Source organism: Methanobacterium lacus (assembly GCF_000191585.1).
Lineage (GTDB): Archaea > Methanobacteriota > Methanobacteria > Methanobacteriales > Methanobacteriaceae > Methanobacterium_B > Methanobacterium_B lacus.
The window spans coordinates 115,343-173,013 of sequence record NC_015216.1 but is presented as its reverse complement, the minus strand read 5'-3'; the positions used below and the strand labels follow the sequence as shown (position 1 = coordinate 173,013).

Here is a 57,671-nt window from a genome sequence, read left to right as displayed (position 1 = left end):
GATGATTTCTTAAAAAAAATGGAAGAAAGAAAGCATGATTATGAAGATGTGAGCTTCATGAGCGAGCTTGATATAGCTCGTACAATCATTGGAGAATATATTAATGAGGAGAATAAGCCTTTATCTGAAGCAAACGAGGCACATAAAATAACAGAACTCCAAACAGGTAGCGACAACATCAGTGTTACCGGGAGAATAATGCATATTTCAAACGTTAAAAAATTCACCAGCAAGAAGGGCAGGGAAGGTAAGCTTGCCAACATGATAATAACAGATGACACCGGTGAAATTCGTGTTGTTCTTTGGACTGAAAATATTAAATTCCTGAAAAAAGTGACAGAAGGAGACGTAATAAAAATAAACAATGCTGAAGTCAAACAGGGATTCCGGGAAGATGAATTGCACATGAAATTGGATTCAAACATTCAAAAACTCGACAGCGAAGAGTATGAGTCCTTCCCAAAATATGATGATAAAATAACTGATATCAAAGACATTCAAGGCGAAAGTCAAGTAAATGTAATCGCAAGAATTGTCAGAATCCCCAGAGTAAGGACTTTTGACAAAAATGGAAAGGAAGGAAAGGTTTTATCCATGGAGATTCAGGATAAAACTGGCAAAACTCAGTTCACTCTCTGGAACAACGACACAAATCTTGTTAAAGATTTAGATCTCAAAGAGGGAGATTCAATAAAAATACTCGGTGCCCTTGGAAGAACAAGAGACGGCGAAGTTTCATTAACACACTCATGGATTGGAAGAATGATCAAAGGAGATTTTGATCTCCCAGAATACTCAGAAAAAATCCTAAAAATTGGTGACGCCCATGAAATGCGAGATATAACAGTTATTGGAATAATATGCAAAGTATACGATACAATAACCTTCATGAGGAATGATGAAAGCACAGGGCAGGTTCGATCTCTAGAGATGGAGGATGATACTGGATCCATAAGGATAACGCTGTGGAACGATGATGCAAACATGGAAATCGAAAAGGGAAACATCATCAAAATAATCGGAGGAAATATTGAGTTTGATGAATATTCCGGTACCGACTACAGAATAAACACCAATTGGAACACTAAACTAATTATCAATCCTGAAATTGACCCTGATTTAAGCAAAAAGCTTCAAGAGTGTGGAAAATATTTGAAGCCTCTTAAAATAGCAGCAATTCATGAGATGGATGAAGAAGGAGAAGAGATCGATGTGGTTGGTAGAATTGTTAAAACCTACGATCCAAGTGAATTCAATAGGGACGACGGAACCACCGGGAAAGTTAGGACAGTTGAGATCGGAGATGGTACTGGAGTAATAAGATCATCCTTCTGGGATGATAAAGCAGATTTTGCTTTTAACGAAGGAAAACCAATTAAAATTGAAAACGCCAGAACTCGGCTGGGTAACTACAACATGGATCTGAGCATTGGCAAAACAGCAAGAATAGTTGATCCTACTCCAGAAGAGATCGAAGCCCTTCCAAGTATGAACGAAATAGAAGACTCACTCTACTCCACCAAAACCATAAGCCAATTGAATGAAGATGAAAGAAACGTTAGAATAGTTGGAAGAGTGGTTAACCTTTACGATCCAAATGAATTCCAAAGGGGAGATGGAACTAACGGTCTGGTTAGAACAGTAGAAATAGCTGATGGTACTGGAGTTTTAAGATCTTCATTCTGGGATGATAAAGCAGAAATGTCACTGAACACAGGAGACGCCATAAAAATTGAAAATCCCCGTATAAGCATGCGCGATGACCATCTAGAAATTAGTGTCGGCAGAAACACCTTAGTTACCAAGGCAACAGTAGATGAATCTGAAAAACTCCCCTCCTTTGATGATATAAAGGAAATGATCTACAAAACCAAGAAGATCGATGATATTGAAGAAGAAGACAGGAACATAAAGGTAACTGGAGAAATCACTGAAGCCTATGGAAACAGAATCCTGTACGAAATGTGCCCCAACTGTAACAAAAGGTTGACACTTATAGACAACTCCTACGAATGTGAAATCTGTGGTGAAGAAATCGAAGAACCTAGGTACTTGATGATAGTTCCATGTGTGATTGAAGACAGTACAGGAACAATGAGGGTTACATTTTTCAGCGCAGCTGCAGAGGAACTAGTTGGAATGAAAATCAATGAAGTCATAGATGTCATCCAAAAAACTGGAGATGAAGGATCACTTGAAGATAAAGTCTCAGAACTTGTTGGACACGAAATCACTGTGATTGCGGATGCCAGTTTCGATGAGTACAACGAAGAAATCAGGCTCAATGCCAAAAAACTGGTGGATATAAAATTATAATAATTAAATCCACCTACTACAAACATGTTAACATACCACTTTGAACCAGTCAACTGATCTTCAAAATGGATATAAGATTAAAAATAATGTACTATAATCTACAATTGTTGAATATTTGTTTAGTTCATTAAATAACTTATTTAAATATAATAAATGCTTAAAGGAGATTGAAATGGTAGAACTTGAAGAATTACCAAATGTAGGGGAAAAAACTGCTCAAAAATTAAGAGATGCTGGTTTTGCAGATATGATGAGGCTCGCAACAGCAACTGCTAAAGAATTGAGTGTTAAAGCTGAAATAGGTGAAGGAGTAGCTGAAAAAGTAATTGAAGCTGCGAGGAAGTCTGAACAAATCGACTTTGAAACTGCCATGGATGTTATGGAAAGAAGGAAGGACGTCGGAAGAGTAACCACCGGAAGTACAGGACTCGATGAACTCATAGGAGGAGGAATTGAAACTCAATCCATAACCGAAGTTTTTGGAGAATTTGGTTCTGGAAAAAGTCAGATCTCCCACGAACTTGCAGTTACTGTACAGCTACCCCCTGAAAAAGGAGGTTTAGGTGGACAGTGCGTATTCATCGATACAGAAAACACCTTCAGACCAGAAAGGATAAAACAAATAGCTGAAGGATTTGAACTCGACGTAGAGGAAGTGCTTACCAATATTCATATTGCAAGGGCATTCAACTCAAGCCATCAGATTTTAATGGCAGATAAAGTCAATGAATTGATTCAAAGCGGTGCAAATATTAAACTTGTCATCGTAGATTCATTAACAGCCCACTTCCGTGCAGAATACGTTGGCAGGGAATCTTTAGCAACAAGGCAACAAAAATTGAACCAACATTTGCATACCCTTTCAAACATAGCCAACACCTACAACGTTGCAGTTTTTGTAACAAACCAGGTGCAGTCCAAACCTGATGCATTTTTCGGTAGTCCCACAAAGGCTATTGGAGGACACGTCTTGGGTCACGCTGCAACCTATAGGATCTGGCTTAAAAAGGGTCTTGCTGGTAAAAGAATCGCCAGACTTGTTGACAGTCCGCACTTACCAGAAGGCGAAGCTGTATTCAAGGTGATTACAGAGGGAATTTCGGATTAATATTCCCATTTATTTTTTCTTTTTTAATTGATCCAAAATTTGCTAATATTATGATACGTTTTTAAATTTTTAATACAGAAAATGACAGGGTTATTTGAGATAAAATGAGTTCTACTGAAACAATTCTAGCCATCATTGTAATGATACTAATTGGATACTTTTCCAAAAAGATTGGCCTTCTTAAACCTGAAGATTCAACCACCCTCAACAAAATAGTAGTTAACATTGCCATACCTTCTTTGATATTTCTTGCAATGTATGGAGCGGATCTTTCAAACATTAACAGCCTGTTTCCAATCACAATTATCTGTTTAATAACAGGAACACTTTCAGGAACTGTGGTTTACCTCTTTGCCAGGTACAGAGGATACTCTAAAAAAACAAGGTGGACCATAGTAGGTACTTCGACTCTGTTTAATTCCGGTTTTTTAGGATATCCTGTTGTTTTAGGTGTTTACGGAAGTACTGGTTTGGTTCGAGCAGTTTTCTTTGATATGGGTTCGACAATTCTCTTTTTGTGCCTTGGAATTTTGTTCATCGTACTATTTGGAGGAAAGTACAGTTCAATCATTAAAAGAACTGTGTTGTTTCCGCCACTATGGGGAATAATACTGGGAATAGTAGTGAACCTCCTACATTTGAATATTGGGCCCCTCCCATTAGATGTGTTGAAATATCTAAGTGGTGCAGCCATTCCAATAATAATGATCTCCTTGGGTTTGTCGTTAGAAGTTGGAGGATTAAAAAATTACTTAGATGCCGCAACATTTGTTTCGACTGTTAGGCTGATCATCTCCCCAGCCATAGCATTCGTAATTGTTACTATTCTTGGATTCAGTTATATTAACAGCACAGTAACAGTTGTTGAAGCAGGAATGCCTTCAGCAATGTTGAGCCTAGTATTGGCAGCCAGTTACGATTTAGATGTTAAAGCTGCTGCTGCATGCATATTTATGAGCACTGTACTAAGCATGATAACTCTCCCTATATTGATCTACCTCCTCTAAATCCCATTTCAAGATAGAGTTAGTAAGATATCATGGTTCGATCCGCAAATATTATAAAGAGCCCATAACGCATTAAAATCTAAATTAATTCTTAATAATTGTTCTAATATAAATTAAATGCATTTATATTGTTATTATTTCATATTTAATTCCGTTTATCTCATTAGATATTTTAAGCTTGATTTAAAGATTTAATAGTGGTTATTAAATCAGATTAACCCTAAATATCTAGAAAGAGGAGTATAATACCTCTATTAAAAATAATAACAATTAGGGGTTTAATGAGACTCAAGTTGGGTCATGAATCTTTTTTATAAATATTTAAATATTTAAAAACTTAATCAGTAAATTAAGTAAGTACTAGAAGATTAGATCTGTTAAAAATACAGATAATTCTTTGAAAAATGTTCTAGTATATATACTTTGTATAAAAAAATAAATAGAAAACTTTATTTATCTAATTGATAGACCCTACACATTAAGGATAAGATAATCTATCATAGATTTATGGAATAGGTGATCTAATTGGCAGAAGAAAAAAATCAAGAAACAACCGAAAAACTAAAAGTCGGTGTATATGTTTGCCACTGTGGTGTTAACATTGGTGGTGTAGTAGACATAGAAGCCGTAAGAGATTATGCAGCAACACTTCCGGACGTAGAAGTAGCTGAAGAGTACAAATACTTCTGTTCAGACCCAGGTCAGGAAATGATACAGAAGGATATCAAAGAGAAGGGTTTAAACAGAGTTGTAGTAGCAGCATGTTCACCAAGGCTCCACGAACCAACATTCAGGAGAGCTGTTAAAGAAGCAGGACTAAACCCATTCCTGTTCGAATTTGCAAACTTAAGAGAACACGATTCATGGGTTCACCAGAATGAACCTGAAGCAGCAACAGAAAAAGCCAAAGACTTAGTCAGAATGGCAGTTGCAAAGGCAAGATTACTAGAACCTCTAATAGCAGAAACTGTTTCTGTAGATAACAAAGCAATGGTTATTGGTGGTGGAGTTGCTGGTATTCAGTCCGCACTCGATTTAGCTGATATGGGATTCAAAACTTACCTAATTGAAAAACAGCCTACCATTGGTGGAAGGATGGCCCAGCTGGACAAAACATTCCCAACATTGGATTGTTCCATGTGTATTCTAGCACCTAAGATGGTGGATTGTGGTAAACACGAAAACATCGAGCTAATTTCCTACGCTGAAGTTAAAGGATTGGAAGGTTACATAGGTAACTTCAAGGTTACAGTGGAAAAGAAGCCACGTTACATAGATGAATCTGTGTGTACTGGATGTGGAAGCTGTACAGAAGTTTGTCCAATAGAAATACCAAACTACTTCGATGAAGGTGTTGGAATGGTTAAAGCAACCTACATTCCGTTCCCTCAGGCAGTACCACTATGTGCAACCATAGACAAGGACTACTGTATCGAATGTAAACTCTGTGACCAAGTATGTGGTAACGGTGCAATCAAACACGATCAGGAACCAGAAACCATCGAACTCGAAGTTGGTACCATTATCGTTGCAACAGGTTATGACCCATACGACCCAACAGAAAAAACTGAATGGGCTTACGGATCTGCTGAAAACGTAATCACCGGTCTAGAACTGGAAAGATTCATAAACGCATCAGGACCTACACAGGGACATGTTTTAAAACCTTCAGACGGTGGACATCCTAAGAGCGTTGCATTCATCCAGTGTGTTGGATCCAGGGATGAACAGATTGGTAAACCATACTGTTCCAGGGTCTGCTGTATGTACGCAATGAAAAATGCTCAGCTTATCATAGACCACGAACCTGACACCGAAGTAACCATATACTACATGGATATTAGGGCATTCGGTAAAGGATTCGAAGAATTTTACAAAACATCCCAAGAAAAGTATGGTATCAAATTTGTCAGAGGTCGACCAGCAGCAGTCATGGAAAACCCTGATAAAACACTAACCATCAGGGCAGAAGACACCCTACTTGGAAAAGTCACAGAATACGACTACGACATGGTAGTACTATCAGTCGGTCTACAGCCACCAGAAGGTGCTGAAACACTCAGACAGACCTTGACCCTATCAAGAAGTGCAGACGGTTTCCTTATGGAAGCTCACCCTAAACTCAGGCCTGTTGACACATTAACAGACGGTATATACCTAGCAGGTGTTGCTCAGGGACCTAAAGATATTCCTGACGCAGTAGCACAAGCATCTGGTGCAGCAGCAAGAGCAGCAATACCAATGGTTAAAGGTGAAGTGGAAATTGAACCAATCATTGCTTTAGTCGACGAAGATGTCTGTGGTGGATGCGAAGTATGTATAGACCTATGCCCATACGGTGCAGTTGAAAGAATAGATGAGAAAGCTCACATCAACGTTGCACTATGTAAAGGATGCGGAACATGTGTTGGTGCATGCCCATCTGGAGCACTAGATCAGCAGCACTTCAAAACCAGCCAGATATTTGCTCAGATTGAAGCTGCAATGAACGGCGGAAAATAAGGTTTTAAACCTTATTTCTTTTTATTTTATTTTTAATTTAAATAATCATTAATCAAATTATATTAAGCTAATTTTATCCTATTAAATCAGATTATCCTGCTATTTTTAGAAATTACTGTTCAATAACCAAATCATAAAAAATTTTAGTTTTAAATCCAACTAGATAATTGGTGATCAGCATGTATCAAAAAATGGGATCAGAACTAAAAGAAATTTTAAAACTTGAAAGGGAAGCTGTAGCAATAAAATGGTTTCTAAGGGAACCCAAGGATATAAAAAAAGAATCAGAACCATCTAGATTTTGTACCAAACTAGATAAAGCATCGAAGGGAGAAATTTTCTATTCCACAATGGAAGAAGAAAGTTGTATGGGAGGATTAAGGTACAGCGGAATGAAAGATCGAAAAGAACTTCCAAAAAACATGCAAAGCGGTTCCTTCCTTGTACCTGCAGGTGTTTATAAAAGCATACCAGCCGTACAAAGATCATGGCAAAATAACAAGGCCATCGATGCAGGAATATTCACTGCCATACTATTTTCACCCTTGGTAAATGCCGACTTTATCCCGGATATTGTATTTATCATCTCTAACTCTGAACAAGCCATGATGGTACTCCATGCAAATGCCTATGATTCAGGTTCCCATGGTTTGGGTGCTGATTCCTGCCCGATATGTAGTTCAATGGCAGCAATTCCCTACTTGACAGGTAAAGTAACCTACGGATTTGGAGATATTGGTTCTAGAAATAACATGGAATTGAAACCAGATGATGTTATGGTAACTATACCCGGAGCAGAACTAGAAAGAATTCTAGCCAATCTAAAGGACATGCAAACCAAAACATTTTTTAAGAAAAATTAATAAAATTTTTTTTATTCACTAGTGCAAACAAGAAAGTTTGAAAGTATTTATAGTGATTCATTTTATACATTAGATCAATAAAGCTACTTAACCAATTACGTTGTTTTGGAGGATAATTAATGAATAATGAAGAATATGCTCTTAAAATTAAAGAAATTACTAAAGAGCACCATAACTGGATGGAAAATAGTATCAATCTCATAGCAAGTGAAAACATTACAAGTACAAGTGTTAGAGAAGCACTTGCCTCTGATCTATCACACAGATACGCTGAAGGCCTATCCGGATGTAGACTCTACGAAGGTTGTAAATACGTTGATGAAATAGAAGATATCACCGTAGATCTTTCAAAAAAGATTTTTAAAGCAGAACATGCAAATGTTCAGCCAATATCTGGTGTGACTGCCAACATGGCATCGTTCTTTGCACTTGCAAAACACGGCGACCCTATGATGGCACTAGAAGTACCTGTAGGAGGACATATCAGTCATGCGTCCGTAAGTGCTGCAGGAATTAGGGGTCTTAAAGTATCTCCACATCCCTTTGATGAAGCTAAGATGAATATAGATGCCGATGCAATGAAAAAGGACATTCTAGAAAAAAAACCTAAAATAGTTCTTCTGGGAGGAAGTCTTTTCCTGTTCCCACATCCTGTTGAAGAAGCCAGAGAAGCTGCCGACGAAGTCGGTGCTAAAGTAATGTACGATGGAGCCCATGTACTGGGTTTAATTGCTGGAGGATGCTTCCAGGATCCACTCAAAGAGGGAGCTGACCTCCTTGTTGGAAGTACACATAAAACATTCCCAGGGCCACAAGGTGGAATAATTCTCTGTAAAGAAGATATTGCACACAAAATTGATGATGCTGTGTTTCCAGGAGTCGTGAGTAACCATCACCTCCATCACCTAGCAGCACTCGGTATTGCAACTGCAGAAATGCTAGAATTTGGTAGTGCCTACTCCAAACAGATCATTAAAAATGCTAAAGCCCTTGCTCAAGAACTATACGAACTTGGATTCAACGTACTATGCGAAGATCAAGGATTCACTGAATCCCATCAACTTGCAATGGATGTTTCAAACATTGGAAGAGCAGCAAAATTGGCTAAGGACCTCGAAGCAAACAACGTCATATTAAACAAGAACCTTTTCCCATGGGATGATGTCAATCGTTCTGATGATCCATCAGGTATACGTATTGGTACACAAGAAATAACCAGACGCGGGTTAAAAGAAGCTGAAATGGCAGAAATAGCTCAGTTCATCAAAAAGGTTACTGTTGACGGTAAAAACGTTGAAGAAGAAGTTACTGAATTTATAAAACAGTACAACACTGTAAAATATGCATTTAAAGAAGATGAAGCCTACAACTATGTAGACTTCTGATTCAAATTTTTTAACTATTTTTAGAGGAGAATATCATGAGGATAGCTTGGGGATTTACTGGTGCAGGTCATCTACTTAAAGAAAGTGTTGATGCTCTGGTTAAACTTTCAAAGGATCATGAAGTTACTGTCATGACTTCTGGTGCAGGCGAAGAAGTTCTTAAAATGTACGGACTTTTTGAAACTGTAAAAAATTTAACAGGAGGAAAGTACAGGGAACTAGTATTGGAATCTGATCAGAGGGAAAGTTACCCTATGACCGGGAGATTTTCCCTCGCAACCTATGAATTGCTTGTTGTTTCTCCTGCAACTTCCAACACCATTGCTAAAATTGTGAATGGCATTGCAGATAGTTTAATTACAAATGCAGTAGCTCAGGCAGGTAAAGGTAAAGTTAAAACCTATATTGTACCTGTTGATCTTGAATCCGGTGATGTTGAAACTATTTTACCTTCAAAGCTCGAACTTGAAACGTGCAAAAATTGTGAGCCTTGTCAAGCTGCAGCAGCATGCCCACAAGATGCCATAACCCCCGGTGTCGAGATTAATTTGCTTAAATGCGAAGGCTGTGGTACTTGTCAAACAGCCTGTCCATTCAACGCAGTGACAGGCGGTAAAATTATCACCATCCATATGCGGGAAATCGACGTCGAGAATACTTCCAAATTGAATAATATTGAAGGAATTAATATTTTAAGCCATCCTAAAGAGTTAAATAACGTTTTATAAGTCTGAGATTTTTATTTTAACTATTTTTTTTTAGTGTTTCCACAACTCATACGCATTTCTTTTTGTTGATAAGAATTTCAATTGTCAAATTATTAATGAAAGTTTCACCAAATATATTGATAACATACATTTGTTGTTTACTTGAGGTGATCCAATGACAGAAGGAAAAAGAATAGATTTTTTGGTGGAAGAACTTCAAAATGATGATTGGGTTGTGCGGGAAGATGCTGCGGAACTTCTTGCAGAAATAGGAGATCCAAGAGCAGTTGATCCTCTGATCAAGACGTTGAAAGATGATGATTGGCATGTAAGGGAAGCTGCTGCCCTTTCTTTAGCTGTGTTTGCCGAGCCGAAATCCTTAGATCCCCTCACGGAACTCATGAAAGATGAGAAGGCCAGTGTTCGCTACGCTGCAGCTATAGGTCTTTCTTCCATTGCAGATCCCAGGTCCTGCGAAGTACTTAAAAAAGCTTTAGAAGATGAAAGTCCAGTTGTTCAAAGAGTTGCAAAGGTGGGTATCGAAGCCATAAAAAGAAAATAAAAATTTTAATTATCACTCATCAATATTTAACGCTGTAACTAATGTACATGAAGAGAACACCCAATATAATCCATATTATGGAGTTTAAAGTTGTAAGTTCTAACTGAGGATATAAAAATCCCAAGATTCCAGATACAAATAGGAATATTCCTGCAGCGTACAGAACAATCTTCCTTAATTTAGTTCCGTGAGCCAATCCTAGGAAAACAGCTCCTAAAACTGCCCAGACAACGGATGTGAAAAGTGATAAACCTAAACTGGGTAGTAATATACCTACTATTCCAGATATAAGTAAAAATATACCTGCAATGTATATCACGAACTGTCTATTTTGTGGTTTCATAAAAATCCTATCACTTCAATGTATTTAAATTTTCTTGTTTGGCTCATCTTTTATTTCTGAGTTTGAACTTTGAAGGTTCAGTACTGTTATCTCAGGCGGACAGTTAATACGTATCCAAAATACGTTGGTACCCAATCCCCTGTTGGTGTACTGCACCATGTCACCAACGTCGTACTTTCCTAAGGGATATTTTTTAAATTCAGACCCTCTAAATGGTGTTCCCACTCCCGGGATGATCATCTGACCACCATGAGAATGTCCAGATAGTTGCAGACTGAACCTACCTGTCGCAGCACTGACATCAGCAAAATCAGGTTCGTGGGCCAGTAGTATGGCTGGTCCAGATTCGGGTAACTTGTTTAAAACTGCATTTAAATCGTGTTTATCAAGGGTGACACTATCAATGCCAGCAATGTTAAGCTGAGCATCTCCTCGTTTAATGGTATAAACATCATTTTCAAGTTCAATTATACCTGTTTCTTTCATTACCTTCCTTATTTCATCGGCACCAATCCAATGGTCATGATTTCCAAGCACTGCCAACGTTGCATCCTTGGGTTTAAGATTTTTAAGGTATCTTAACATATCAAGTATTGGTTCGTTGACTACGTAGGACACAGAATCTCCAGTTATTGCCACAATATCTGGCTTTTGTTTGTTTACCAGATTCACAACACCCTCAATCCGTTTGGCTGATATCCACTGACCTAGATGTATGTCGCTAATGTGTGCAATTTTGTAGTTGTTGAATTCAGGATCAAGACCGTTAACATGCACAGTTACTGGTACAATTTCAAAATCCCTTGCATCAAATTCATGGATTCCAAGCTTATCTCTAACACCTGACATGGCAGTTTGCATCTTTTGTCTTAAATAAAGTGCCCTAATATGGGGATTTGTTTCTTTCATGGCATCCTCATCATAGTTCCTATTATTTCTGAAATTTTCAGATGATCAATCCTCTAACAAACTCGTAAGGTAAACTGTCATCTCTATTTCTTCCCTTGCAACAAAGTCATCACTTCTAAATTTGGCTGCTTCACTTCCGAAGGGAAAATATTTCTTTTCAAAATGAGTTGTTATGAATAGTTGACCCTCTTTTATTTCAACGGTCCCCTCAACCTTAGATTTGAGTTTTTTCTGTTCTTCTTCACTCAATTCCTTGACCCTGTATACAACGTAGTAATCCCCTGCATCGTTTCCAAAATCATATACTTCGACCAGCATTTGATCCTCCAATAATCTAATATTTTTTTTGAAAAGTAAATTGACTTGGTTAAATTTTGTTTTTTCTGGTTGTAATTTTTTTATACACATTCGAGTGTGAAGTCCAGATCGTCTCCTAGTTCCAAATCAAATTTTTTTATGGATCCCTTTTCGAGTTCTATGACGTATTTTGCTGGAGCTCGGGGTGTGTAGGTTTTCCAAGGATCTACAGTGACCATATCAACTACTTTCCTATCAGAATCTGCGAACACTATGTCCAGTGGAAAACGCATGAAAAACATGTGGATGGCAGAACCATGTCTGCTCCGGCTTTGTGGAAGTTTAAGGAGCATTCCCTTGCCTACTTTCTTTCTCAACATTAATCCCATAAATCTGGAAAAGAAACTGTCAGCTACCTCTACTTTCCCAATTTTAGTTCCCTTAGTTAGGTTTACTATTAAAATTTCTTTCAATTTCCTTGCCCCTTTAGTATGTTTAAATTATGGATCTCGATAACATTTTTTTTAGAAAATATCCCAATTAACCTATTTATTTTAATAGTTAATTTGTTGCCCATTATTTTATAAATTTAGGTCTTATTCCTCCAATTTTTTTATCAAAATGTTAGGTTCCCATGTTTTCAGAATTTCTATCCATTGGGCGGGTAAAGTATCTGCCATCAGTTGTTTATTTTTGGATGGATCATTTTTTATATCAGTTGCTTCAAATGGCATACATTAAACATCATCCTCTTGGAAATGTTTATTATTTTATCGATGCCCCCGATAAAAGTGCACGTTGTTATTGGCGTATCCAATGGGGATAATTTTAAAACTTTTAATATTATAATGGAGGCCGTTTATGAGGAATATTATTATAAAAGAGCTTATTCAAAAGCCAATTGAAGAACAGGAAGTAGAAATTGTTGAAAGAAAGGGTATAGGTCATCCTGACAGTATAAGTGATGGAATTGCTGAATCTGTGAGCAGGGCACTCTGCCATGCTTACCTTGAAAATTTTGATGGAATATTACACCACAACACTGATGAAGTTCAAATTACAGCAGGAGAATCTGATCCACATTTCGGTGGCGGAGAAATAATAAAACCTATTGATATCCTTTTAACAGGTCGAGGAGTCGCAGAATTTGAGGGAAAAAAGATCGGTATTGATAGGATAGCAATCATGGCTGCCAAGAACTATCTGAAAGAAAACATAATAAATTTAGATGTTGAAAGTTCAGCAGTTGTGGAATGTAAGATTGGACATGGATCAGGAGACCTTGTCGATGTTTTCGGCAGAGATGGAATGCCTTCATCAAACGACACTTCATTCGGTGTGGGTTTTGCACCTTTCTCTGAAACAGAGAAAATTGTGATGGAAGTGGAAGAACTTCTAAATTCCAAGGACTTTAAAAAGAAGTATCCACAAGTCGGTGAAGATATCAAGGTCATGGGTCTGCGTGAAAACAACAAAATAACTCTCACAACCGCAGTTGCAATGGTTTCCAAATATGTCGACGGAAGAGACACCTACATAAACGTTAAAGAAGAGTTAAACGATATAATTACTGATCTTGCACAAAATAAAACTGAAAGAGAAGTTGAAACGTTTATTAACACAGGTGACGATGATAACAGCAAAACTGAAAAAGGTTACTACTTGACTGTTACAGGAACCTCTGCAGAGATGGGTGACGATGGATCAGTAGGCAGAGGAAACCGTGCAAACGGACTCATAACACCTAACAGGCCAATGTCCATGGAAGCTACATCCGGGAAGAATCCTATTAACCATGTTGGTAAAATTTACAATTTATTATCAAACAAGATGGCCGATCAGATCACCAGTGAAATTGATGGTATCCAACAGATACACATCATGATTTTAAGCCAAATAGGAAAGCCAATTGACCATCCAAAGGCTGCAAGTGCACAGATCATTGTGGAAGATGGATACTCAATTTCATCAGTACACAAAGATGTTCAAGGAGTAATGGATAACTGGCTTGAAGATATTGGTAAAATCACTGAAATGATGGTTAAAGGGAAAATAAGAACTTTCTAAACCATTATTTTTGTAGAATACGATTTTAAGTTTTTCACTTAAAATCTATTTTCCATAGCCCCATCTTAATTTATTGTTTTCTCAACACGTTTGATGCTGATTAAAGGGCTTGGACTATTTTATGCTTTTTTATCCTTGCATGGATTTGTTTAGGATTCTAATATATTTTTTTGTCAGCCATTCCAAAAATTTTGCATTGCTTGATTTATTAAACTATTTTATATTACAATGCACAAACTTAGATGTAAATCCTAATTATTGAAATTATAAAGGGGAGAATTATAATGCCTATTGAAGAGGCTAAACGCTCATACGAACCAAAAATTATCGAAGAAAATGTGCAGACGTTCTGGGATCAAAGAAAGATCTATGAAAGAACCAAGAAAATGAGGGAGAATAAACCTAAATACTCTTTTCTTGACGGACCACCGTACTGTAGTGGAAAAATACACCTTGGAACTGCTTGGAATAAAATTATCAAAGACACCTACCTCCGTTATAAAAGCATGGAAGGATTCAATATAAGAAGACAAGCAGGTTGGGATACTCATGGCCTTCCAATTGAACACAAAGTCGAAGGACTTCTTGGATTAAAGAGCAAGAAAGAAATCGAAGAAACCATTGGAATTGAAAATTTTGTTAATAAATGTAAGGAATTTGCAATTGAAAACAAAGGTCTCATGACCAAACAGTTTGAAATGTTAGGTGTTTGGATGGATTGGGACAATCCTTACGTGACATTCGACACCAAATACATGGAATCCAGCTGGTGGACACTCAAAAAGGCATATGAAAAGGACCTGCTTATCAAAGACAAAAGGGTCATAACATGGTGCCCTAGATGTGAAACAGCATTAGCAATGGCTGAAATTGATTATGAAGATAAAGAAGACCCATCAATCTACGTTAAGTTTCCATTAATGACACAGGAAAGTTCAGATTACACCATATACATACTTGTCTGGACAACCACCCCCTGGACTCTTCCAGCTAACATGGCAGTCAGTGTACATCCTGACTTTGATTATGCCTACGTTAAGGTAGGTTCTGATGTTTATATAATGGCCGAAGCCTTGGTTGAATCTGTTTTCAACAACTCGGAAAATGATTGTGACTGTGGCTGTGATGATGATACAACGTATGAAATACTAAAGGTGGTTAAGGGCTCAGAACTCGAGGGTTTAACGTACAAACATCCTTTAGTTGATGAAGTACCAGTACAGAAAGGATTTAAGCATACCATTGTTCCTGGTGATCATGTTATGTTAACAGAAGGAACTGGCTGTGTTCACACGGCGCCAGGTCACGGGCCTGACGATTTTGAAATCGGTAAAAAATATGGAATGCCAATTTTCTGTCCAGTTGATGAAGCAGGGCTCTTCATGGAAGATGCGGGTAAGTATCAGGGTGAATTTGTTAAAGATGCTGATCAAGAGATCATTGCAGATTTAGAGAGCCATAACCTTCTACTTAAAGCAACCACCATCAAACACCGGTATGGATTCTGCTGGAGATGTAAAACACCCATCATTTACCTTGCAACCAAACAATGGTTCCTGAAAATTACTGATATAAAGGATAAAATGTTATCAGAACTGGATAAGGTGGAATGGGTTCCTTCATGGGCTGGAGAAAATCGTTTCAGAAACTGGGTAGAAAATGCCAGGGATTGGACAATATCCAGACAGCGTTACTGGGGAATACCAATACCAATCTGGGAATGTGAAGATTGTGGAGAGATCACAGTAGTGGGTTCGATTTCAGAATTGAAGGAAAGGTTGATTGAAGGAAAACTCGATGGCGATTTCATTCACAGACCACATGTCGATGAGATAAGGATAGGCTGCGAATGTGGCGGTAAAATGAAACGAGTCCCTGATGTACTGGATGTGTGGATAGACTCCGGAGTAGCAGGTTGGGCTGCTTTACATTATCCTGAAGAAACAGAACTCTTCGATGAATGGTATCCATACGATTTCATAACAGAGGGCCATGATCAGACAAGAGGATGGTTCTACTCACAGTTGGGTTGTGGAGTGATTACCAACGACAGCACACCGTATAAAAAAGTGCTTATGCATGGATTTACCCTCGATGAAGAAGGTAAGAAAATGAGTAAGTCCCTTGGAAACGTTGTTGAACCTGAGGAAGTAATTGAACTTTACGGTGCTGATGTACTGAGGTTCTACCTTCTCTGGGGAAACAAACCATGGGAAGACCTTAAATTTGTTTGGGACGAACTAAAAAATGTTAATAAAATGTTCAACATCCTTTGGAATGTTTATGTCTTCTCAACCACTTACATGTCCATAGACAACTTCGATCCAACTGCATACACTCCTGAGGATGTTAAATTGAGGGATGAAGATCTTTGGATAACATCACGAGCCAATTCACTTGCAAAGGAAGTTACAGAATCCCTAGATTCACTACATTTCCACAAGGCCACCAGGGCAATAAACCATTTCATTCTAGAAGATCTTAGTAGATGGTACATCAGGTTAATTAGAGGAAGAACATGGATAGAAAAGGATGATCCAGACAAACTTGGAGCATACTATTCCCTTTACTATGCATTGAGACTTTTAATAGTAACAATGTCACCAATTGTACCTCATATCACAGAGGACATCTACCAAAATCTGGTTAGAAGTGTAGAAATGGATGCTCTAGAAAGTATTCATATGGAAGATTGGAGTTACAACGAAGAACTGATAGACGTTGAACTTGAATCTAACATGGAAGTAGTTCGAGAAATAATAGAAGCCTGTGCAAGGGCTCGTGACGCTGCACGTTACAAATTAAGATGGCCAGTCAAAGAAATAGTGATAGTATCCGAAGATAAAAAGGTTTTATCCGCTGCTCAATCCCTTAAAGGAGTAATAATGGAACAGGCCAATACAAAAGATGTTGTTTCCTCAAATAAGTTCGAAAATTTATCCATTAATGCCAGTCCCAACATGAAAACATTGGGCCCCAAACTCAGGCAGGATGTTCCGAAGGTGGCAGCCAAATTAGCCAGTGCAAGTGGATCAGAAATCCTTGAGATACTGGGATCCGATGGTGTTTACAAGGTAGAACTAGATGATAGAACTGTAGAACTATCTGAAGAAGACATTGTGTTCGAAACAGAACTCCCGGATAACATTGCAAGTTCTGATTTTGAAGGAGGTAACGTGTTTGTGAATACTGAATTAACACCAGAAATACTCTCTGAAGCAATGTCAAGGGAACTTATACGAAGAGTTCAGGACATGAGAAAAGATTTGGATCTCGATGTAGAAGCCAACATAGATGTTTATGTTGAATGTGACCCTGAATTCAAAGAACTTATAACAAGTTTCATGGAATTTATTTCCAACGAAGTAAGGGCAGAAAAATTCATATTTGAACAGGCAGAAGGAGATTACAAGAAAGAATGGAAAATTGAAGAGTATGAACTTCAAATAGCCATTAAAACCTTGTGAAACAAAAGTTTTTTCGAAATTTATGAAAAATGTGGACTTCCCAAGATATTATAATTATTGTGAAACAAAGGTTATCATAGAAAAAAATGCATTTCCCGACGTGATAGTATGACTTTAACAGATGATGAACTGGAATATATTAGAGAAGATATTGGAAGAGAACCAAATTCACTTGAGTATGGTATGCTTGACATCATGTTCTCCGAGCACTGCTCATACAAAAGCAGCCGCCCAACACTAAGGCTCTTCCCTACAGAGGGAGAAAATGTTATAATGGGTCCAGGAGACGATGCAGGCATAGTAGATCTTACTGATGAACTTGCACTGGTAATAGGAATGGAAAGTCACAACCATCCATCGGCCATAGAACCTTATGGAGGTGCGGGTACAGGTATTGGAGGAATTATTAGGGATATTATTTCCATGGGAGCTCGACCAGTAGCACTTCTGGATTCACTGCGGTTTGGTTACCTTGAAGACCAAAGATCACGTTACTTATTTGAATACGTTGTTAAGGGAATATCAGACTATGGTAACAGGGTTGGAATACCCACGGTTGGAGGTGAAGTTGAATTTGATGATAACTTCAAGGCCAATCCGCTCGTAAATGTAGTATGCGTGGGATTAGTAAGAAAAGATTCAATAATGAAGGGCATAGCCCCAAATGTTGGAGATGTTTTTGTACTCATGGGCGGAAGAACAGGTCGTGATGGAATACACGGCGTAACATTCGCATCTGAAGAACTGACAACCACTTCTGAGTTAGAAAGCCGCCCAGCTGTCCAGGTGGGTGATCCATTCACCAAGAAAAAGGTCATGGAAGCCACATTCGAAGCACTGGAAAAAGTAGATATCCAGGGACTCAAGGATCTTGGAGGGGGCGGATTAACCTGCTGTCTTTCCGAACTTGCAGCCAAGTGTGGAAATGGTGCAAAGGTTGAACTAACAAAAATTCCATTAAGAGAAGAAGGTATGACTCCCTACGAAATAATGTTATCCGAATCTCAAGAAAGAATGGTCTTTGTTGTTCACCCCGAAGATGTGGATGATTTACTGAACATCTTCAAAAAACATGAGCTACCAGCCGCAGTTGTGGGAGAAGTAATCGAAAATGACCAGTTCATAACAACCCTGGAAGGTGAAGTTGTTGCAGATGTTCCAGCAGAACTACTGGCAGATCCACCACTAATAAACAGGGAAATGAAACCACCAGCTGAAGACACAGAATACCTAGAATTCCAACGTATAGATCCTAAAGAAGCTCTTTTAAAGCTTCTATCGTCTGAAAATATTGCAAGTAAAGAATGGGTTTACAGGCAATACGATCACGAAGTGCAGATAGGTACAGTTGTCAAGCCCGGGGACGATGCTGCAGTGATAAGAGTGGATAATGAAACAGCTTTCACCATAACATCAGATTGTAACAGTATTCACACCAAACTGGATGCTTATCAGGGAGGTGCAGGATCAGTTGCCGAGGCAATTCGAAATGTTATTTCCATGGGATCCGATCCCATCTGCATAGCAGACTGTCTAAACTTTGGAAATCCAGAAAAACCAGAGGTACTTTGGCAGTTCAATCAATGTGTTAAAGGAATGTCAGATGTTGCAAGACAATTTAATACCCCAGTAATCAGTGGAAACGTAAGTTTTTACAATGAAACTGAAGGTATAACTGTTAATCCATCCCCTGTTGTTGGCGTAGCTGGAAAAATGAATATTAAAGACATTAGAACTTCTGATTTCAAAAATGAAGGAGATGCCATCATTATCGTGGGGAAAACCAGGAATGAACTCGATGGTTCAGAGTACTGCAGATCTTTGTACGGTTTAGTACAGGGAAAACCTCCAGAAGTACACATCGAAGAGGAATATACATCAGGCAGGTCTGTACTTGAACTCATTGGGCAAGATGCTGATAATGAAATTACAGCAGTTCATGACTGCAGTTCAGGAGGTATTGGAATTGCTATCTCAGAAATGGCAATATCTGGAGAATTAGGTGCAATTATAGATCTGAGTGCCATTCCATCTGAAGGTGATCTTGACACAACCGCTGCTCTGTTCTCAGAATCACATGGCCGGTACATTTTAACTGTTAAGGGCGATGCGGTTGAGGATATTCTAAATAAAATTAATGCACCATGTGCAGTTATTGGAAAGGTTGCTGGTAAGACCCTTGAAATTAGTGATTCCTTTGAAGTGGAGGTTATGGAATTGGAAGGAGCTTACAAAGGAATCATAGAGAAATTCATGGCATGATGTTATGGACAAAGAACTGGTAAGACAATTAATTCATGCATCAGGAGTTTTTGTCCTGATACTAGGATTATTTCTTAGAATTGATATCCTGATACTCCTATGTGTTATAATGGTTGTATCAGTTGAAATCATGTTTGTACTGGATAAGTACATGCACATTCCAGTTTTTTCCAATATTATGTCCACATGTAAAAGATCTGAAGATGAAAGGGGATTTCTTTATTTTTTTATTGGCATTATTGCAACCCTCGTAATTTTCAGTTTCAATTTAACCATTGCCTACTCCGCCATATTACTACTTCTAATTGGAGATTCCCTGTCCACGATTATTGGAAAAAGATTTGGAAACCATAAACTTCCATTCAATCAATCAAAAAGCTTTGAAGGGTCTCTGGCTTTTTTTGGTGCGGGTTTGATTTGCTGTCTGATCTTTTTACAGCCAATCCCTGCAGTTATAGGTGCTCTCGCAGGTACTTTAACGGAAGCTTACAGTCCCATTGATGATAACATACCCATACCACTTATTTCTGCCATGATCATGACTATTGTGATCTACCTGCCCTAGGATGTAAAGGAGCTATTAATTTCTTTCAAACCATTAAATTCATAGTCTAATGGCCCGTTCATGTCGAAAGTAGCGTATGGTGAGCATGAAAATTAGAATTGAAATTAGCACCGTTGGTAACGAATATATTAACATTTCCAAACTGATGTTTGGGGTGGAAGCCATTTTTACTATCAGAACTGTTGGGATAAAATTTAGTATTGCTGAAAAGTAGGTTGTTTTTATAAATAGGGGCATGAACAGTACAAAGGTTGCAAAAACTAGTACAATGGTTATTGCAGAGTTAGCTTCCTTCGTACTATCTACAAACATTGAAAGAAGAGTTCCGATTCCTATAAATGCCAATCCAACAAAAAAGAGTATTAACAGTATAGGTACTGAGTTATATATTGGAACCTTCAAAAGATCTAATAGTAATATCCATATCATACTTTGAATCATTGAAAAAGACAGTATAGGTATTATTTTTCCCAACATAACCTGTGAACTAGATACAGGAGTCATCAACAATACTTCAAATGTTTTTCTTTCTCTTTCTCCCACAACACTATCTGTTACGATGTTACTGGCTAAAAAGAACGGCAACAACAATATGAATGGTACAATAAATCCATACATTATCTCAACAAAGAAAGGACTGTTAAGGGCTAATTTTGACTGTTTATCCATATTATAAACAATTACCTGAAGATTCACAGGGGACAAAATTTGCTGAATTTGGCTAGAATTGACGCCTGAAGATTTGAGTTTTTCTTCTATACTGTACTGATTCACAGCTGCAGATATCTTACTCGAAACAATTGGATAGAATATGTTGGAATTATCTGAATCTACTGAAATATTAAGGGAATTATTGGGATCAACCTTCACAACAGCTATAATACCCGTTCCCAAGGCATTTTGTGCAACAGTGACATTATTATAATAGGTTATATTCAATTTTTGGTCAATTAAAGCTGTATCAAGAGGTGTTCCCTTTACAGTTTCAGGGACAGCTACCTTGAGTACAGATGTTGCACCGTACTCATCAAGTAAAGCCGGATCAGAAGCAACAGAACTTGCTAAGGCGAGTCCAAAGGCACCTAACAATATAAATACTTGTACCAACACCACCAAAAGGTATATCTTGTTTCGAAGTATGTCATTTCCTTCCTTTACTGTCAGGGCCTTCAGTTTATTCATTTCTTCCTTCATGATCCATCACATTCTACTTTTTTATTGCCTGAAGAACTTCAAAGTTAAGAATTCAAATAAGATCCTAAATATACCGGGTCTTGGACCGAATGTAATATCATCCCTTGAAAACATTTTGATTGCTATCCAGTAAGATACCAAACTAACCAGGGCAATAAACCCCAAACACAACAAATAATCAGGTAATGGAATGAAATCGCCTGAAAATAGTCTCATAACAATTGTCATTGGAGAAATATTGGCCATAAAAGATTTTCTTGAGATGTAAACCAGCACCGGGATTATCAGAAATCCCACAACAACCAAGTACACCAAACTCAGACCGATACCTGCTTCCTTGTAATTTTTTGAATAGGCCGCCACCACAGAGGTTACACCTATTATGGGTATTGAAGTTAAGAATACAAATAAAAAAACTGCTAAAGGGTTGAATATTTTGAATCCAAAAATTATCAGAACAACTAGCCATATCAAAACCTGTAATGATATTGTCAGTGCCACTGCAAGACCCTTCCCAACTATTATATCTGATTGGGATAATGGCATTGCAACCAATATTTCACCTGTTTTTCTCTCCTTTTCCCCCACAATACTATCAATTATTATATTTCCAAATAGTAACAGCGGTAAAAACAACAAAATTGTAAGCATGACCTTTTTTATTATCTGCAGGGGTAGGGATTCACCCGTTGTTTCTTGTGTAAAATTTGCTGTTTGGTTCTGGCTGTTGGCAGACATGGTGAGTGAAGAGGAGTAAGACTGTGCTATTGTTTTTGCGGTGTTGTTGGCTTCATCTGTAACCACGCTCATTTTAGGATCTGCAGCATCAACGTAAACCAACATGTTTACTGTATCCCCCGCTTTAATTATGGAATCAGCATTGCCTGGAACATAAAGAAATCCAGTTGTTAAGCCGTTTTTCGTCCTTAATATTGAGGTATTGTACGATGTTACATTGTTTACACTGATAATTTCAGGGTTAACATACTTGGATATTAGGCCACTTTGGTCCTGCACATCCATGTTGGCAAATCCATTGAGTGAAGGAGTTATTGAAATTCCTTTTTCAGACTCTATATTAGCCACAAATGAATTGAATACAACTATCATCAACAGGAGTACAGAAAGCTGTAAAACAAATATCATCATGAACTTTCTGCTCTTAAGGGTGTTCTTTAACTCCCACTTGGTGATGGTGGTGAACTTCATTTTTTTTTTAATCCCCATATTTATTTGACTGAATGAATGAAAACATCGTTTAATGTTGGTTCCTGAGTGTTCACTGACACAACATGACTCCCGAAGACATCAACAATGGCCGCTATTTCATTTCTGTGTTTCAGTGTTATTGAGAATATTCCATCGGCAAATTTAACAGTTCCAACTGATTCAAACTGCGTAATCTGGTCTTTAATGGTGGTAGGCTCCCTTTTTGAATCTGTTTTTACAGTTAAAATAACATCCCCATGAATTTTAGATTTAAGATAATCTGGAGTTCCCACATCCCCTACTCTGCCTTTGTTTAAAATTGCAACCCGATCGCAGAGTAGATCCGCCTCTTCCATATAATGTGTGCAGAGTATTATGGTTTTTTTGCCCTTAAGCTGCCTTATGAAATTTCTGATTGATGCTGCTGTTGCTGGATCGAGTCCCATTGTAGGTTCATCAAAAATTATGATTTCAGGATCATGTATCAAAGCTCTTGCAACGCTAATTCGCTGCCTTAAACCCTTGGAAAAAGTGTTTATCCTATCTTCACTACGATGGGTCATTCCAACCAGTTCCAGAAGCTCTTCTATCCTAGGTTCTATTTGATTTTTAGGTACTCCGTAAAGCTCTGCAAAGTATCTTAACAGATCCCTGGCCTTGAAACGTTCGTACAAATTAGGTTCTTCAGGGAGGTAACCTATCTTGGATTTGATTGTGATTGGATCGTCATGAATACTAGAACCATCAACAACGATATCTCCAGAATCTGGTTTGAGAACACAACACGTCAACCGTATGGTTGTTGTTTTTCCCGCCCCATTCGGCCCAATTATTCCCAAAAGTTCCCCACGATAAATATCTAGATTCAAATTATCAAGAGCTTTAATGTTTCCAAATGACTTGTTAACTGATTCTATTTTTATCATCACATCTTCTGAAGCCATTAAAAATCCTTACCCCCACACTCTTTTATTTATGTATTAAATTGAACCATCGAATATTAGTATTTGTTCAAGTATGTTTGAATATCTTGTAAAAATTTTAATTTTGCGGATCAAAGGAAAAATGGAAGGCTTCTGAAAATGATTCCCAATCCTATTATGATAAGTACCACTGGAAAAATTAGGTGACCATAAATTTTTAATTTCTCCCCAACTATCCTATTGTTGACCATTTTATAGGCTAAGACACACCAAACCCCCACCATGACCATGAAGGTTAATAGTGTGATACTAAGCTCAAAATTATCCAGTGTTATGAATAATGGGATGTAGACTGCCAAGTTATCTCCACCATTTGCAACTGTGGTCATGGCCACAGTTAGGATGGTATTACCGCCCTTAAGAGCATCACCTATTTGTGTTCCTGTTGGGCCAAAGTTTTTCTCCAACATCACATCTGTAAAAATATTTTTTCTAAAATTCCAAAAATATTTAATTCCTATGAAAATTGGGAACAAACCCAAAACCGCCAAATAATGCATTGATAAAACAAATTTAAATTGGTAACATGCCAAACTGATGCACAATAATATCAAAAATCCTAAATACTGCCCAAATATCAGTTTAATTCTATCCTCTGACATTGCAAAAAAGGACATTAAAATAAATATATCGTCCAGATTGGTTGCTATGAAAACACCAACTGCAATCAAGACAACGACCATGATTTCCATTAAATCTTTGATAGTAACTTATCATTTATATTTATTATCAGATGGTGAAAGAGTTTAGATAGTACCCTAATACATTAGAGTGTTGTAAACTAAAGACAACAGTATTAATGTCAATAATCGCGCAGTTACGAGTTTGAAATATTTTTACGGCATTTCATATACAAGTATAAATATGTATGTTTAATTTAGAAGTGCTAGAAGGTTTAGAGTACTGATACTGCATCTAGCTGAGTGCGAATTCCATTATTATTAAACTCTACTTTCTTAATAATATGAGTTTCATACCCTTTTGAAGATAGCAGTACACATAAAGCATGATGATTTGTGATATTATTCAGATGCCACAATTTAAATTAAATTATGCCCAGACCATATTGATATAAAACTGTTTTCATGCCAAATTATTTAGCCTTGCTTTGATTATTTTATGACTTGTATTTACTGGAGAATGTTGTGTCCTAGGATCAATTTATTAGATGGTACAACTAAAAGAATTTCAATTAATCGAGAGAAATAATATGTTTCTAACAAACCTTATGCCGGTCCAAGAGGCCCATGATATAATCAAAAGTACGTTGAAAACTGTAGGAACAGAAAACATAGTGCTTGAAGATGCTCACATGAGAGTGTTGGCAGAAGATATAAGATCAAATCTTAATTCACCACCCTTTGAAAGATCTGCCATGGATGGCTACGCTATTAAAGCAGAAGACACCTTTGGATTTTCAGAGGCTAATCCGGCTAAGTTTAAGATAATTGATACCATAGGCGCAGGACAGCTTTCAAACAAAATTGTTAAAACTGGCCAAGCAGTCAAAATTTCAACAGGCGCACCCATTCCAGAAGGTGCTAATGCCGTGGTTATGGAAGAGTACACCAACTCTGATTCCGAACTCTTAGAAGTTGAAACAAGTGTGACTCCCCGGGAGAATGTTTCCCCAATGGGGGAAGATTTCAAGAAAGATGATCTGGTGCTCAGAAGTGGCAGACTGTTAAAACCACAAGACCTGGCAATTATAGCATCTTCAGGGTTTAACACCGTGGAAGTTTACAAAAAACCTAAGGTTGGTATCATTACCACCGGAACAGAGTTAGTAATGCCCAAACCCCTATTGAAAGGGGCAGAAGTCATAAATTCTAATCATTATACATTTAAAGCTGTTGTAGAAGCTTCCCTTGCAGTTCCAAGTTTAGTGCACTGCATAGACAGTGAAAAAATTGTCAAGGATCAGTTTGAATCCATGTTAGACAGCCATGATGTTTTGATCACAACTGGAGGAACAGCCATTAGTAAGGGCGATGTAGTGGTAGACGTGACAGAAAAACTGGGAGAAGTCTTGATTCATGGAGTCGCACTTAGACCTGGAAAACCATTTGGTTTTGGAACTGTAGATGACAAACCAGTTTTCATGTTATCAGGTTATCCCGTAGCTGCAATGGTCCAATCAGATGTATTTCTAAGAAACAGCTTGTATCAGATGCAGGGAATTGAATACCAACCCCAATACGTGATAAAAACTACTTCAAAAAAAATTGCTTCAAACTTGGGAAGAACAGATTATATAAGGGCAAAAACAGATGGATCAATGGTGAGACCACTCAAAATAAAAGGATCTGGAATCATCAGATCCATGGTGGAATCTGACTCTTACATATTAATCGAAGAAAACCTCGAAGGAATCAACGAGGGAACAAAATGTAACGTTATTTTATACGATTCATTGACAGTATGATATTAAATTAAAAAATTAAATTTAAAATTTTGATAAATATCAAGTTAAGGTGATTTTTTGAACGCTTTATGGTATTACGCTATAGGTTTTCTTATCATATGGATACTGGCTTTCGCCTTCAAGGACAAGCTAAAAATTGACATAAGCGGCCCTATCTTAATGAGAAGAACTAAAAGATTAAGGAATTTTATAGATTCAACAGCACAGAGAAGTCCAAGATTCTGGCGAGGAGTCATGAGCCTTGGTATACCCGTGGCATTTTTCTTCATGGTACTCATGGTTGTCGTGCTTCTAATATCACTACAATCACTTTTATCAAGCCCACAAATAGGAATAATCCTTCCAGGCGTAGATATTCCAGGATCCCAAATATACGTACCATTTGGAGTTGGAATCATAGCACTCATGACAGTTATGGTTGTACATGAATTTGGTCATGGGATACTTGCAAGGGTCGAAGGAGTTAGGATAAAATCTATTGGTGTTTTGTTATTGGCTGTGCTTCCCGGTGCATTTGTTGAACCTGATGAGGAGGATATAGAAAAGTCTAAGAGAATTTCCAAATTAAGGATATACGCTGCAGGTTCAGTTTTCAACCTTGGATTGGCTCTTGTTTCACTTATTTTATTCCTTTTAATCAGTGTGACCATGCTTGGAAGTATTTTTATGGGAATTCCTGGCATTTCAGTTCCAGGAACAACTATAAAAACTCCGAACATTGGCTACAACATCAGCGGACCCATATATCCAACATTCCATGAACAGGGAATGCAGATAAGTAGTGTGGTTCCAGGCAGTCCTGCAGATGGAATTTTAAAGGAGGGAATGGTTATCCAATCCATCAATGGTATTCCAACTACAAATACCACAGACTACGTTAACCTACAGCCATCTATCCAGAAGGGAGAAACCCTGACCATACAAACGGATCAGGGCACTGAAAAGGTAACTACTGGAACAAATCCAAACAATGCAACCAAGGGTTACATAGGAGTAAGAAGCCAGTCCAACCTCGTAGTCAATCAAGATGTGGCAAGTAAATATGGGACTATACTTCCATGGTTCTTCTACGATTTAAGTAATCTCCTTTACTGGATCTTCCTATTGAATTTCGCTGTGGGAACATTCAACCTGCTCCCTCTGAAACCACTAGATGGGGGATTGATGCTTGAAGAGTTACTTAGGTACAGGCTTTCTGAAAACATCGTGCAGAAGATAATAAACCCATTGTCATACTTCCTCATCATTGTGATTGTTGTGAGCATTGTATACAGTCTGGGCAGAGGATTATTCCTCCTCTTGTAAATTTCTTTTTTTTTATTTTTCTTTTTTTAGAACGAAAAAATTTGATCCTGATTCTCCATTATATCCACAACAATTGTATCGTAGGTTTTAAAGGGTATGATATCCTCAATCAGTGTTTCTTTTCCAATACCGCGAGCTTCAAAATCATCCTCACAACTGTAGATTTTGAGGGATGGTGAGTTTTTAAGCAATTCCAACAAATGTTCAGAAGCCCCATAATTCTTTCTAAAGTTGTAAACTCCATTTCCCACCAGGTAAATTGTTAAATCGTGAGATTTATACATCTCAATAAATTTAAGAAATGTGTTGTAACCTTCTTCAGAAGGTGTTTTAGTTAGTAAAAAGCCCAAATGCATATAATCTAATCCCTCCAACCCAGCATGAGCATTATTTCTCGACCTAATAACTCATTTAAGCAGGATACATCTCCATCTTCATTGAGTGGTTGGCATTGATTGAGATTTATGTCTCCTGCCAGAAGCTTGATTGAAAATGCCATGCAAGTGGCTTCACCACATCTTTCACAGTCAGTTTTAGGTAAGCAGTTGTATATTGCTAGCGGACCAATTCCTGAAAGTTTTTCATTCACTTTTGAATAGTCTGTGGGATTATAACTGTTCAATTCAAGGTATGCTTCATTAATTTGGCCCATAATATCTCTTACAACGGATATTGCGTCTAATTCATCTACAGTTTTGTTCATACTAATTTTTCCAGATGGATATAGGGTAACAAGTCGGTCTGCAATGTTTAAAGTCAGAATTTTCTTTTCTTTAATATAATTGACCTTTCCGGGAGGATATTTATTTGCTAGAGCCGGTATTACAGATTCTAGTTTGGAATCCAGTTGAAGTAAACTCCTTATCATATTTTCAGCCACAATACATGGTCTTATCTCTTCAATACTAACCCTTTTAACGAGCTCTCCTTCAGGAAATATATCATGTGTAGATCCATCATGTTCCATGTTATTCCCCCTCAATGCAGACATTCACATTACAATCTCATAAATGCCCTATTTTTTGTTTTGCTGAGTAAAATTTGACTGAGTTGAATGTCGTCAATTATCTCTGCTGCCTCAACTAACTCCCCCTCTTCAATTGATCTTCTTTCAAGTGAGGAGGAATGTACAAAAATTTTACTTTCTGGAAATATTAGGTAGGATAATTCCCCAACATTTGGATAATCCACAGTTCCCCCAGGTTTCTGACCTTTAATTGCAGCGTAAACCCCATCTCCAATTAATAGAACATCTGCTTCCATTCCCCTATTTAAACAGGCTATAGACACGTAAAATGCACTGAAAGTATCTTCATATCCGTAGGGAGCTTTATCCACCACAATTAAAATGGATTCCATTTTAACCACTGAGAGTTATGACTTTATCACTTTTTTTAATCCATTCTGGAATATCGTAAACACTAGTAATTGAAACTCCACTTAAATATGCACTTTTATCACATGCATGACCCCTTGCTGTGGCACATCTTATACATGCCCTCACATCGACACCCCTTTTCAATTAATATCTTCAGTCTATGTACAACATTTGGAAATGAATGAGGGTTCTGATTTTTCTTAGGAATATGTGTAGCATCCATATACAAAAATAAATTTACATTATATTGGTTATTCAATGCACTTTCCACTATATTATGCGCTATTTCAATGTATTGTGACCTGTATGGACCTTCAGTAATGATAATTGTAAGGGTCTTTGTTTCCTGTTTTGGAGTAAAAGACATGTATATAATTTATGTTGATTGTAGAAAATAAATTTTGATGTGGGAGTTTATAAAAAAATTAGTATGAAATTCAGGAATTTCTTTCTTTGTCTATAGCTTCCTGAAATGCTTGACTGTGAAAATTTGATGCCAAACCTTTTTTACATTCATCAACAAAAAGCCGTAGTTTTGGTGCTCTGCATGGGAAAAGTTGAACTTTTAGGCCTGCTCTTGTTGGTAAATTGTTAACATCTTCCCCCACCATCTCCCTAGAAACGTAATGTGTGGATCCACATGGTGCAGCTCGTATAACATCCACATTTACGACCTTGTTACCTTCCAATTTAATTTCTACAATGGGTCTTCCGAATTTAGATACAAATTCGTCGTAAACAGGGTCTCCATTTTCTTCGAGTTCGCACATGGTATCGGGGCAAGTAACATTTCCATAATCTTCCAACTGATTTTTCAAACCCTCACCCCTCCAGGCTGCAACGATGATCCATCCCACATCTTCATGTACCTGTTCAACCATCTCCAAAACAAGGTCGGGATGTAAAATATAGCTTATAACTAAATCTGCGGATCTTAGTTCGTTTAAGCTGTCTTCAGGTACTTCCACATCATCCATGAACATGGAATCAGGCTGTTCCAATTCGATAAATACAGTTTCAAAATCTTCACAGATGGTATCGTATGTTCTATCACCGTATGGACCGTCTGTCACTATGACAACTTTGATCATTATCCTTTACACTCCTGGGTTTCATCAACGAAAAACATGCAGATTTAAATCTGACTATGTGATAATTTTTTTTGTTTTAAAATAAACATCTTGTGTTAAGATCTAACAATTTTTTTAATATCTGTAATACTATATTTGGCTTATAAAATTGGCATTACTATTTATAAAATAAAAACAACAATTTAACTGCTTAATCAAAATATGAGTAGATCATGAAATAGTTTATAAGAGTTATAAAGGCGGATTCTACATGGAAAATATTTACGAACGCTCCCTTGCAGGTGAAATTACAAAAACGGATGCAATAAACCTTATCAATAGCAACCCCCACGAATTATTTGATGTTGCTGATAGATTGCGTAGCGAGATTGTTGGAGATGAAATTACCTTCGTTGCAAACAAAGCCATTGACATAACAGACCATTGTATGATTGAATGTGCATTTTGTTCATTTAGAGATCATATTGGATATGAAATGACTACAGAGGAGATACTGGAAAGTATCAGAGAAGGTCAAGAAATGGGATCTACAGAAATATGTTTATTCGGAGGCATCATGCCCCATATGACTGTAGATTATTACAGTGACCTGATAAAGGCAATCAAATCAGAATTTGATATTTACTTGCATGCCCTTTCTCCTGTGGAAATATTTCAAACTGCTAAGTTATCCGGTATAAGTACCAAAGAAACTCTAAAAACTCTTAAAGCTGCAGGCATGGACACCATGACTGGAGCATCTGCAGAAATACTTGTAGACTCTGTAAGGGAAAAAATTTGTCCAAACAAGGTGAACACATCACAGTGGCTGGATATTATAAGGGAAGCTCATGAACTGGGAATACCCACTACATCGACAATTATGTATGGAAGTATTGAAACTTGGGAAGATCGTATTGACCACATGATGCTTTTAAGAGATTTACAGCGTGAAACTGGAGGTTTTACAGAGTTTGTTCCCCTAACCTTCCTGAACGAAAACAACCAGTTGGGTCGTGTTTCACAGGGTGCCAGTGGAATGGATGATCTCAAACTACACGCCCTTGCAAGAATAATTTTCGGAAGAGATATTCCAAACATTCAGGTTTCATGGGTGAAACTTGGAGTAAGAACCTCTCAAATTGCCCTGTGCTGTGGTGCAAACGATCTTGGAGGAACCATGATCGAAGACAAAATATCCATTGCTGCGGGAGCATCCTATGGAGAGTACTTACCAAAAGAACAGATGATAGAGATCATCGAAGCCCTGGGACGTGTTCCAAGGGAACGGACCACCATTTATGGTAAGGTCTAGGGCTATTTTTTTTATAAATCCTTTAATTCTACCTCTCAATTTTTTTTATTAATCTACACACACTATCCCACTGATTCAGTCATAGGTATAACGATCCACACAACAAAATTTAGATTCCATGATCAAGTGTATAAGAATAAAACAATAAAATTTAGTTGAGGTAAAGAAATTTTATATGAACCTATTATGAATTGGGAAAATTTTTAACCCAACAACCCAGCGAGAAAAAAAATATGAGAGTAGTTGTAATTGGAAGTGGAGCCGGTGGACTTACCGTTGCTTCAAACTTGAGAAAATATTCAAAAGAAGTCGAAATTACCGTGTTTACTATGGAGGATAAAGTGGCATATTCACCATGTGCAATACCTTACGTTATCGGAGGAGATATTGATTCTTTCGAAGAAATTGTGATGCACACACCAGAGTACTATGGAAAACACGGCATTAATATTGTTACAGAATCTGAAGTTTTAGAAGTTGCATCTTCCCAGAATTTGATTAAATATCGACTTATAAATGGGGATGAATCTGCACCAGAGTTAATAACCCTGAAATATGATTATCTTGTGATTGCAACTGGAGGATACCCATTCATACCGCCTGTGGAAGGAAATGACCTTGAAGGAGTATTTAAGGTCCGTACTATTGAAGACGGTGCAAAAATTAAAGAATGGTCTAAAACCAGTAGTAAAGCTGTTATTGTTGGTGCAGGAGCCATTGGATTGGAGTTAGGATATGGGCTCAAACAGATTGGTATAGAAGTGAGTGTAACAGAAATGCTTCCACAAGTCCTGCCAAGGTCACTGGATCCTGACATGGCACTCAAAGTACAAGAGTACCTCGAAGGCCAAGGGGTCCGTATCATACTCAACAATGCACTTACAAAGATCGTTGGTGTAGATGTTGCAGAAGAAGCTGTTGTGGGAGATATCAAAATGGATGCTGATCTAGTTATCTTGTCCACAGGTGTCAGACCATCGATTGAACTGGCAAAACAGGCAGGCTGTAACATAGGTGACATGGGCGTAGTTGTTAACGAAAGAATGGAAACTTCTGTTTCTAACATCTATGCTGTTGGGGACTGTGTAGAAGTACATGATGGAATAACAGGACAAAAAACACTTTCACCATTCGGAACAACTGCTGTTCGTCAAGGAAAAGTTGCAGCTAAAAATTTAGCTGGAAAAGATGCAGTTTTTAGACCAGTGTTGAATTCTGTGGTTTCAAAAATAGGTGAACTCGAAGTGGGTGCAGTTGGTTTGACAGAAGAATCTGCAAAGATGAATGGAATTGAAGTTGTTGTTGGTAAAAGCCAAGCCCTCACAAGGGCCAGATATTATCCCGGTTGTAAACCAATAGACACTAAACTCATCTGTGGATTGGACGGAACCATACTGGGTTGTCAAATCATTGCCAAGGAAACAGTTGCAGAAAGGGTGGATACCATGGCCATGGCAATTGCAAAACAAGTTAAGTGTAATGAAATAACTGAAATGGAATTTTCCTATGCTCCCCCAGTTTCAATGGTTGTTGATCCTGCGGTTATGGCTGCAGAAGATGCACTCAAGAAATTGAGTTCATAAAATTTATTTATTTTTTTTTAATATTAGCTAAAACAAAAAAATGGAGGATTAGAAGTATCTTTCTAGGATACCCTTCAACATACGTGCATGTCTTGCTTCATCCCTTGAGCTTTCATCGAAGAAATCGTGGGCAGGATCAATGTCTTCAACCTTGGCCTTTTTAGCAGCAGCTTTTTTCTCATTGTTAGCCATAGTTTCGCCTTTAAGCATCATTTCAAGATTTTCTTTGAGCGAAGAGGAAATGACACCGTTCAGTTCCGCAAATACTGCGGCATGAGCTGCTTCTTCAAATGCTATGGTTTTCAATACTTCTGCCACTTCTGGTAAACCATCCCTCTGGGCTAATCTGGCCATTGCAAGGTACATTCCTACTTCTGCACATTCACCTTCAAAGTTCGCTTTAACGTCCTTTTCTAATTCTGTGTCTTTACAAATTCCTATTTCATGTTCGTTTATGAGTTCCATTATTTATTCCTCCAATAAAAAATTTATTTTGCAAGCTCTTTACCTATTTCAAAGCAACGTTCTAGCTCATCTTCAGTAGGCAAGTAGTATATTTCAAATTCGTCTTTAACATCAAATCCACAGTTTTCAAGGTCATCTTTCAGTATTTTAGGAGCTCCACCCTTACCTCCCATTGAACCGAATGTGGCTGCTTTCCTCTTTAGTCCTGTTCTATCAAATTTAAGGCCTCTAAGGTAGTAAACAATGTCCCCCACACTTGGGAATGGTTCATCGTAGATGGTTGGAATACCGAATGCTACTGCTTTACTGTCAAGAATATCCTTTACAATTTCACTTCTTTCATCTTCATGCAGGTAGTATATTTTTACGTCGGCTCCTTGACTGATTGCTCCTTCAGCAACTGCATGTGCCATTTTCTGGGTAGATCCATGCATAGTATCGTAGACAATTGTAACCTTGTTTTCTACATTACCTGTTGCCCATTCACTGTAAGCACCTATGACTTTCATTGGATCTGTCCATATTTGTCCATGTGCAGGGGCTATCATTGTTATCTTTTCTAAAAGTCCAAGTTCAGTTACCTCTTCAAATTTCTTCAGTACCAGTTTTGATAGTGGTGTTATGAGGTTGGCGTAGAATTTTTTGGTAGCATCCATGAGTACGTATTCTGGTATTTCATTATCGTACCTCTGTGGTAAGCAAATATGTTGTCCAAATGCATCGTTTGAAAATAGTATTCCTTCTTCAGCAAGCAGTGTAAACATGCTGTCTGGCCAGTGTAACAGTGGTGCCTCTAAGAATGCTAGAGTGGCCCCTCCAAGATCCAGTGCATCTCCAGTTTTTACTGTGATGAAATTTGCTTCTTTAAGGGAGGGGTAGTGGTTTATTAATCCTTCAACTGCAACTTCTGTACAGTATATTGGAGCTTCAGGGAATTTGTGATGGATTTCTGTCAGTGCTCCACTGTGATCCTTCTCAACATGGTTCTGTACAATCACATCGATCTTGAAGTCACGACCCTCTTTTTTAAAGGCGTCTTCGATCCTGCCCCACATCTGGTAAGATTTTCCATGGTAGGTGTTATCAATCAAGGCAACCTTTTCCTTACCAAATACCAAGTAAGCATTGTAGGTTGTTCCGTTCAAGGTGTATCCATGATAAGTCCTTAAATCCCAGTCTAAAAAGCCTACCCAATACACTCCTTCCTTCATTTTTACTGCTTCAGATTTCATTTTTTTAAAGCCTCCAAGTTATTTTCTTATTTGGTTCGTGTTAGCACGAACCTTATCCTGTATGGTCTTATGCGAACAAGTACTATATAAATTTTACGTTCGTGTCGATACGAACCATTATATAGTTGTTTCAACAAGAAATTAGTAGTGAATAAATGATGACAAACCAAGATGCAGGCACACTGAACCAGATAAAAATTTTTGGAACAAAAAATGGGTTAAATATTGTCAACAGTTCCATAAAGTCCAAAATTCTGGAAATATTAGAAGAAAATGAGAGAAGTGGTGCTGAAATTGTGAAATTAACAGGAAAATCAAAGGCAACAATATCTGCCCACCTTAACGACCTGGTTGGAATGGGAATTATAGAATCTAAACCCAACCCAAAGGATGGAAGAAGTAAAATATTCTTCATCAAGTCGAGTTATCTCGGCGATCTTACAAGAAAAAATGATTTCAATAAAGAGCTGGATGATTACATCACAGAGGGAGTTGTAAATTCTGAGGATCCCTTTGCATTTTTCAGGTTTGTTTTTAGAACCTTCAGGGTAGCTTTAATAGAAGAAGGAGTTAATATAGATCCAATTTTACACAACGCCGGAATTAAAGTCGGTGAAACCTTTTACAGTAAACTTAAAGACTCCCAAACAGATAGATTCATAGAGAATATTGCAGATTTCTGGCAGAAAAATAAACTTGGAAAAATTAAGACAGAAACTCTTGAACCATTAACCTTGAAGGCTTACGATTGCTTTGAATGCGAAGATTTACCTAAGATAGGAAGATCAGCTTGTGCATTTGATTCTGGAATTCTTGAAGCCATATTTTCTGCACATTTCGGTCGCAAGGTAGATGTTGATGAAATAAAATGTTTTGCAAAGGGAGATGATTACTGCTCCTTCGTTGTCAAATAAAGTTTGATCAATCTTTTTTATCAGGGCTAAACTTGACTAATGTGGTTGTTAAGTATTTTTTATCCTTTGAAAAGCCCTTAAATATATTTTCATCCGGCATGGTACAGTTCTGTACCGAAAAGATTGTTTTTTCCCTTTCATCAGCTTCGATAATCCTTTCAAGATCTTCTGAATGCCTTGAAGTCTTCATAATAACGAAGGTGTCAGCATGGGGCAATATTTTTTCTAACCTGTCATCAACTTTAGGCACAACAACAAGAATTTCATCCTTCTCAACCAAAGATATTCCCGATGCAGCTGCACATCCCGTGAACGAAGTTATTCCAGGTACTACTTCTATTTCAAATCCTAACTTCGAAATTCTATCTGCTACGTAGGCAAAGGTACTGAATATGGTTGGATCTCCAAGTGTAATGAATGCCACATTCAGACCTTTTTCAAGCCTTCTTTCGATACGATCTGCAGCATGATCCCAGTAAAGATTTAACTCTGATTTGTCCTCAATCATTGGGAAAAGAGGATCCACTATTTCATACTCATCTTCACGTTCATCTAAAACCGGTTGAATTATTGTAAGTGCGATGCTGGGTTTAGATTCTGCAGATCTCGGAGAACATATGACATCTACAGTTTTTAGTAGTTTACTCGCCTTTATAGTTAATAATTCGGTGTCTCCAGGACCAACACCTATACCGTACAGTTTTCCTTTTTTCATAAACATCCCATCTTATTTATCAGTCCATAGAGAATTCTGGTGTTAATTAATTCATGACAAAAAATATTTCAGAATAAATCTATTTACTAGTCCTTAAATTTAATAGAAGTTTGGTTGGAACCTTTTTTAAAGGTTTGTTTTTTATGTCTTTTTATCATAAGGTTTCCTTTTTATATCATCGCTGATAAATAATAATCTCTATGGAAAGTGGATTCTTCTGTGAAAAGTGTGGAATGATAAAGTCAAGGTGCATCTGTAGTAATAACAGCAAGCCTGGCCCAGTTCTTAAGAAAATATCAAAACAAGCTGTTTCTGATATCAAAAATAGATATCCTGATGTTGATGAAGATATTATAGAAAATTTTCCCTTCTCAGAGCCTAGACGAGGCCAGTTTGAGATAATTTCCAGGATTCAAGAAGCTATTGAAAATGGTTATCGTTACATAATCCTTGAAGCAGGAACTGGTACTGGGAAATCTGCAATTGCAACTACACTAGCAAATATTTACAACCCCGCCTACATACTGACCATGACCAAACAGCTCCAATCACAGTACGCTGGTGAATTTGGCTTTCCAATGGTTAAAGGAAGGGGAAATTTCACCTGCCGAGAATCAGATTTTGATGATAGGTGTGATTCCGGAACTTGTCAAACAGTTCCAAACTCGCATAATTTTGTGTGTGAATTCGGCGTGACTAAATCCCCATTTGAAGAAGGTATGTTCGCATTCAACGATGCTTACGGTGCTCCACTTTATTTCAGATCGAATGATAGGTGTAACTATTGGAATCAGAAGGCCAGAGCTGTAGAAAGTGATATTACACTCATGAATTATGATTATGCACTTTTAGAACTTGCTTATGTTCAGCACTTCGGTAAAAGATCGTTAATGATCCTTGATGAAGCCCACAATATCGAAGACAAGCTCATGCGCAGGATGGAAGTCAACTTATCCAACAAAATGCTCGAAAAAGACATTAAGAAGAGTATTCCTAGAAATATGATGAGTTACCATGATCCTAAGGAGTGGACCTTGTTTCTTCAGTCCATTTATCAGGATTATAAGGATATAAGCGTTACAAAACTTCCAAAGAATAAGGCAGACAGGATAAACAGGACCAAACTCCGGTTGAGTGAACTCATAAGTAACATGGAGCATCATCCTGAAAATTGGGTTGTTGATGCTGAAACTGGTGGAATGAGCTTTAAGCCATTGAAGATTGACATATATGCCAATGAAAGGCTGTTTAAATATGCTGATGTTTGTTTGTTCATGAGCGCAACCATCCTTGATCAGGAATTGTTCTGTAAATGGTTGGGTATAAATCCTGAAGAAGTGTATTACTTGAGCATTAAAAGTGCATTTCCAGCATCAGAAAGGCCAGTGCATTTAAAAACAGTGGGACCAATGTCCCAGCGTGCAATAAAGAGAACTGCCCCCAAAACCATTCCAATTCTTGAGAAAATTATTGAACATCATAAATATGAAAAGGGCCTCATACACACCCACAACTACAAATGTCAACAGTACATCATGAAAAAGATCAAGGACAACAGATTACTTGACCATAAAAGTACCGACAGGGAATATAAATTGAGGCTTTTTGAAAAGAGTAAGGATCCTTTGGTGCTGGTGAGTCCTTCCATGAGTGAAGGTGTTGATCTACCCTATGAAAAATGTCAATTCCAAGTCATTTACAAGATACCTTTCCCTTACTTGGGAGATCAGCAAATTAAAAACAGAAAAGATAAAGATCCTAAATGGTATGCATACAAAACTGTTATGACGTTGATTCAGGCATATGGAAGGGGAATGCGTGCTGAAGATGATTACTGTGAAACTTACATCTTGGATGGAAATATTAAAATGTTGTTCAACAACAGGATGTACAAATCATTGGTTCCGGAATTTTTCAACGAAGCCGTTGTGAAGGATTAATGAAAAAAATAGATTATAATTGTTAATCTCTCTTTTCATCCCATTTTTTGCGCCATTCTTCCATCTGATCCTTTGTGAGCCAGTGGCTTCCGTCACAAAATGGTTTATTTTCTGATTTTCCACACTGACATAGGGTTATCCTGTTTCTAATTTCGTATTCATGACCGTCGTACGATTCCACTGGAATGCCTCCCCTCACCCAAATAGGTCCTTCACATTTTTTAAGTGGATCGTGTATCATTACTATGGACTGTTCAAATTCAGGTTCAAGAGCTTCACCTGTTTCATTATCCCATATCACAAGTCTTCCTGAAGGGCAGTTATGTCCCTCTTCAATGGCCAGTTTTTTTGATTCAGGGTCGTCAGATTTGGCAACAAGCTCCCTTATTCCACCACTACGTTGACAGAAGCGGGAATGATCACACAGTGGCCATACATCTGTTAAAGTCAGTTCTGGACCAGTTGTTTCAACAGCTTCAGACATGTATGGTTTTCTACTTGCAGTTTCTGTGCCATCAAATCCTGTTTTAAGATGAGTACCATCACAAAATGGTTTATTTTTTGATTTTCCACATCTGCATAGGGAATAAGATTCTTTATTAGGATATTTTACTTCCAATGTCCATTTATAAGAATTACCCTCATCATCTACTCCAATACCCTTTTTAAGTAGTGGAACTCCACCCGAAACTATGTATGGTCCGTCTTTAATTATTCTAATCCTTGGTTCTTTCTTGTTTTCGCTCATGAAATTTCCCCATTAGATGATCTAAACACTGAATTCATATGCTCCCATGCCCAAATCTCCCCAGTACCAACTATCATGGATTAATTTACCGGTGGCACCCTCTCCTGCTGCACCCATCGCTGTTAACAACGGCATGAAATGATCTGGATATGGATGTGCTCGTTCTGAGTACGGAGATCTATCCCTGTAAGACACCAAAGATTCCGTATCACCCGTAGTGAGTGCAATCTTAAGCCATTCATTGAATTCAATAGCCCAATCATCAGTAAAAGCATCTGGATGAAGGGAAGCATATCCCAATGGATGCACAGCACCACCACTACCTACTATCAACACCCTTTCTTCTGTTAAAGGTTCTAATGCTCGACCCAGTGCAAGGTGTTGTTTTGGATCAAGGCCTTGTTGGATTGAAAGTTGAAAAATAGGAACGTCTCTGTCAGGGTACATGAGCAACATAGGTATCCATGCCCCATGATCAAGTCCTCGTGTAAAATCTAAATCGCATGAAATTCCTGCATCAGTTATGAGGTTCTGTGTGTGTTTCGCCAGTTCTGGTGAACCCTCTGCATGATATTCAACTTGGTAAAGTTCAGGTGCAAATCCATAAAAATCATGTATTGTCTCATTTATCTCAACAGCATTTAAAACTGGACTAACAGTTTCCCAATGAGCAGATATGCATAGAACTGCTTCAAAATTCCCATATTTACTCCCTAAATCAGATAAAAAAGTTCTTGCAGGAACATCTTCGAATGGCAATGTGGGAGCACCATGTGAGACAAAAATCGTTGTTAACTTCTTTTTAACCAAGAGTTCACCTCGAACATTTAGAATCAAACCATATACCGAGCATATTACACAAATTTAGCCCAATAGTAAGGCAGGAATAATGTTAATATGCACCCAAGAGAATTTATATTTTGGGATATATTGAAGATGCAAATATAAAATAAGAATTATTATTATTAGCGGACCTGGGGGGATTTGAACCCCCGACCTTGGGATCCGAAGTCCCACGTCATGTTCCAGGCTAGACTACAGGCCCATAATTTGATAAATAAACTGAGTTCAAATGAAAGTTGTGTAAAATTCAACTCATTTCAAAGTAACATCGAACTATTTGATCCTAATCCTTAAAAATGGTTACGTATTATACAATTATTGTAGTTCATTTTGATCATAATTTTTTGAATAGTTGACAGTTGAATTAAATATTCATGGATACAAATAAACCGAGGTAAACATGCTTGCCAAAAGAATCATTCCCTGTTTGGATTGCGATTTAAATGTGCCCCATGGAAGGGTTGTTAAAGGTGTGGAGTTTAAGGAGATCAGATATGCCGGAGATCCAGTAGAACTTGCCACACGTTACTACGAAGATGGAGCGGATGAAATTGTATTTTTAGATATAACAGCATCCCATGAAAGAAGAGAAACTATGGCAGATGTTATTAAAGCAACAACAGAAAATGTTTTCGTGCCCATATGCGTTGGTGGAGGGATAAGAAAGCCTGATGATTATGTTAATATGTTAAGAGCTGGAGCAGATAAATGTTCAACTAATACAGCAGCCATACACAATCCAGATCTTATTAACGAAGCCTCTAAAATTGTAGGATCACAAGCCTGCGTCATAGGGATCGATGCAAAACGCAGATATGTATCTGATCCATCAGAAAAACCGGAAAAAATAGTTGTAGAAACCAAAAAAGGATACTGCTGGTTTGACTGCAGTATATATGGCGGTAGAGAATTTACAGGAATAGACGCATTAGCTTGGGCCATCGAATGCCAAGAACGTGGCGCTGGTGAAATTCTGCTCACAAGTATGGATAGGGATGGTACAAAAGATGGTTACGATCTTGAATTAACCAGAACCATGAGCGAAAATCTGGACATACCAGTAATAGCATCGGGCGGTGTGGGAAATCCTCAGCATATCTACGAAGCATTTGAAATAGGAAAGGCAGATGCTGCATTAGCTGCCAGTATTTTTCATTTCAATGAGTACCCTGTTCCAGAGGTTAAAAAATATCTGGTGGACAAGGGAATTCCTGTCCGAAAATAGGGAGTTTATTGAAGACCTATCATGGCCCCGTACTTTGAATATACCTCTTTTACAAGTTCAGAAGCCTTAGGATTATCCCAATCATGCATCCATTCAGAAACAAGTGATTCCAGAGTCATTGGAATGACTCCTGCCTGGATCATTCTTTTTATACCATACTCATGGGCGGGTTTTGTTGAATCACCTGCAGCATCCATTAGCCCATAAACTTCATAACCTTCTTTAATTCCATGAAGTGCAGTGTAAGCGAAACACATACTTGTCCAAAGGCCCGATACCACTAATTTTTTCCTTCCAGTGCTTTTTACAGCATTGAATGTGTCATCATCCTCAAATGCATCAAAACTCTTGATTTTTCGTGCAAATACTTTCTGATCTGGAAAAATCTCCGATATTTCTGAGAATACATCACCATTTCCTTGAGGATTAATGGATGATAAAACTACGGGAATGTTCAATATACTTGCAGCCTTTGAGGCGTACAAAGCTGCATCCCTAATGATTGTTTTGTTGCCTGAAGCAACACTCCTAATCATGGTAGGTTGATAATCTACCAAAAGTAGCACACTGTTATCAGCAGTTAAAAGCTCCAATTTTCCATCATTCATTTTTTTTCCTCCATAGGTGTTCGATGTATCATATTTGTAAATTGAATTTAATATATTTTATCCGACCATTAAAGCCATAAATAGTATTCAAACTATTTTAACAAATTTTTATCCCTAATGGAAAAATATAATTGGTTTAAATGTTTAATTTTATATTATGAAAACCCGATGTTCTTGGGTTGATGATGACCCTATGATGAAAGGTTACCATGATACTGAATGGGGAGTTCCAGTTCATGATGACAGAAAATTATTTGAATTTTTAATTTTAGAAGGGGCGCAAGCTGGATTAAGCTGGAAAAGCATACTAAGTAGGCGTGAAAATTACAAAAAAGCCTTCGATAATTTTGAACCTCAAATAGTAGCCCAATACGATGAATCTAAGCTGAAGGAACTCAAAGAGGATCCTGGTATAATCCGGAACAAATTAAAAATTAAGTCTGCAGTAACCAATGCATTGGCAGTTCTCGATATACAGGAGGAATTTGGTAGTTTAGATGCGTACTTATGGCAATTTGTTGGAGGAGTAACCATCCAAAACCACTGGAAAAACATAAATGAACTACCCGCAACAACAGTAGAATCTGAAAACATGAGTAGGGAATTGAAAAAAAGGGGATTTAAATTTGTAGGTCCAACAATTTGTTACTCTTTTATGCAGGCTGTTGGTATGGTGAACGATCACACAGTTGATTGTTTCAGATATAAGGATTTATAGGTTAATGGAAAATTTTAATGAAACTCAAGGAAACTTTTTATCTAAAACCAACATTAACAGTTGCTAGAGATCTTATTGGATGTGTTTTAGTTCGTAAAGATTCTTATGGGATAACCAGTGGAAAAATCGTTGAAACCGAAGCGTATATGGGTTTTGAGGATAAAGGATCGCATTCCTATAACAAAAGGCACACCCCCTCAATGGATCCACTTTATAAATCAGGAGGGCATGGCTACATATTCCCAATTTATGGAGTTGGATACTGTTTCAACGTTGTTACAGAAGCCGTGAATGTTCCAAGGGCCGTTTTGATTCGGGCTCTGGAACCTGTGGAAGGAAAACATCTCATGGGCAAACGAAGACATTTTTCGGGTATTAATTCTTCAAACCTCAAAAATTTGACCAACGGCCCTGTAAAATTATGTCAAGCTATGCATATAGATGCAACAATTAACGGGATTAATCTTTGTGGAGATGAACTTTTTATTTTGAAGGGGTCAAAGTTAAGATCCAATGAAAAAATTTTAACTTCTGCGAGGATAAATATAGATTATGCAGAAGATGATAAATTTAAACCTTGGAGATTTATTTTAGAGGGAAATAAATTTTTGAGTAGGGCAATTTAATTCAGTTAAAATTATTCAAAGCATTTAAGAAAAAGGAGTCAGATCAACATGTCACTGGTAATAAACACCACAACTCCCGAGGGAATTGTGTTAGCTGCAGATAGTAGGCAGAGCTACAGAAATCTCAAGGGTATGGCACGCATAGGTAGCGATAATGCAATGAAACTTTTCCAAATAAACAGCAGGATTGGAGTAGGAATAACAGGACTAGCATTTTTAGAGGAAGAAGGTGTTCTGAAGAATATGAGTAAATTCATTGAAGAATTTAAAAGAGGACCTGAAATTGAAGAGTTAGATGTGGAAGATGTTGCTGTGGAGCTTTATAAGCTTTTCAATGAAAAGTATCATTGGAAAGAACAACTTGATATGGCAGAGGAAAATATCAGAAATGACTTGTTGAGCAAGGGCTGTGAACTCTTGAACATTGAAAAGAATGATTATAACATCAATTTCAGCTTCAAAAATCCTCAGGGTATGATAGAAGAGGGAGTGGCTGGAGTTGATATGATTGAGCTTTTGGTTGCAGGTTATAACCAAAATGGAACACATCAAGTTTATGGATGTTACATCCCAGGTGAAATTCAAAAAAGAAGGGATAGTTTGGACAGGAACAACGAATATGGCAGTTCCTGGATTGGTCAGGGAGATGTTGTTTCAAGAATCGTTCTGGGCTTTGATGGAAGAATAGCAAATGTGGCCTACACCAAAGAAGCCATGCTCATAAAAGGGGAAGCTCAAGTCTTTGAAGAACTTAAAAATTTAGAGTACGCCATACAGTGGGGAACAATGACACTGCAAGATGGAATAGACTTTTGCACCCTGATGATACAGACAACATCAGCTATGCAAAGATTTTCAGATGGAATCAATGCAGATCCTGGAGATATGCCAGGAGTCGGTGGCCCAATTGATGTGGCGGTTATTACCCCTGACAACGGATTTGTTTGGATCAACAAGAAAAAATTAAGCTACGGCGAGAATCAGGTCGAACTAGGTTAATTTTATTTTTTTTTAGTCTCTTTTTTTTTAATCCTGTTTATTTCTAAGATATTGAGTTTTAATCCGTAAACTACTGATTTTTATTTTAAATGAAATTTTACTGTTAGATTACACTTTTCATTAAAATTTCTAAAAAGTGTAAATAGGATGTTAATGAATAAAAGTTTAACATTAAAAGTTTATGTTTATAAATATTTTGGAGGTTATTATGAATTTTAACGATATTGAATCCAGATTTCCATACATAGGAGTGTCCACTTTTTATGGTTATCCCAACTCTAAAGATTTGAATGAAACAGATGTTGCTATTGTGGGTGTTCCCTTTGATCATGGTACCACCAATAGACCTGGAGCTCGTTTCGGGCCAAGATCAATTCGTACAGCTTCACAGAACTATGGAATTTATCTCAATGAGTTTGGTGCGTTCGATTCTGAACTAAAACGTAATATACTTGGCGGGGTTAATATTGTGGACTATGGAGATGTTCCCATACTGCCAACCCACACAAAAACTAACATGAAGATGATAAACAGCACCTTCAAGAAAATTGTGGATGCGGGTGTGTTTCCAGTTGCATTTGGAGGGGATCATACTGTCACCTATCCTATTGTAAAGGCCTTCAAAAAACCATTGGACATAGTTCATTTCGATACCCATTTAGATTTTGTTGATGGTACTGAAAACTTGAAATTCTCACACTCCAACCCTTTAAAAAGGGTTTCTGAAATAGAGAACATCAATAACATCACCCAGATAGGAATAAGAGGATTCACAGATAAAATAGAAAATTATGATGAATCCAAAAACTATGGATCCAAGATCATCACCGCCTCTGAAGTAATGGACAGGGGAACAGCATGGGTTCTTGACCAGATTCCTGAATCAGATAATATTTATGTTACCCTAGATATCGATGTTTTAGATCCGTCGATAGCCCCTGGAACTGGAACACCAGAACCTGGAGGATTAACTTACAACCAATTAAAGGATATATTAACCAATTTAACGAATAAGGGAGAGATTTTAGGTTTTGATTTGGTGGAAGTGAATCCATTGTTTGATCTGTCTGAAATAACATCTTTAACTGCTGCAAGATTGTGTTTTGATTTCCTAGGTTCTATCTTCTAAATTTGAAAGTTTTTATTGTGCTAAATTCAGTGCCAAATAAATCAATATTTAGATGAAAAACTAAATAATAATTATAAACAAAAAAATGGAATTTAGTTACCATGAAAATAGGCTTTGAAATTGATCCAAAAGAATATAAGGGCCCATTTAATCTTGATCTCACCATCAACAGTGGCCAAACATCACAACCTGCATGGTTAATGAAAGATGGTTATTTTCAGGAGCTCTTAAGATTTGATAATAAACTCTGCCTCATCAAAATCCAACAGGAAAATGTGGAAGGTACGTTGAATATTGAAGCTGAAACTGAAGCTGATTTAGAATTGGAAAGTATTCGTACAAAATTAATGGATATTTTTAGTTTAAATGATGATCTTAATGATTTTTATGATTTTTTAAGGAAGGATAGTGAATTAAAGCCCACCATTGATTTTTGCAGTGGTTTAAGATTATTTAAAGCACATGACCCCTTTGAGTGCATTATATCCTCAATATCCTCTGCAAACTGTTCAATTATCAGGTGGAACAGATCAATCAGAGATATTAAAAGTAAATGGGGTGAAGAGTACAACTCAAATTCAAATAGTTGGTACACATTTCCATCTCCAGATATCCTAAAAAATGTGCCTGAACATGACTTAGAAGAGATGGATCGATGCGAAACTAATTTACCAGATGATCACAGTTTTGAAAAAAATCTTAAAAGTTGTGGTGTAGGCTACAGGGCAAAGTTCATGATTAAAACTGCAGAAATTGTTCAAAATCAGATAAATATCGATGCTATTCATAAAATGAGCTACAATAACGCTTTTGAAACCATGCTTGATTTGCCAGGAGTTGGTCCGAAAGTTGCTGACTGCATACTGTTCTATGGATTTGGATTTAAAGAAGCATTTCCAGTGGATGTATGGATAGGAAGAATAGTTTCTGAAATGTACTTCCAAGGAAAGGAAATTAAACCCTTAAAGGCCCGTGAATTCGGCATGAAAAAATTTGCTAATAGAGCCGGATATGTACAGCTTTATATGTTCCATTATGCAAGAAAATCAGGGCTTTTAGATAGAATTAGACAGCTAAATAAGAGTTAAAATGATTAGTTAAATTAGAAAAAATGATTATAAATCACTGCAAACATATATTTGTTGGAGGTTGTCATGGCAGGAATATCAGATAACTTGGAAATCTTCAGAAAGCTATCAAAAAAGCATTATGCAGATCTTGTTGAGAGTTTAGAAGGAAAATATTGCTGGAAATGTCCAATGCGAACCAATAATTCCGAAACATTTTGCAGGGAGGTTGATAGTTGGGTTAGACTTTCCATTGCATTTGAGATGGGAATTCACGACCATCTGAGGGAAATGGAAATACCTTATGGTTGTTTGGAAGTTATAACAGCTAAATTTGTAGAAAAACAGATCAGCCAAGGAAATGCATCCAACAAACTCCAAAAATTAAATTTAATTCAAATGGACAAATCCATGGGTTTTGGAATTGATGGTGGAGATTATCTTCTTGTTCAGCAGGGACCTAAAAAACTTAGATCCGGCGACAAAGTGCTTTTACCAAATTCATGTCCACTATCAAATTTGTGGTACACAAAAAACTGTACTGAGGAATTACCACTGAAAGTTTTTTTAGTTACCAAGGTCTTCCATAAGCAGGGTGTGAAATATATACAGACATCTGAGGGTTTAGAAGTACCCTTTGAATATGTTTATGGGTTTATTTTAAAGATAATTAAAGAAGAGGATCCAATTTACACCGATCTACATTTAAATCAAGCTTTAAAATAACAACGCTCATGAAAATATACTAAATCTGGAGGATGGTTGATTATGAAAACTAATGAACAACCCGAGTTAGAAAAGTCAGAATATGGTCAGGGCTCTGGAAAAAAATTAATTAGAGAAGATATACTCGATTTAAGAACATCCATAAATAGCATGTTGGAATCAAGCTCACTCAAGGCAATTTCTGACCTGATAATGGATGAAGCTAAAAAATTAACCTCCAGTGATAATTGTTACATAGCCTACGTAGATCCGGTTAACAAAGACAGTGTAGGAATTTCATTCTCACATATGACTGGAGAATGTCAGATGTACTCAGAATTGGGAGAAGCCAGGTTTAAAATACGTAAAGATGGAACTTATGGTGGACTCTTGGGATACTCTTTAGACACTGGAGAATCGTTTTTCATCCACAATCCCCGTCTTCATCCTGCAGCTCATGGACTTCCTAAGGGTCATGTACCAGTAAATGAATTTTTATCAGTTCCAGTAAAATATAATCAGAATATCATAGGACAAATAGTACTTGGTAATCCTAAAAATAGTTACACGTCTTTAGATGTAGATTTAACAGATGCTCTGGCAGAAATATATGCTCTGGCGATTTATAATTTCCTTTATAAAAAAAAATAAGTTTGGTAGATGTTAAACCCATTATTCAATCCAGTAATTTCTCTTTTCGAATACCTTACCTGAAGCATCCACATGTTTTAGGGTGATCTTCTGACCAAGCTCACCAGAAAATGTGTACACATTGTATCCTCCATAACCAACAACATAGCCTTGCAAGTTTGCTTTATCTGGCACGTATGTCTTGCTTACCAGTTTTACTTTAGTTTGATCGAATATTGATCTCCATTGGGATCCTGTAGTTGGATTGTTTGGAACAATTACCACGAATTTATGGTACTGTACCGGGCTTATTACTTTTTTTTCTGTATGTTGGTTTGTTGCTGCAAAGGATCCTGAGATCATTGCAAAACAAACAAATGTAGCAAATAAAATCGCTAACTTCTTCAAAGTTAACACCTCCCATGCATAATGTAAAAGTTTGATCATATAAAATTTTCTATGATCAACAAAAAAAAGTTGTTCAATCAGGCGCATTTAAGGAAACAAGAGCTAAATTCAACGTTTAATTTAAAAAAAAATTAGTAGATGTAACTTGTCAGTTACTCATCTACTACTGTAACCTTATTCATGACATCGTTGGCCTGTATCTTGTTAACGACATCCATTCCCTTAATAACCTTACCAAATACTGTGTGAACACCATCTAAATGTGGTTGTGGGCTGTGTGTTATGAAAAACTGGCTTCCACCAGTGTCTTTTCCTGCATGTGCCATGGATAAAGCACCAGTTCCATGCTTATGTTCGTTGATTTCACATTTTATGGTGTAACCCGGACCTCCAGTCCCATTACCCTTAGGACAACCTCCCTGAATTACGAAGTTAGGTAGAACCCTGTGAAATGTAAGACCGTTGTAAAAACCACTCTTTGCCAATTTTTCAAAGTTTGCAACTGTGTTAGGGGCTTCTTTATCAAATAGGGTGAGTTCTATATTTCCTTTATCTGTTTCAATAATTGCCTTTTTCATTTTTTCACCTTGATATTAATATATAAAGATTCTGTATCTCATTCTTAATCAAGTCTTTCATATATAAAAACGTTTAATAAATCTAGAATTACAAAGAATAATCAAGAAAAAAATGTTCAAGATCAGCTGTTTAATTGTAATTAAATATAGAAGGAAATTACGTGGTTAATTTGTTCATTTTCAAGGTGATTAAATGAATACTCAAGAAATTATTGAAATGGATTCAAAATACGTTATGCAAACCTACGGAAGACATAAAATAGCCCTAGTAAAGGGTAAAGATACTACTGTTTGGGATGCTGATGGTAATTCTTACATAGACTGTGTGGCTGGAATAGCAGTGAACAATGTTGGTCATTCTAACCCAAAGGTGGGTGAAGCAATATGCAATCAGGTGAAAAAACTTATTCACACATCTAATCTGTACTACACAGAAGAACAGGTAACATTAGCCAAATTGCTGGTTGATGTTTCACCACATCAAAAAGCATTCTTCTGTAACAGTGGTGCAGAAGCTAACGAAGGTGCAATAAAGTTAGCAAGAAAACACAGTGGAAAAGGCGAAATAATAACCATGATAAATTCGTTTCATGGAAGAACTATAACAACCATTACTGCAACAGGTCAACCAAAGTACCAAAAGGGATTCGAGCCTTTAACTCCCGGGTTTAAGTACGCTCCATATGGTGATATTGAAGCTGTGAAAGAGATGATCAGTCCAAGTACCGCCGCAGTGTTAGTTGAACCAGTACAGGGAGAAAGTGGTGTTATTGTACCTCCAGAAGGTTATTTAAAACAGTTGAAAGAAGTTTGTGAAGATTCTAATGTCCTTTTAATATTTGACGAAGTTCAAACAGGTTTTGGACGTACAGGGGAAATGTTTGCATCCCAAACATTTGGAGTGACACCCGACATCACAAGCCTTGCTAAAGCCATTGCAGGTGGTTTTCCAATGGGTGCAGTACTTGCTAACAATGATGTTGCAGAATCCTTCGTGCCTGGAGACCATGCCGCAACATTTGGTGGTAACCCTCTGGGATGCGCAGCAGCTAAAGCATCGATCAATTTTATTTTAGAAGAAAAATTGCTGGACAAATCAAAAGAAAACGGATCATACTTCGTTGAAAAACTATTAAAATTACAAAATCAACATGAACTAATAAATGAAGTACGGGGAAAAGGTTTGATGGTTGGTGTTGAAATGAAGACCGATTGTGGTTGTATGGTTGATGAGCTCTTTAAAGAAGGGATCATAGTAAACTGTGCAGCCGGCAACGTTTTAAGATTTGTACCTCCACTCACCATAACCAAGGAACAGATCGACACCGTTACAGCTGCATTAAACAATGTTCTCAGCAGATACTGAGGACAATCTATATTTTTTTTTGTCTTGAAAAAAAATATTCAAGATCTACCCAATCACTGAATTGTTTAAAATACTAATTACTTATCGTCATGTAAACAATTTTATATGATGAGATCAAGAAATTTAATATTCACTTCATTTTCTCGTTTTGGAGGACAGTTATATGGATTTTGATTTAAAAACAAATGAAAAAGGAAATCTAAAAATAGGTGAAGCCGATGCAGTGGATCTTGCAGAACGGTTTGGTACACCATTATATGTTATAGATGAAAACAGAATAAGAGATAATTATAAAAGATTATACAACGCCTTTAAAGATTATTATCCAAATTTTAAAATGTTTTATGCTTGTAAAGCCAATACGAACTTGGCTGTGATGAAGATACTAGAAAATGAGGGTAGTGGAATAGACGCAGTTTCACCTGGAGAAATATACACTTCATTACTGGCAGGATTTGAACCAGAAAGGATACTCTACACTGGAAACAACGTTACTGATGAAGAACTGAAATTTGCTGTTGAATCTGGAGTTAGACTTAATTTAGACTCCATATCACAGTTAAAAAGGCTTTCAAAAATTCCTGAAGCCAAGGGAATGGAAATTTCCTTCAGGGTGAATCCAATGGTTGGTGCAGGCCACCATGACCACTGTATAACAGGTGGACCCCTTAGTAAATTTGGTATTAAGGAAGAAGAAGCAGTTGAAGTATATAAAATGGCTATTGAACTTGGATTCAAACCAGTTGGAATACATTCACACATAGGATCAGGAATACTGGATCCAGAACCCTTTATGCTTGCAGTTAGAACTCTGATGGATACCGCAGGGAAAGTTCATAAAGAAGCAGGTGTTGAATTTGATTTCATAGATTTCGGAGGAGGAATTGGAATACCATACACCCCTGAAGAATCTAAGCTTGATATCAATGATTTTGCAGAGAAGATCGTCGATCTCTACAAGGCCAAGTTGGAGGAATACGATCTAGGAACTCCAACCATGTGCATAGAACCTGGAAGATATTTGGTTGGAGACGCATCAGTGCTTTTAACAAAGGTCAACACAATTAAGCAGAGCTATAGGAAATTTGCAGGAGTAGACGCAGGTTTTAACACCCTACTTAGACCTACCATGTATGGTTCATATCATCATATTGTATCAGCATCAACCCCCCTTGCAGAATCCACACAAACCATAGACATAGCTGGAGACGTCTGTGAATCAGGAGATTTATTTGCGCGTGAAAGGCCAATGCCTGAAATAGAAGAAGGTGACATACTCGCAATATTGAATGCAGGAGCATATGCATTTTCAATGGCATCACAGTACAACAGCAGGCCAAAACCTGCAGAGGTACTAGTAAACAATGGAGAAACAGATGTTATTAGAGAAAGGGAAACCTTTGCAGATCTTTTCAACAAACAAAATGTACCAGTGAGGCTTCTAAAATGAGTGAAAGAACTTTAGTCACATTTTCAAAGATGCATGGATTGGGAAATGATTACGTTGTCATAGATGAATCAAAAAAGATCATTGTACCCGAGGATAAAAAACCCGAAATTTGTGAAGAAATTTGCAGAAGAGGATTTTCAGTCGGTGCAGACGGAGTTATTTTCGTGACACCAGCCAGCAACGAAGAAGCAGATATCAGATTCAGAATATTTAATTCAGATGGTAGTGAAGCTGAAATGTGTGGAAACGGAATAAGGTGCTTTGCAAAGTACGTTTATGAGAATGAAATTCTTCAGAACAAGGAAATGCTGGTTGAAACATTGGGTGGAATAAAAGAAATTGAACTCGATGTAATGGGTGGAGAAGTTAGATCCTCCAGCGTTGACATGGGAATACCCACATTTAAATCTGTAGAAATTCCAATGAAAACTGAAAAAGAAGAATTTTTAGATGCTGAACTTGATGTTAACGGAACAACTGTGAACTTAACAGCTGTGAATGTTGGGAATCCCCATGCAGTCATATTCACAGAAAACATTGAAGAAATTGATTTGAATGTTATGGGTCCATCGATTGAAAATCATCCTGCATTTCCTGAAAAAACTAATGTACACTTTGTAAGTGTAATTAACAGAAATGAAATAGAAATGATCACATGGGAACGAGGTGCTGGTTTCACACTCGCATGCGGTACAGGTGCTACAGCATCTGTTATGGCAGGTTACAAGTTAGGAAAACTCGATGAAGAAGTTGAAGTACATCTTCCTGGAGGAGAACTACTAATAATTGTTTATGAAATGGGAGAAGAAACTACCCTATTTATGGAAGGAGAAGCTGTTTTAGTTTTTGATGGTGTAATGGAACTTGAAATTTAATTTTCCTTTCTATTTCCCTTCCAAATTGGGTTTTTTGGGCTGAGTTATAAACCAATTTGGATCGGTTTTGTTTTAAACCGAGATTAGTTTCCAAAAACTTCCTGAAATTTTGGGGAGGGTAAGATCTGTAGAAACTAACCAGGGAAATTAACATTTCTGAGGTCTACTACTATATTGTCCACAAGATCATTAATACTTTTAGATCAGTACGTAATAATTGAATTATTTTAGACTTGCTTAGAAATGAATCTGATTTCTAATAAAAAAAAGATAGTAAAATAATCTTAATATGGGTCCATTATTTGGTGTTGAAAATACATTCCCTTCTTAATTTGAGGAGCTCTTTCTTTTTATTTTTAAGGTCATCTACTTCCCCAAGTATTTCCGGTAACTTGGTCTGTATGCATTCAACTGTATCATCACTGTGTATCCATTCACAATCTTCACAGCTCCAAACTCCCTTATCTTTTATCCATTTTCCACCTGTTGATCCCTCACCACAGGGATAAAATGGACAGTAACAGAACATACAATTCTGTGGATGGGAATGACAAGGATAGTATTCGCAGGATCGATTAGGTCCGTTATTCAATTCTCCTTCAAGGTAATTTTCGTAGAATTCCCTTGAAAGTGGATGTATTGAACTTGAAACTTTGTATCCTCTAGGAGTTATCATGTAACCTTCTTCAACATAGGTCATGGAATTACCAACAATTATGGTTGTTGACATGTTGATGTCTGAATCTGGAAGATCCTTCAATGTTGTTATGGTTATGTTGACACCAGTTTCCAGAGATTTCACAATCCCAACAGGTGTATCAGGATTCCGAGTTTCTAATAAAATCTTGACAGATTCTTCAAAGGGTTTGGTTCGTGTTTTACTCAGCGGATTGTAGATAGCAATAACAAAATCAGCCTCTGAAGCTGCCTTTATCTTTCTTTTAATTTCTGATAAAGGTGTTAAAATATCACTGAAGCTTATCACGGCAAAATCATGGAGGGGTGCTCCTAATTTTCCAGCAGCAAAATTTGCAGCTGAAACTCCAGGTACAACTTCCACTTCAACACCACTGAATTTACCAATGATTTGAAAAATAACATTTCCCATTCCAAAAACTCCAGGATCTCCAGAACTGATGAGGGCTACGCGTTTTCCTTCCTTTGATTTAGTAATTGCAAGTTCTGCCCGTTTAATTTCATCCCCCATACCCTTTAGAATGACTTCTTTACCTTCAGTTAAATCTTGAATATTTTTGATATAGGATTTGTAAGTTATTATCACATCTGCAGCCTTTATTGCATTCATGGCCTTGATGGTTATGTCTTCACGGGAAGGACCTATTCCTATCACACTGATCATTGAATTCACCTTCTTAGATTTGAAAAAATTAAATATAATTTAAAATAGTAAAAATCAATTAATTGATTTTTTGATGTAAATTAAGTTGAATTTGCATTTACATTTCCGTAAAGTTTTCGTGACGATGTGATCTTTATGGAGTCAACGTCGATTACAAGTTCACCATCTGATAACTTTGCATTGGCAGTTGCTGTCAAACTAAATGTTTCGTTGGCAGTTATTGTAATTACAGAACTGTTAGAACCTGAAATTGCATCTTTGTAACCAATAGCTGTTATGTTAACCGGGAATGTTGAAGCTTTTGTAGTTGAGGATACTTGAGCAGATATGGACTGTAAGTTTATCCCATCTAATCCAGAACTACTTTGCAGAGCAGTAGCAACATCAGCTAAATTACTAACGGGTTTAGTTGTAGGATTTGTAATTATGCTTGAGCTTGAACCGAAATTGAATAAAGATGTTACCTCTTCGATCTGCATTCCTATCAGCTTACCAACATCTGGAGGTTGGGAAGTTACAATGGTGTAGGAACTGATCAACCCTGCTTCAAAGAACACAGCTATGAATGCTACGATCAATATGATTTTCAATAATCTGGACAAATGTACCACCTTCAAAAAATTTCGATCTACTTTGGATTAACTATTATAATTAGGATTATAAATATAGTTTTAATAATGTTATTTGTAGTTGTGTATAAAAATATTTGATAATGGGATCCTAATGAAAGAAGATATACTTTTGAAATTTACAAATGCAGAACTTCTAATAGATGACTCTGCCTATGAAAAAATTATTCAACAAGAAAATTCGGTTCAGGTTGCAGATTCCCTGATAAAAGATATATCCAGTTCAAACAAAGACTTTTTTGTTTTAACTGAATCTGTGGTGGATAATTTTCTTCAACAATATTTGTCTAACTATCAGGCCCCTGAGTCAAAACTAAAATCTGATTTGGAAACCAATTATGAAACTCAAAATGAAACTGTGAAAATGCCGCAGAGCAAACTCATGGATATTCCCCTGGATTTTCATGTATTAAAAGATGCCAGTAAAAAATCATACACCAACGGAGAGATAAAGGACTTCACAGCCTATTTCAACAGCCGTTTCCAAAAGCTCAAAGCCATGCTAACAAAAAAGCCAGGATTAAGGGAAAGTGCTCCAATAAAAGAGGCAGGAAACCGTGATGGAGTTGTGAATGTGGTTGGTATGGTAAATGACATTAGAAACACCAAAAATAACCATAAAATTATGGAAATTGAGGATGAAACTGGAGAAATGACTGTACTCATACACAATGAAAATCATTCCCTCTTTGAACAGGCTGAATCCATTGTCAAAGACGAGGTTATAGGGGTTATTGGGAGTAAAAAGGGAACTTTGGTCATTGCGTCTGAATTAATCCATCCGAGTGTGCCTAGAATTGAAGAAAAAACAATGGATTTTTCAGCTGTATTCATATCAGATATTCATATTGGTAGTTCCACTTTCCAAGAAGAAGCTTTCAATAACTTTGTGAACTGGTTAAATGGTGACTTTGGAGATGAAACACAACAAGATATAGCAAATGATGTGCGCTACCTTGTTGTGGCAGGTGATGTTGTGGATGGAATAGGTATTTACCCACATCAGGAAGAAGAACTCACCATTAAAAATATATATGAACAGTATGAAGAAGCTGCAAGGTTATTGGGACAAATTGATAATGTTAAAATGATAATTGCTCCTGGAAACCACGATGCATGTCGTTTAGCAGAACCTCAACCTGCAATTCCAGAAAATTATGCTGAAGATCTCTACAAGCTCAAAAATGCAGAATTTGTAAGCAACCCTTCTTTGGTTAGTCTTGATGGATTTAAAACACTCATATACCATGGTAGAAGTTTTGATGACTTGGCAATGACCATAAACGGCCTTTCTCACCAGACTTCAGATTTGATCATGAAAGAGTTAATAGAAAAAAGACATTTAGCTCCAATATATGGGGAAAGAACTCCTCTAGCTTCTGAATATGAGGATCATCTGGTTATTGAGGAAATTCCAGACATTTTCCATACTGGACATGTTCATATTAATGCGTACAAGAAACATAAGGGCATACACATGATAAATTCTGGAACGTTCCAGTCTCAAACAGAGTTCCAGAAAATATACAACATCATGCCAACATGTGGAGAGGTTCCTGTTCTAAACAGGGGTGCTCTAAAGGTTCTTAAATTTACATAAATTTCTTTGATTATTTTTTTGAGAGTGTTATTCATGGATCATGAAACAGTAGTTAAAAATATGGTTGAAACTTCCCATGTACTCTATAACAAGGGACTCGTTCCTGGTAAGTCAGGAAATATAAGTGTGAAGTTTGTGAAAGATGGTTTGAATGTTGTTGCTGTTACCCCCAGTGGATCTTCTTTTAAAACTTTGAAAGAAACAGACATAGTTCTGGTTGATCTCGAGGGAAATATTGTATCAAATACAAATCATGTTCCAACTTCAGAATTAGAGATGCACCTAAATATTTACAAAGTAAGGAATGATGTTGGTGCTGTTGTACATACCCATTCTCCAATAACAACGGGTTTTGCATTTTCTGATGAAAAAATTAGAAGATTTGAAGGTTTTGGCCCTATTGAGGAAGAATTTCTAAAAGTTGTGGACTACCATCCGCCTGGAAGTTCTGATCTGGCAAACACTGTTTCAGAAGGTTTGTTGAATCAGGATGTTGTTGTGTTAAAAGACCATGGAATGGTAGCAGTGGGTAAAAATTTAGATGAGGCAACTCTCCTTGCTGAATTTGTAGAAGATAGTGCCAAAATTCAATTTGTAAAAAAAATGTTAATGTCTAATTGATTCTAATTCGCTTAAAACGTTCCAAATAAGTGTCCTTGCATGGATAGGGATATTTGGATCGTTACTGATTTCATCCAATATTGAAATTACAGTACTAGCCCTTACTGTTGGTTCATCATCATCTTTAGATAGTAGTTCCTTTGATTCTTCTGCAGCTCTTCTAATATTTCTAGGAACACTAGTATCCTCAGTTATATGTTGTAAAATTTGATTACATCGTTCAAAAGCGTCTTGACTCATAATTATGCCTCCATTTAAATTAAATGTTAAAATTTTGAATTAAATATTTAAATATTAAAGAGTTATATCCATGTGTTTTTATATCTTCTGATTAAAAAGGTTTTGGTTGATAAAAATTTTGAAAAGTTTCAATTGAAGGAGAGTGCAATTGCAACTGTAACTCCATCGTATGAAGTTTTTCTCAATATGAGTCTGGATTTTGTTCCGGCTTCGATGAGAGATGATGGTTCACATACTCCGCCTATTCCAAATTTAGACTTTACAAATTCCGAATCATTCATGTCAGGATTGGTGAAATTTTTCAATTCAGATTCAGATATTATTTTTAAAGGTTTATTAATGGTTTTAGCTGCTTCTAAAATTCCATGCTCATTTTTTTTCATTTCACCTGTTGTCAATGTATTTATTCGTTCTATAGGTATATCTAAATTTGCTATTGCCAAATAAATTGCTTTAAGTACCTTTTCAGTACTTATATTTTTTCTTGATCCCAATCCTAGGACAATTTTTTTTTCAACTAGTTCCAGATCTGAAATTCCATTTGAAACCAATAGTTTCTGGGAATGGTTGTTTCCATGTTCATAGGAATCTGAAACTTCAGTATCTTCCCATAAATATTCATAGTTAGAATTGTAATCTATCCATACTTTTTGATCGTTGATAAGGGATGAATTGATCGATTTTATGTTGGATACTGGAATCAATTTGAAATGATACTTGTTTGCAAGACAATCAACACCAAATTTGCTGTTTAGATCTGTTGAAGTGGTTATCACTGGATCTGATCCCATGAGATCAGCTATTTTGTGTGTTAATTTGTTTGCACCACCTAAATGTCCAGATAATAAACTTATAACATGTTTTCCCTTTTCGTCAATAATGAGAACTGCAGGATCGTTTTCCTTGGTTTTTATGAGTGGGCAAATATTTCTAACCATTATTCCGGTGGCCATTATTCCTATGATACAATCAAATTTATTGAAAGAATTGATTAGGGTTTTTTTAACGTTTTTATGGAAAATTTGAACTTTGATTATTGTGTTGTCAGTGAGTAGTTTATTTTGTAAGGATTCTCCTAAAATTTTCCCATTTTCTGTTACTGTTATAATTGCAATTTTCATTTTTGAAAACCCATAAATTTTTTTGTTATGATTTTAT

Annotated in this window: 57 protein-coding genes and 1 tRNA gene (1 of these 58 cut by a window edge); 31 read left to right on the top strand and 27 right to left on the bottom strand. The window is 37.0% G+C overall.

Going from position 1 to position 57,671, the window contains the following annotated elements:
- From METBO_RS00840 to METBO_RS00805, 8 genes are all read left to right on the top strand, one after another.
- Window positions 1–2,316, top strand: the 3' portion of a protein-coding gene (locus tag METBO_RS00840; protein ID WP_013643770.1) for an OB-fold nucleic acid binding domain-containing protein. 66 nt of this gene lie to the left of the window's left edge; only the last 2,316 of its 2,382 coding nucleotides appear in the window; the start codon falls outside the window, past its left edge; the stop codon is at window positions 2,314–2,316.
- A 172-nt stretch (window positions 2,317–2,488) separates the two neighbouring features.
- Window positions 2,489–3,424: a DNA repair and recombination protein RadA gene (gene radA, locus METBO_RS00835; protein ID WP_013643769.1), complete on the top strand. Its 936-nt coding sequence runs from the start codon at window positions 2,489–2,491 to the stop codon at window positions 3,422–3,424.
- Between the two features lie 104 nt (window positions 3,425–3,528).
- A complete protein-coding gene (locus METBO_RS00830) occupies window positions 3,529–4,431 on the top strand; it encodes an AEC family transporter (protein ID WP_013643768.1) in 903 nt (300 codons plus the stop codon).
- Window positions 4,432–4,956: 525 nt separating this feature from the next.
- The gene (locus METBO_RS00825) at window positions 4,957–6,933 is read left to right on the top strand and encodes a CoB--CoM heterodisulfide reductase iron-sulfur subunit A family protein (protein ID WP_013643767.1); all 1,977 of its coding nucleotides are present in this window, start codon (window positions 4,957–4,959) and stop codon (window positions 6,931–6,933) included.
- A gap of 179 nt (window positions 6,934–7,112) precedes the next feature.
- A complete protein-coding gene (locus METBO_RS00820) occupies window positions 7,113–7,796 on the top strand; it encodes a DUF169 domain-containing protein (RefSeq protein WP_013643766.1) in 684 nt (227 codons plus the stop codon).
- Between the two features lie 119 nt (window positions 7,797–7,915).
- Window positions 7,916–9,181: a serine hydroxymethyltransferase gene (gene glyA / locus METBO_RS00815; protein WP_013643765.1), complete on the top strand. Its 1,266-nt coding sequence runs from the start codon at window positions 7,916–7,918 to the stop codon at window positions 9,179–9,181.
- 35 nt (window positions 9,182–9,216) lie between these two features.
- Complete coding sequence (locus METBO_RS00810) at window positions 9,217–9,909, top strand: dihydromethanopterin reductase (acceptor) (RefSeq protein ID WP_013643764.1); 693 nt, start codon at window positions 9,217–9,219, stop codon at window positions 9,907–9,909.
- 154 nt (window positions 9,910–10,063) lie between these two features.
- Window positions 10,064–10,450, top strand: a complete 387-nt coding sequence (locus METBO_RS00805) for a HEAT repeat domain-containing protein (RefSeq protein ID WP_013643763.1) — start codon at window positions 10,064–10,066, stop codon at window positions 10,448–10,450.
- A gap of 19 nt (window positions 10,451–10,469) precedes the next feature.
- On the opposite strand, the gene METBO_RS00800 is transcribed toward METBO_RS00805, so the two are convergent.
- The 4 genes from METBO_RS00800 to METBO_RS00785 all read right to left on the bottom strand — a co-directional run bounded on the left by METBO_RS00800 (window position 10,470) and on the right by METBO_RS00785 (window position 12,472).
- On the bottom strand, window positions 10,470–10,793 hold the full coding sequence (locus METBO_RS00800; RefSeq protein ID WP_013643762.1) for a hypothetical protein: 324 nt from the start codon (window positions 10,791–10,793) through the stop codon (window positions 10,470–10,472).
- A gap of 24 nt (window positions 10,794–10,817) precedes the next feature.
- Window positions 10,818–11,702 (bottom strand): metallophosphoesterase, encoded by an 885-nt coding sequence (locus tag METBO_RS00795; RefSeq protein WP_013643761.1) that lies wholly within the window; start codon window positions 11,700–11,702, stop codon window positions 10,818–10,820.
- A gap of 45 nt (window positions 11,703–11,747) precedes the next feature.
- Window positions 11,748–12,020, bottom strand: a complete 273-nt coding sequence (locus METBO_RS00790) for a DUF5750 family protein (protein ID WP_013643760.1) — start codon at window positions 12,018–12,020, stop codon at window positions 11,748–11,750.
- An 80-nt stretch (window positions 12,021–12,100) separates the two neighbouring features.
- Entirely contained in the window at window positions 12,101–12,472 is a 372-nt protein-coding gene (locus METBO_RS00785) for a DUF192 domain-containing protein (protein ID WP_013643759.1), read from the bottom strand.
- A gap of 388 nt (window positions 12,473–12,860) precedes the next feature.
- On the opposite strand from METBO_RS00785, the gene METBO_RS00780 reads away from it, so the two are divergent.
- From METBO_RS00780 to METBO_RS00765, 4 genes are all read left to right on the top strand, one after another.
- Window positions 12,861–14,066, top strand: coding sequence for a methionine adenosyltransferase (locus METBO_RS00780; protein WP_013643758.1), 1,206 nt, complete (start codon window positions 12,861–12,863; stop codon window positions 14,064–14,066).
- A 284-nt stretch (window positions 14,067–14,350) separates the two neighbouring features.
- Window positions 14,351–17,533 carry an isoleucine--tRNA ligase gene (gene ileS, locus METBO_RS00775; RefSeq protein WP_013643757.1) on the top strand — a complete coding sequence of 1,061 codons (3,183 nt, stop codon included), beginning with the start codon at window positions 14,351–14,353 and terminating at the stop codon, window positions 17,531–17,533.
- Between the two features lie 90 nt (window positions 17,534–17,623).
- The gene (purL, locus tag METBO_RS00770) at window positions 17,624–19,795 is read left to right on the top strand and encodes a phosphoribosylformylglycinamidine synthase subunit PurL (RefSeq protein WP_227717277.1); all 2,172 of its coding nucleotides are present in this window, start codon (window positions 17,624–17,626) and stop codon (window positions 19,793–19,795) included.
- A gap of 4 nt (window positions 19,796–19,799) precedes the next feature.
- The gene (locus METBO_RS00765) at window positions 19,800–20,360 is read left to right on the top strand and encodes a diacylglycerol/polyprenol kinase family protein (RefSeq protein ID WP_013643755.1); all 561 of its coding nucleotides are present in this window, start codon (window positions 19,800–19,802) and stop codon (window positions 20,358–20,360) included.
- Between the two features lie 39 nt (window positions 20,361–20,399).
- On the opposite strand, the gene METBO_RS00760 is transcribed toward METBO_RS00765, so the two are convergent.
- The 4 genes from METBO_RS00760 to METBO_RS00745 form a co-directional block, all read right to left on the bottom strand.
- Window positions 20,400–21,554, bottom strand: coding sequence for an ABC transporter permease (locus METBO_RS00760; RefSeq protein ID WP_048186300.1), 1,155 nt, complete (start codon window positions 21,552–21,554; stop codon window positions 20,400–20,402).
- A gap of 21 nt (window positions 21,555–21,575) precedes the next feature.
- Window positions 21,576–22,763, bottom strand: a complete 1,188-nt coding sequence (locus METBO_RS00755; RefSeq protein ID WP_013643753.1) for an ABC transporter permease — start codon at window positions 22,761–22,763, stop codon at window positions 21,576–21,578.
- A gap of 20 nt (window positions 22,764–22,783) precedes the next feature.
- The gene (locus METBO_RS00750) at window positions 22,784–23,707 is read right to left on the bottom strand and encodes an ABC transporter ATP-binding protein (RefSeq protein ID WP_013643752.1); all 924 of its coding nucleotides are present in this window, start codon (window positions 23,705–23,707) and stop codon (window positions 22,784–22,786) included.
- Window positions 23,708–23,817: 110 nt separating this feature from the next.
- Entirely contained in the window at window positions 23,818–24,429 is a 612-nt protein-coding gene (locus tag METBO_RS00745; RefSeq protein WP_158304880.1) for a cadmium resistance transporter, read from the bottom strand.
- 527 nt (window positions 24,430–24,956) lie between these two features.
- Between METBO_RS00745 and METBO_RS00740 the strand changes: the two genes are divergently transcribed.
- The gene (locus tag METBO_RS00740) at window positions 24,957–26,171 is read left to right on the top strand and encodes a molybdopterin molybdotransferase MoeA (protein WP_013643750.1); all 1,215 of its coding nucleotides are present in this window, start codon (window positions 24,957–24,959) and stop codon (window positions 26,169–26,171) included.
- A gap of 57 nt (window positions 26,172–26,228) precedes the next feature.
- Window positions 26,229–27,476, top strand: a complete 1,248-nt coding sequence (locus METBO_RS00735; protein WP_013643749.1) for a site-2 protease family protein — start codon at window positions 26,229–26,231, stop codon at window positions 27,474–27,476.
- Between the two features lie 26 nt (window positions 27,477–27,502).
- Here the strand turns inward: METBO_RS00735 and METBO_RS00730 are convergent, their stop codons facing one another.
- From METBO_RS00730 to METBO_RS00710, 6 genes are all read right to left on the bottom strand, one after another.
- Window positions 27,503–27,832 carry a DsrH/TusB family sulfur relay protein gene (locus tag METBO_RS00730; RefSeq protein WP_013643748.1) on the bottom strand — a complete coding sequence of 110 codons (330 nt, stop codon included), beginning with the start codon at window positions 27,830–27,832 and terminating at the stop codon, window positions 27,503–27,505.
- 5 nt (window positions 27,833–27,837) lie between these two features.
- A complete protein-coding gene (locus tag METBO_RS00725) occupies window positions 27,838–28,443 on the bottom strand; it encodes a (Fe-S)-binding protein (RefSeq protein ID WP_013643747.1) in 606 nt (201 codons plus the stop codon).
- Window positions 28,444–28,472: 29 nt separating this feature from the next.
- The gene (locus METBO_RS00720; protein ID WP_013643746.1) at window positions 28,473–28,835 is read right to left on the bottom strand and encodes a DsrE family protein; all 363 of its coding nucleotides are present in this window, start codon (window positions 28,833–28,835) and stop codon (window positions 28,473–28,475) included.
- 1 nt (window position 28,836) lies between these two features.
- Window positions 28,837–28,998: a DsrE family protein gene (locus tag METBO_RS14005; protein ID WP_265101212.1), complete on the bottom strand. Its 162-nt coding sequence runs from the start codon at window positions 28,996–28,998 to the stop codon at window positions 28,837–28,839.
- A complete protein-coding gene (locus METBO_RS00715; protein ID WP_265101211.1) occupies window positions 28,934–29,221 on the bottom strand; it encodes a DsrE family protein in 288 nt (95 codons plus the stop codon). The genes METBO_RS14005 and METBO_RS00715 overlap by 65 nt, the downstream gene beginning before the upstream one ends.
- 70 nt (window positions 29,222–29,291) lie before the next feature.
- A complete protein-coding gene (locus METBO_RS00710) occupies window positions 29,292–29,945 on the bottom strand; it encodes a DUF166 domain-containing protein (protein ID WP_013643745.1) in 654 nt (217 codons plus the stop codon).
- Between the two features lie 250 nt (window positions 29,946–30,195).
- Here METBO_RS00710 and cofH point away from each other — a divergent pair, with 250 nt between their 5' ends.
- Both cofH and METBO_RS00700 read left to right on the top strand, forming a co-directional pair.
- A complete protein-coding gene (gene cofH, locus METBO_RS00705; RefSeq protein WP_013643744.1) occupies window positions 30,196–31,239 on the top strand; it encodes a 5-amino-6-(D-ribitylamino)uracil--L-tyrosine 4-hydroxyphenyl transferase CofH in 1,044 nt (347 codons plus the stop codon).
- 233 nt (window positions 31,240–31,472) lie between these two features.
- Window positions 31,473–32,822, top strand: a complete 1,350-nt coding sequence (locus tag METBO_RS00700) for an FAD-dependent oxidoreductase (RefSeq protein WP_013643743.1) — start codon at window positions 31,473–31,475, stop codon at window positions 32,820–32,822.
- 48 nt (window positions 32,823–32,870) lie between these two features.
- Here the strand turns inward: METBO_RS00700 and METBO_RS00695 are convergent, their stop codons facing one another.
- Window positions 32,871–33,287, bottom strand: coding sequence for a ferritin-like domain-containing protein (locus tag METBO_RS00695; RefSeq protein WP_013643742.1), 417 nt, complete (start codon window positions 33,285–33,287; stop codon window positions 32,871–32,873).
- Between the two features lie 23 nt (window positions 33,288–33,310).
- A complete protein-coding gene (locus METBO_RS00690) occupies window positions 33,311–34,519 on the bottom strand; it encodes an FprA family A-type flavoprotein (RefSeq protein WP_013643741.1) in 1,209 nt (402 codons plus the stop codon).
- Between the two features lie 155 nt (window positions 34,520–34,674).
- Here METBO_RS00690 and METBO_RS00685 point away from each other — a divergent pair, with 155 nt between their 5' ends.
- The gene (locus METBO_RS00685; protein ID WP_013643740.1) at window positions 34,675–35,433 is read left to right on the top strand and encodes a V4R domain-containing protein; all 759 of its coding nucleotides are present in this window, start codon (window positions 34,675–34,677) and stop codon (window positions 35,431–35,433) included.
- A gap of 7 nt (window positions 35,434–35,440) precedes the next feature.
- Here the strand turns inward: METBO_RS00685 and cobI are convergent, their stop codons facing one another.
- On the bottom strand, window positions 35,441–36,148 hold the full coding sequence (cobI, locus tag METBO_RS00680; protein ID WP_013643739.1) for a precorrin-2 C(20)-methyltransferase: 708 nt from the start codon (window positions 36,146–36,148) through the stop codon (window positions 35,441–35,443).
- Between the two features lie 200 nt (window positions 36,149–36,348).
- On the opposite strand from cobI, the gene METBO_RS00675 reads away from it, so the two are divergent.
- Window positions 36,349–38,088 (top strand): helicase C-terminal domain-containing protein, encoded by a 1,740-nt coding sequence (locus tag METBO_RS00675; RefSeq protein ID WP_013643738.1) that lies wholly within the window; start codon window positions 36,349–36,351, stop codon window positions 38,086–38,088.
- Between the two features lie 22 nt (window positions 38,089–38,110).
- On the opposite strand, the gene METBO_RS00670 is transcribed toward METBO_RS00675, so the two are convergent.
- From METBO_RS00670 to METBO_RS00660, 3 genes are all read right to left on the bottom strand, one after another.
- On the bottom strand, window positions 38,111–38,836 hold the full coding sequence (locus METBO_RS00670) for a CDGSH iron-sulfur domain-containing protein (RefSeq protein WP_013643737.1): 726 nt from the start codon (window positions 38,834–38,836) through the stop codon (window positions 38,111–38,113).
- 21 nt (window positions 38,837–38,857) lie between these two features.
- The gene (locus tag METBO_RS00665) at window positions 38,858–39,646 is read right to left on the bottom strand and encodes a DODA-type extradiol aromatic ring-opening family dioxygenase (protein WP_013643736.1); all 789 of its coding nucleotides are present in this window, start codon (window positions 39,644–39,646) and stop codon (window positions 38,858–38,860) included.
- Between the two features lie 159 nt (window positions 39,647–39,805).
- Window positions 39,806–39,881 (bottom strand) — tRNA-Arg (locus METBO_RS00660).
- 198 nt (window positions 39,882–40,079) lie between these two features.
- Here METBO_RS00660 and hisF point away from each other — a divergent pair.
- On the top strand, window positions 40,080–40,904 hold the full coding sequence (hisF, locus tag METBO_RS00655; RefSeq protein ID WP_013643735.1) for an imidazole glycerol phosphate synthase subunit HisF: 825 nt from the start codon (window positions 40,080–40,082) through the stop codon (window positions 40,902–40,904).
- Window positions 40,905–40,909: 5 nt separating this feature from the next.
- Here hisF and METBO_RS00650 read toward each other — a convergent pair whose 3' ends face one another.
- Window positions 40,910–41,512, bottom strand: coding sequence for an isochorismatase family protein (locus tag METBO_RS00650; RefSeq protein WP_013643734.1), 603 nt, complete (start codon window positions 41,510–41,512; stop codon window positions 40,910–40,912).
- A 157-nt stretch (window positions 41,513–41,669) separates the two neighbouring features.
- Between METBO_RS00650 and METBO_RS00645 the strand changes: the two genes are divergently transcribed.
- From METBO_RS00645 to METBO_RS00615, 7 genes are all read left to right on the top strand, one after another.
- Window positions 41,670–42,230: a DNA-3-methyladenine glycosylase I gene (locus METBO_RS00645; RefSeq protein WP_013643733.1), complete on the top strand. Its 561-nt coding sequence runs from the start codon at window positions 41,670–41,672 to the stop codon at window positions 42,228–42,230.
- A 17-nt stretch (window positions 42,231–42,247) separates the two neighbouring features.
- Entirely contained in the window at window positions 42,248–42,856 is a 609-nt protein-coding gene (locus METBO_RS00640; protein WP_013643732.1) for a DNA-3-methyladenine glycosylase, read from the top strand.
- Between the two features lie 48 nt (window positions 42,857–42,904).
- A complete protein-coding gene (locus METBO_RS00635; RefSeq protein WP_013643731.1) occupies window positions 42,905–43,855 on the top strand; it encodes a hypothetical protein in 951 nt (316 codons plus the stop codon).
- Between the two features lie 208 nt (window positions 43,856–44,063).
- Complete coding sequence (gene speB, locus METBO_RS00630) at window positions 44,064–44,984, top strand: agmatinase (RefSeq protein ID WP_013643730.1); 921 nt, start codon at window positions 44,064–44,066, stop codon at window positions 44,982–44,984.
- 101 nt (window positions 44,985–45,085) lie between these two features.
- Window positions 45,086–46,072 (top strand): DNA glycosylase, encoded by a 987-nt coding sequence (locus METBO_RS00625; protein WP_013643729.1) that lies wholly within the window; start codon window positions 45,086–45,088, stop codon window positions 46,070–46,072.
- A gap of 66 nt (window positions 46,073–46,138) precedes the next feature.
- A complete protein-coding gene (locus METBO_RS00620) occupies window positions 46,139–46,777 on the top strand; it encodes a hypothetical protein (RefSeq protein ID WP_013643728.1) in 639 nt (212 codons plus the stop codon).
- A gap of 42 nt (window positions 46,778–46,819) precedes the next feature.
- Window positions 46,820–47,407, top strand: coding sequence for a GAF domain-containing protein (locus METBO_RS00615; RefSeq protein WP_013643727.1), 588 nt, complete (start codon window positions 46,820–46,822; stop codon window positions 47,405–47,407).
- A gap of 21 nt (window positions 47,408–47,428) precedes the next feature.
- Here METBO_RS00615 and METBO_RS00610 read toward each other — a convergent pair whose 3' ends face one another.
- Together METBO_RS00610 and METBO_RS00605 are read right to left on the bottom strand one after the other, a co-directional pair.
- Complete coding sequence (locus METBO_RS00610; protein WP_013643726.1) at window positions 47,429–47,794, bottom strand: protease inhibitor I42 family protein; 366 nt, start codon at window positions 47,792–47,794, stop codon at window positions 47,429–47,431.
- Window positions 47,795–47,946: 152 nt separating this feature from the next.
- Window positions 47,947–48,372, bottom strand: coding sequence for a peptidylprolyl isomerase (locus METBO_RS00605; protein ID WP_013643725.1), 426 nt, complete (start codon window positions 48,370–48,372; stop codon window positions 47,947–47,949).
- A gap of 193 nt (window positions 48,373–48,565) precedes the next feature.
- Here METBO_RS00605 and METBO_RS00600 point away from each other — a divergent pair, with 193 nt between their 5' ends.
- From METBO_RS00600 to dapF, 3 genes are all read left to right on the top strand, one after another.
- On the top strand, window positions 48,566–49,738 hold the full coding sequence (locus METBO_RS00600) for an acetylornithine transaminase (RefSeq protein ID WP_013643724.1): 1,173 nt from the start codon (window positions 48,566–48,568) through the stop codon (window positions 49,736–49,738).
- Between the two features lie 163 nt (window positions 49,739–49,901).
- Complete coding sequence (lysA, locus tag METBO_RS00595; protein WP_013643723.1) at window positions 49,902–51,188, top strand: diaminopimelate decarboxylase; 1,287 nt, start codon at window positions 49,902–49,904, stop codon at window positions 51,186–51,188.
- Window positions 51,185–52,063, top strand: a complete 879-nt coding sequence (gene dapF, locus METBO_RS00590; protein ID WP_013643722.1) for a diaminopimelate epimerase — start codon at window positions 51,185–51,187, stop codon at window positions 52,061–52,063. Before lysA ends, dapF begins: the two co-directional genes overlap by 4 nt.
- Window positions 52,064–52,361: 298 nt before the next feature.
- Here the strand turns inward: dapF and cobJ are convergent, their stop codons facing one another.
- Both cobJ and METBO_RS00580 read right to left on the bottom strand, forming a co-directional pair.
- Complete coding sequence (gene cobJ / locus METBO_RS00585) at window positions 52,362–53,423, bottom strand: precorrin-3B C(17)-methyltransferase (RefSeq protein WP_013643721.1); 1,062 nt, start codon at window positions 53,421–53,423, stop codon at window positions 52,362–52,364.
- Window positions 53,424–53,503: 80 nt separating this feature from the next.
- Window positions 53,504–54,034, bottom strand: a complete 531-nt coding sequence (locus METBO_RS00580; protein WP_394294939.1) for a hypothetical protein — start codon at window positions 54,032–54,034, stop codon at window positions 53,504–53,506.
- Between the two features lie 112 nt (window positions 54,035–54,146).
- On the opposite strand from METBO_RS00580, the gene METBO_RS00575 reads away from it, so the two are divergent.
- Together METBO_RS00575 and METBO_RS00570 are read left to right on the top strand one after the other, a co-directional pair.
- Window positions 54,147–55,652 (top strand): DNA-directed DNA polymerase II small subunit, encoded by a 1,506-nt coding sequence (locus METBO_RS00575; protein ID WP_013643719.1) that lies wholly within the window; start codon window positions 54,147–54,149, stop codon window positions 55,650–55,652.
- A gap of 33 nt (window positions 55,653–55,685) precedes the next feature.
- Window positions 55,686–56,273, top strand: a complete 588-nt coding sequence (locus tag METBO_RS00570; protein WP_013643718.1) for a class II aldolase/adducin family protein — start codon at window positions 55,686–55,688, stop codon at window positions 56,271–56,273.
- Here METBO_RS00570 and METBO_RS00565 read toward each other — a convergent pair.
- Together METBO_RS00565 and METBO_RS00560 are read right to left on the bottom strand one after the other, a co-directional pair.
- Window positions 56,259–56,513, bottom strand: coding sequence for a UPF0147 family protein (locus METBO_RS00565; RefSeq protein ID WP_013643717.1), 255 nt, complete (start codon window positions 56,511–56,513; stop codon window positions 56,259–56,261). The genes METBO_RS00570 and METBO_RS00565 overlap by 15 nt on opposite strands.
- Window positions 56,514–56,641: 128 nt before the next feature.
- Window positions 56,642–57,634: a cobalt-precorrin 5A hydrolase gene (locus tag METBO_RS00560; protein WP_013643716.1), complete on the bottom strand. Its 993-nt coding sequence runs from the start codon at window positions 57,632–57,634 to the stop codon at window positions 56,642–56,644.
- Window positions 57,635–57,671 lie beyond the last annotated feature (37 nt).

Excerpts from the sequence above, each read along its gene's own strand:
- METBO_RS00730 (WP_013643748.1), bottom strand. The coding sequence starts at position 27,832 with ATGCATTTGGGCTTTTTACTAACTAAAACACCTTCTGAAGAAGGTTAC.
- glyA (WP_013643765.1), top strand. The coding sequence starts at position 7,916 with ATGAATAATGAAGAATATGCTCTTAAAATTAAAGAAATTACTAAAGAG.
- lysA (WP_013643723.1), top strand. The coding sequence starts at position 49,902 with ATGGATTTTGATTTAAAAACAAATGAAAAAGGAAATCTAAAAATAGGT.
- dapF (WP_013643722.1), top strand. The coding sequence starts at position 51,185 with ATGAGTGAAAGAACTTTAGTCACATTTTCAAAGATGCATGGATTGGGA.
- METBO_RS00615 (WP_013643727.1), top strand. The coding sequence starts at position 46,820 with ATGAAAACTAATGAACAACCCGAGTTAGAAAAGTCAGAATATGGTCAG.
- METBO_RS00805 (WP_013643763.1), top strand. The coding sequence starts at position 10,064 with ATGACAGAAGGAAAAAGAATAGATTTTTTGGTGGAAGAACTTCAAAAT.
- METBO_RS00710 (WP_013643745.1), bottom strand. The coding sequence starts at position 29,945 with ATGATCAAAGTTGTCATAGTGACAGACGGTCCATACGGTGATAGAACA.
- METBO_RS00560 (WP_013643716.1), bottom strand. The coding sequence starts at position 57,634 with ATGAAAATTGCAATTATAACAGTAACAGAAAATGGGAAAATTTTAGGA.
- METBO_RS00575 (WP_013643719.1), top strand. The coding sequence starts at position 54,147 with ATGAAAGAAGATATACTTTTGAAATTTACAAATGCAGAACTTCTAATA.
- METBO_RS00810 (WP_013643764.1), top strand. The coding sequence starts at position 9,217 with ATGAGGATAGCTTGGGGATTTACTGGTGCAGGTCATCTACTTAAAGAA.
- METBO_RS00565 (WP_013643717.1), bottom strand. The coding sequence starts at position 56,513 with ATGAGTCAAGACGCTTTTGAACGATGTAATCAAATTTTACAACATATA.
- METBO_RS00790 (WP_013643760.1), bottom strand. The coding sequence starts at position 12,020 with ATGCTGGTCGAAGTATATGATTTTGGAAACGATGCAGGGGATTACTAC.
- METBO_RS00715 (WP_265101211.1), bottom strand. The coding sequence starts at position 29,221 with ATGTCTTTTACTCCAAAACAGGAAACAAAGACCCTTACAATTATCATT.
- METBO_RS00670 (WP_013643737.1), bottom strand. The coding sequence starts at position 38,836 with ATGAGCGAAAACAAGAAAGAACCAAGGATTAGAATAATTAAAGACGGA.
- METBO_RS00740 (WP_013643750.1), top strand. The coding sequence starts at position 24,957 with ATGTTTCTAACAAACCTTATGCCGGTCCAAGAGGCCCATGATATAATC.
- METBO_RS00745 (WP_158304880.1), bottom strand. The coding sequence starts at position 24,429 with ATGGTCGTTGTCTTGATTGCAGTTGGTGTTTTCATAGCAACCAATCTG.
- METBO_RS00700 (WP_013643743.1), top strand. The coding sequence starts at position 31,473 with ATGAGAGTAGTTGTAATTGGAAGTGGAGCCGGTGGACTTACCGTTGCT.
- cobJ (WP_013643721.1), bottom strand. The coding sequence starts at position 53,423 with ATGATCAGTGTGATAGGAATAGGTCCTTCCCGTGAAGACATAACCATC.
- METBO_RS00750 (WP_013643752.1), bottom strand. The coding sequence starts at position 23,707 with ATGGCTTCAGAAGATGTGATGATAAAAATAGAATCAGTTAACAAGTCA.
- hisF (WP_013643735.1), top strand. The coding sequence starts at position 40,080 with ATGCTTGCCAAAAGAATCATTCCCTGTTTGGATTGCGATTTAAATGTG.
- METBO_RS00640 (WP_013643732.1), top strand. The coding sequence starts at position 42,248 with ATGAAACTCAAGGAAACTTTTTATCTAAAACCAACATTAACAGTTGCT.
- METBO_RS00675 (WP_013643738.1), top strand. The coding sequence starts at position 36,349 with ATGGAAAGTGGATTCTTCTGTGAAAAGTGTGGAATGATAAAGTCAAGG.
- radA (WP_013643769.1), top strand. The coding sequence starts at position 2,489 with ATGGTAGAACTTGAAGAATTACCAAATGTAGGGGAAAAAACTGCTCAA.
- METBO_RS00650 (WP_013643734.1), bottom strand. The coding sequence starts at position 41,512 with ATGAATGATGGAAAATTGGAGCTTTTAACTGCTGATAACAGTGTGCTA.
- METBO_RS00780 (WP_013643758.1), top strand. The coding sequence starts at position 12,861 with ATGAGGAATATTATTATAAAAGAGCTTATTCAAAAGCCAATTGAAGAA.
- ileS (WP_013643757.1), top strand. The coding sequence starts at position 14,351 with ATGCCTATTGAAGAGGCTAAACGCTCATACGAACCAAAAATTATCGAA.
- METBO_RS00570 (WP_013643718.1), top strand. The coding sequence starts at position 55,686 with ATGGATCATGAAACAGTAGTTAAAAATATGGTTGAAACTTCCCATGTA.
- METBO_RS00600 (WP_013643724.1), top strand. The coding sequence starts at position 48,566 with ATGAATACTCAAGAAATTATTGAAATGGATTCAAAATACGTTATGCAA.
- METBO_RS00605 (WP_013643725.1), bottom strand. The coding sequence starts at position 48,372 with ATGAAAAAGGCAATTATTGAAACAGATAAAGGAAATATAGAACTCACC.
- METBO_RS00760 (WP_048186300.1), bottom strand. The coding sequence starts at position 21,554 with ATGAAGGAAGAAATGAATAAACTGAAGGCCCTGACAGTAAAGGAAGGA.
- METBO_RS00830 (WP_013643768.1), top strand. The coding sequence starts at position 3,529 with ATGAGTTCTACTGAAACAATTCTAGCCATCATTGTAATGATACTAATT.
- METBO_RS00720 (WP_013643746.1), bottom strand. The coding sequence starts at position 28,835 with ATGGAATCCATTTTAATTGTGGTGGATAAAGCTCCCTACGGATATGAA.
- METBO_RS00795 (WP_013643761.1), bottom strand. The coding sequence starts at position 11,702 with ATGAAAGAAACAAATCCCCATATTAGGGCACTTTATTTAAGACAAAAG.
- METBO_RS00755 (WP_013643753.1), bottom strand. The coding sequence starts at position 22,763 with ATGAAGTTCACCACCATCACCAAGTGGGAGTTAAAGAACACCCTTAAG.
- METBO_RS00620 (WP_013643728.1), top strand. The coding sequence starts at position 46,139 with ATGGCAGGAATATCAGATAACTTGGAAATCTTCAGAAAGCTATCAAAA.
- METBO_RS00820 (WP_013643766.1), top strand. The coding sequence starts at position 7,113 with ATGTATCAAAAAATGGGATCAGAACTAAAAGAAATTTTAAAACTTGAA.
- METBO_RS00800 (WP_013643762.1), bottom strand. The coding sequence starts at position 10,793 with ATGAAACCACAAAATAGACAGTTCGTGATATACATTGCAGGTATATTT.
- cobI (WP_013643739.1), bottom strand. The coding sequence starts at position 36,148 with ATGAAAAAAGGAAAACTGTACGGTATAGGTGTTGGTCCTGGAGACACC.
- METBO_RS00685 (WP_013643740.1), top strand. The coding sequence starts at position 34,675 with ATGATGACAAACCAAGATGCAGGCACACTGAACCAGATAAAAATTTTT.
- METBO_RS00625 (WP_013643729.1), top strand. The coding sequence starts at position 45,086 with ATGAAAATAGGCTTTGAAATTGATCCAAAAGAATATAAGGGCCCATTT.
- cofH (WP_013643744.1), top strand. The coding sequence starts at position 30,196 with ATGGAAAATATTTACGAACGCTCCCTTGCAGGTGAAATTACAAAAACG.
- METBO_RS00695 (WP_013643742.1), bottom strand. The coding sequence starts at position 33,287 with ATGGAACTCATAAACGAACATGAAATAGGAATTTGTAAAGACACAGAA.
- METBO_RS00765 (WP_013643755.1), top strand. The coding sequence starts at position 19,800 with ATGGACAAAGAACTGGTAAGACAATTAATTCATGCATCAGGAGTTTTT.
- METBO_RS00645 (WP_013643733.1), top strand. The coding sequence starts at position 41,670 with ATGAAAACCCGATGTTCTTGGGTTGATGATGACCCTATGATGAAAGGT.
- METBO_RS00635 (WP_013643731.1), top strand. The coding sequence starts at position 42,905 with ATGTCACTGGTAATAAACACCACAACTCCCGAGGGAATTGTGTTAGCT.
- METBO_RS00725 (WP_013643747.1), bottom strand. The coding sequence starts at position 28,443 with ATGGAACATGATGGATCTACACATGATATATTTCCTGAAGGAGAGCTC.
- speB (WP_013643730.1), top strand. The coding sequence starts at position 44,064 with ATGAATTTTAACGATATTGAATCCAGATTTCCATACATAGGAGTGTCC.
- METBO_RS00690 (WP_013643741.1), bottom strand. The coding sequence starts at position 34,519 with ATGAAATCTGAAGCAGTAAAAATGAAGGAAGGAGTGTATTGGGTAGGC.